This is a genomic window from Bradyrhizobium frederickii, assembly GCF_004570865.1.
Taxonomy (GTDB): Bacteria; Pseudomonadota; Alphaproteobacteria; order Rhizobiales; family Xanthobacteraceae; genus Bradyrhizobium; species Bradyrhizobium frederickii.
The window spans coordinates 53494-108743 of sequence record NZ_SPQS01000012.1 but is presented as its reverse complement, the minus strand read 5'-3'; the positions used below and the strand labels follow the sequence as shown (position 1 = coordinate 108743).

The 55250-nt window shown below is 64.9% G+C and carries 56 protein-coding genes and 1 pseudogene (1 of these 57 running past the window's edge); 30 read left to right on the top strand and 27 right to left on the bottom strand.

The window, feature by feature from the left end; genetic code table 11:
- Positions 1-157: 157 nt before the first annotated feature.
- On the top strand, positions 158-1321 hold the full coding sequence (locus tag E4K64_RS21745; RefSeq protein WP_135165357.1) for an autotransporter outer membrane beta-barrel domain-containing protein: 1164 nt from the start codon (positions 158-160) through the stop codon (positions 1319-1321).
- Between the two features lie 18 nt (positions 1322-1339).
- Here E4K64_RS21745 and E4K64_RS21740 read toward each other — a convergent pair whose 3' ends face one another.
- Positions 1340-2380: a LysR family transcriptional regulator gene (locus tag E4K64_RS21740; RefSeq protein WP_135165356.1), complete on the bottom strand. Its 1041-nt coding sequence runs from the start codon at positions 2378-2380 to the stop codon at positions 1340-1342.
- A 71-nt stretch (positions 2381-2451) separates the two neighbouring features.
- Between E4K64_RS21740 and E4K64_RS21735 the strand changes: the two genes are divergently transcribed.
- The 5 genes from E4K64_RS21735 (at position 2452) to E4K64_RS21720 (ending at position 6056) form a co-directional block, all read left to right on the top strand.
- Positions 2452-3069: a hypothetical protein gene (locus E4K64_RS21735; RefSeq protein WP_167772174.1), complete on the top strand. Its 618-nt coding sequence runs from the start codon at positions 2452-2454 to the stop codon at positions 3067-3069.
- Positions 3056-3676, top strand: coding sequence for a GNAT family N-acetyltransferase (locus tag E4K64_RS21730; protein WP_024338084.1), 621 nt, complete (start codon positions 3056-3058; stop codon positions 3674-3676). Before E4K64_RS21735 ends, E4K64_RS21730 begins: the two co-directional genes overlap by 14 nt.
- 25 nt (positions 3677-3701) lie before the next feature.
- Entirely contained in the window at positions 3702-4265 is a 564-nt protein-coding gene (locus tag E4K64_RS21725; protein WP_135165355.1) for an isochorismatase family protein, read from the top strand.
- Positions 4266-4295: 30 nt separating this feature from the next.
- The gene (locus tag E4K64_RS40480; RefSeq protein ID WP_164718707.1) at positions 4296-4466 is read left to right on the top strand and encodes a hypothetical protein; all 171 of its coding nucleotides are present in this window, start codon (positions 4296-4298) and stop codon (positions 4464-4466) included.
- Between the two features lie 207 nt (positions 4467-4673).
- Positions 4674-6056 carry an aspartate aminotransferase family protein gene (locus E4K64_RS21720; protein ID WP_135165354.1) on the top strand — a complete coding sequence of 461 codons (1383 nt, stop codon included), beginning with the start codon at positions 4674-4676 and terminating at the stop codon, positions 6054-6056.
- Between the two features lie 164 nt (positions 6057-6220).
- Here E4K64_RS21720 and rnd read toward each other — a convergent pair whose 3' ends face one another.
- Together rnd and E4K64_RS21710 are read right to left on the bottom strand one after the other, a co-directional pair.
- Positions 6221-7369 (bottom strand): ribonuclease D, encoded by a 1149-nt coding sequence (rnd, locus tag E4K64_RS21715; protein ID WP_135165353.1) that lies wholly within the window; start codon positions 7367-7369, stop codon positions 6221-6223.
- Between the two features lie 351 nt (positions 7370-7720).
- On the bottom strand, positions 7721-8620 hold the full coding sequence (locus E4K64_RS21710; RefSeq protein ID WP_135165352.1) for a LysR family transcriptional regulator: 900 nt from the start codon (positions 8618-8620) through the stop codon (positions 7721-7723).
- A gap of 100 nt (positions 8621-8720) precedes the next feature.
- Between E4K64_RS21710 and E4K64_RS21705 the strand changes: the two genes are divergently transcribed.
- Positions 8721-9710 carry a zinc-dependent alcohol dehydrogenase family protein gene (locus tag E4K64_RS21705; protein WP_135165351.1) on the top strand — a complete coding sequence of 330 codons (990 nt, stop codon included), beginning with the start codon at positions 8721-8723 and terminating at the stop codon, positions 9708-9710.
- A gap of 76 nt (positions 9711-9786) precedes the next feature.
- On the opposite strand, the gene E4K64_RS21700 is transcribed toward E4K64_RS21705, so the two are convergent.
- Genes E4K64_RS21700 through E4K64_RS21685 form a run of 4 tightly spaced genes read right to left on the bottom strand, consistent with a single transcriptional unit; the run spans position 9787 to position 13784 of the window.
- The gene (locus E4K64_RS21700) at positions 9787-11106 is read right to left on the bottom strand and encodes an ABC transporter substrate-binding protein (RefSeq protein ID WP_135165350.1); all 1320 of its coding nucleotides are present in this window, start codon (positions 11104-11106) and stop codon (positions 9787-9789) included.
- A gap of 11 nt (positions 11107-11117) precedes the next feature.
- Positions 11118-11987 (bottom strand): carbohydrate ABC transporter permease, encoded by an 870-nt coding sequence (locus E4K64_RS21695; protein ID WP_135165349.1) that lies wholly within the window; start codon positions 11985-11987, stop codon positions 11118-11120.
- A complete protein-coding gene (locus tag E4K64_RS21690; RefSeq protein ID WP_167772173.1) occupies positions 11984-12934 on the bottom strand; it encodes a carbohydrate ABC transporter permease in 951 nt (316 codons plus the stop codon). The genes E4K64_RS21695 and E4K64_RS21690 overlap by 4 nt, the downstream gene beginning before the upstream one ends.
- A gap of 1 nt (position 12935) precedes the next feature.
- Complete coding sequence (locus E4K64_RS21685) at positions 12936-13784, bottom strand: phosphodiesterase (protein ID WP_135165347.1); 849 nt, start codon at positions 13782-13784, stop codon at positions 12936-12938.
- A 187-nt stretch (positions 13785-13971) separates the two neighbouring features.
- Between E4K64_RS21685 and E4K64_RS21680 the strand changes: the two are divergent.
- A pseudogene (locus E4K64_RS21680) lies at positions 13972-14506 on the top strand (REP-associated tyrosine transposase).
- Between the two features lie 115 nt (positions 14507-14621).
- Here E4K64_RS21680 and E4K64_RS21675 read toward each other — a convergent pair.
- Positions 14622-16094, bottom strand: a complete 1473-nt coding sequence (locus E4K64_RS21675; RefSeq protein WP_135165451.1) for a protein adenylyltransferase SelO — start codon at positions 16092-16094, stop codon at positions 14622-14624.
- Between the two features lie 246 nt (positions 16095-16340).
- Here E4K64_RS21675 and aspS point away from each other — a divergent pair, with 246 nt between their 5' ends.
- Complete coding sequence (gene aspS / locus E4K64_RS21670) at positions 16341-18113, top strand: aspartate--tRNA ligase (RefSeq protein WP_135165346.1); 1773 nt, start codon at positions 16341-16343, stop codon at positions 18111-18113.
- A gap of 162 nt (positions 18114-18275) precedes the next feature.
- Here the strand turns inward: aspS and E4K64_RS21665 are convergent, their stop codons facing one another.
- Entirely contained in the window at positions 18276-20240 is a 1965-nt protein-coding gene (locus E4K64_RS21665) for a hypothetical protein (protein WP_135165345.1), read from the bottom strand.
- Between the two features lie 246 nt (positions 20241-20486).
- On the opposite strand from E4K64_RS21665, the gene E4K64_RS21660 reads away from it, so the two are divergent.
- Together E4K64_RS21660 and E4K64_RS21655 are read left to right on the top strand one after the other, a co-directional pair.
- Complete coding sequence (locus E4K64_RS21660) at positions 20487-22793, top strand: NADP-dependent malic enzyme (protein ID WP_135165344.1); 2307 nt, start codon at positions 20487-20489, stop codon at positions 22791-22793.
- Between the two features lie 302 nt (positions 22794-23095).
- A complete protein-coding gene (locus tag E4K64_RS21655) occupies positions 23096-23548 on the top strand; it encodes a DoxX family protein (protein ID WP_135165343.1) in 453 nt (150 codons plus the stop codon).
- A gap of 3 nt (positions 23549-23551) precedes the next feature.
- Here E4K64_RS21655 and E4K64_RS21650 read toward each other — a convergent pair whose 3' ends face one another.
- The 5 genes from E4K64_RS21650 to E4K64_RS21630 form a co-directional block, all read right to left on the bottom strand.
- The gene (locus E4K64_RS21650) at positions 23552-24667 is read right to left on the bottom strand and encodes a helix-turn-helix domain-containing protein (RefSeq protein ID WP_135165342.1); all 1116 of its coding nucleotides are present in this window, start codon (positions 24665-24667) and stop codon (positions 23552-23554) included.
- A 412-nt stretch (positions 24668-25079) separates the two neighbouring features.
- Entirely contained in the window at positions 25080-25631 is a 552-nt protein-coding gene (locus E4K64_RS21645) for a dihydrofolate reductase family protein (RefSeq protein WP_167772172.1), read from the bottom strand.
- 7 nt (positions 25632-25638) lie between these two features.
- Positions 25639-26652 carry a polysaccharide deacetylase family protein gene (locus tag E4K64_RS21640; protein WP_135165449.1) on the bottom strand — a complete coding sequence of 338 codons (1014 nt, stop codon included), beginning with the start codon at positions 26650-26652 and terminating at the stop codon, positions 25639-25641.
- Positions 26653-26819: 167 nt separating this feature from the next.
- A complete protein-coding gene (locus tag E4K64_RS21635; RefSeq protein WP_135165341.1) occupies positions 26820-27389 on the bottom strand; it encodes a glutathione peroxidase in 570 nt (189 codons plus the stop codon).
- A gap of 91 nt (positions 27390-27480) precedes the next feature.
- Complete coding sequence (locus E4K64_RS21630) at positions 27481-29079, bottom strand: L,D-transpeptidase (RefSeq protein WP_167772171.1); 1599 nt, start codon at positions 29077-29079, stop codon at positions 27481-27483.
- 208 nt (positions 29080-29287) lie between these two features.
- Here E4K64_RS21630 and E4K64_RS21625 point away from each other — a divergent pair, with 208 nt between their 5' ends.
- Positions 29288-29836, top strand: a complete 549-nt coding sequence (locus E4K64_RS21625; RefSeq protein WP_135165339.1) for a CreA family protein — start codon at positions 29288-29290, stop codon at positions 29834-29836.
- Here the strand turns inward: E4K64_RS21625 and E4K64_RS21620 are convergent.
- A complete protein-coding gene (locus E4K64_RS21620; protein ID WP_167772170.1) occupies positions 29826-30011 on the bottom strand; it encodes a hypothetical protein in 186 nt (61 codons plus the stop codon). The genes E4K64_RS21625 and E4K64_RS21620 overlap by 11 nt on opposite strands.
- Positions 30012-30223: 212 nt before the next feature.
- Complete coding sequence (locus E4K64_RS21615) at positions 30224-30451, bottom strand: hypothetical protein (protein ID WP_135165337.1); 228 nt, start codon at positions 30449-30451, stop codon at positions 30224-30226.
- On the opposite strand from E4K64_RS21615, the gene E4K64_RS40475 reads away from it, so the two are divergent.
- Together E4K64_RS40475 and E4K64_RS21610 are read left to right on the top strand one after the other, a co-directional pair.
- Positions 30432-30596, top strand: a complete 165-nt coding sequence (locus E4K64_RS40475) for a hypothetical protein (RefSeq protein ID WP_167772169.1) — start codon at positions 30432-30434, stop codon at positions 30594-30596. The genes E4K64_RS21615 and E4K64_RS40475 overlap by 20 nt on opposite strands.
- Positions 30597-30629: 33 nt before the next feature.
- Entirely contained in the window at positions 30630-30995 is a 366-nt protein-coding gene (locus E4K64_RS21610) for a hypothetical protein (RefSeq protein ID WP_135165336.1), read from the top strand.
- Here E4K64_RS21610 and E4K64_RS21605 read toward each other — a convergent pair whose 3' ends face one another.
- Both E4K64_RS21605 and pdxR read right to left on the bottom strand, forming a co-directional pair.
- Positions 30996-31241, bottom strand: coding sequence for a DUF6719 family protein (locus tag E4K64_RS21605; protein WP_135165335.1), 246 nt, complete (start codon positions 31239-31241; stop codon positions 30996-30998).
- A 67-nt stretch (positions 31242-31308) separates the two neighbouring features.
- On the bottom strand, positions 31309-32781 hold the full coding sequence (gene pdxR, locus E4K64_RS21600) for a MocR-like pyridoxine biosynthesis transcription factor PdxR (protein WP_135165334.1): 1473 nt from the start codon (positions 32779-32781) through the stop codon (positions 31309-31311).
- A gap of 74 nt (positions 32782-32855) precedes the next feature.
- Between pdxR and E4K64_RS21595 the strand changes: the two genes are divergently transcribed.
- The 7 genes from E4K64_RS21595 (at position 32856) to E4K64_RS21565 (ending at position 39461) form a co-directional block, all read left to right on the top strand.
- Positions 32856-33581 carry a pyridoxamine 5'-phosphate oxidase family protein gene (locus E4K64_RS21595; protein WP_135165333.1) on the top strand — a complete coding sequence of 242 codons (726 nt, stop codon included), beginning with the start codon at positions 32856-32858 and terminating at the stop codon, positions 33579-33581.
- A gap of 53 nt (positions 33582-33634) precedes the next feature.
- On the top strand, positions 33635-34912 hold the full coding sequence (locus tag E4K64_RS21590) for an ArgE/DapE family deacylase (protein WP_135165332.1): 1278 nt from the start codon (positions 33635-33637) through the stop codon (positions 34910-34912).
- Between the two features lie 217 nt (positions 34913-35129).
- Complete coding sequence (locus E4K64_RS21585; protein WP_135165331.1) at positions 35130-35939, top strand: alpha/beta hydrolase; 810 nt, start codon at positions 35130-35132, stop codon at positions 35937-35939.
- A gap of 36 nt (positions 35940-35975) precedes the next feature.
- A complete protein-coding gene (gene kynA, locus E4K64_RS21580) occupies positions 35976-36815 on the top strand; it encodes a tryptophan 2,3-dioxygenase (protein ID WP_135165330.1) in 840 nt (279 codons plus the stop codon).
- A gap of 8 nt (positions 36816-36823) precedes the next feature.
- Entirely contained in the window at positions 36824-38026 is a 1203-nt protein-coding gene (gene kynU, locus E4K64_RS21575; RefSeq protein ID WP_135165329.1) for a kynureninase, read from the top strand.
- Positions 38027-38304: 278 nt separating this feature from the next.
- Entirely contained in the window at positions 38305-38703 is a 399-nt protein-coding gene (locus E4K64_RS21570) for a PaaI family thioesterase (protein ID WP_135165328.1), read from the top strand.
- Between the two features lie 152 nt (positions 38704-38855).
- Positions 38856-39461 carry a GNAT family N-acetyltransferase gene (locus tag E4K64_RS21565; protein WP_126258397.1) on the top strand — a complete coding sequence of 202 codons (606 nt, stop codon included), beginning with the start codon at positions 38856-38858 and terminating at the stop codon, positions 39459-39461.
- Positions 39462-39542: 81 nt separating this feature from the next.
- Here the strand turns inward: E4K64_RS21565 and E4K64_RS21560 are convergent, their stop codons facing one another.
- The 3 genes from E4K64_RS21560 to E4K64_RS21550 all read right to left on the bottom strand — a co-directional run bounded on the left by E4K64_RS21560 (position 39543) and on the right by E4K64_RS21550 (position 41409).
- The gene (locus E4K64_RS21560; RefSeq protein ID WP_135165327.1) at positions 39543-39848 is read right to left on the bottom strand and encodes a hypothetical protein; all 306 of its coding nucleotides are present in this window, start codon (positions 39846-39848) and stop codon (positions 39543-39545) included.
- Positions 39849-39943: 95 nt separating this feature from the next.
- Positions 39944-40630, bottom strand: a complete 687-nt coding sequence (locus E4K64_RS21555; protein WP_135165326.1) for a DUF2161 domain-containing phosphodiesterase — start codon at positions 40628-40630, stop codon at positions 39944-39946.
- A gap of 98 nt (positions 40631-40728) precedes the next feature.
- A complete protein-coding gene (locus E4K64_RS21550; protein WP_135165325.1) occupies positions 40729-41409 on the bottom strand; it encodes an SDR family oxidoreductase in 681 nt (226 codons plus the stop codon).
- 119 nt (positions 41410-41528) lie between these two features.
- Here E4K64_RS21550 and E4K64_RS21545 point away from each other — a divergent pair, with 119 nt between their 5' ends.
- The gene (locus E4K64_RS21545; protein WP_135165324.1) at positions 41529-42269 is read left to right on the top strand and encodes an SGNH/GDSL hydrolase family protein; all 741 of its coding nucleotides are present in this window, start codon (positions 41529-41531) and stop codon (positions 42267-42269) included.
- Here the strand turns inward: E4K64_RS21545 and E4K64_RS21540 are convergent, their stop codons facing one another.
- On the bottom strand, positions 42270-43013 hold the full coding sequence (locus E4K64_RS21540) for a tyrosine-protein phosphatase (RefSeq protein ID WP_135165323.1): 744 nt from the start codon (positions 43011-43013) through the stop codon (positions 42270-42272).
- Positions 43014-43085: 72 nt separating this feature from the next.
- Between E4K64_RS21540 and E4K64_RS21535 the strand changes: the two genes are divergently transcribed.
- Positions 43086-43397 carry an MliC family protein gene (locus tag E4K64_RS21535; RefSeq protein WP_135165322.1) on the top strand — a complete coding sequence of 104 codons (312 nt, stop codon included), beginning with the start codon at positions 43086-43088 and terminating at the stop codon, positions 43395-43397.
- A 111-nt stretch (positions 43398-43508) separates the two neighbouring features.
- Here the strand turns inward: E4K64_RS21535 and E4K64_RS21530 are convergent, their stop codons facing one another.
- Positions 43509-43712, bottom strand: a complete 204-nt coding sequence (locus E4K64_RS21530) for a DUF2735 domain-containing protein (RefSeq protein WP_135165321.1) — start codon at positions 43710-43712, stop codon at positions 43509-43511.
- Between the two features lie 540 nt (positions 43713-44252).
- Between E4K64_RS21530 and E4K64_RS21520 the strand changes: the two genes are divergently transcribed.
- The 4 genes from E4K64_RS21520 (at position 44253) to E4K64_RS21505 (ending at position 47741) form a co-directional block, all read left to right on the top strand.
- Positions 44253-45287 carry a glutamine synthetase beta-grasp domain-containing protein gene (locus E4K64_RS21520; RefSeq protein WP_135165320.1) on the top strand — a complete coding sequence of 345 codons (1035 nt, stop codon included), beginning with the start codon at positions 44253-44255 and terminating at the stop codon, positions 45285-45287.
- Between the two features lie 196 nt (positions 45288-45483).
- Positions 45484-46185 carry a GrlR family regulatory protein gene (locus E4K64_RS21515; RefSeq protein WP_126258388.1) on the top strand — a complete coding sequence of 234 codons (702 nt, stop codon included), beginning with the start codon at positions 45484-45486 and terminating at the stop codon, positions 46183-46185.
- A gap of 18 nt (positions 46186-46203) precedes the next feature.
- Entirely contained in the window at positions 46204-46887 is a 684-nt protein-coding gene (locus E4K64_RS21510) for a substrate-binding domain-containing protein (protein WP_135165319.1), read from the top strand.
- 32 nt (positions 46888-46919) lie between these two features.
- Positions 46920-47741: a tetratricopeptide repeat protein gene (locus E4K64_RS21505; protein ID WP_167772186.1), complete on the top strand. Its 822-nt coding sequence runs from the start codon at positions 46920-46922 to the stop codon at positions 47739-47741.
- A 35-nt stretch (positions 47742-47776) separates the two neighbouring features.
- Here E4K64_RS21505 and E4K64_RS21500 read toward each other — a convergent pair whose 3' ends face one another.
- Complete coding sequence (locus tag E4K64_RS21500) at positions 47777-48235, bottom strand: hypothetical protein (protein WP_167772168.1); 459 nt, start codon at positions 48233-48235, stop codon at positions 47777-47779.
- A 285-nt stretch (positions 48236-48520) separates the two neighbouring features.
- Between E4K64_RS21500 and E4K64_RS21495 the strand changes: the two genes are divergently transcribed.
- Entirely contained in the window at positions 48521-49225 is a 705-nt protein-coding gene (locus E4K64_RS21495; RefSeq protein WP_135165317.1) for a hypothetical protein, read from the top strand.
- Positions 49226-49312: 87 nt separating this feature from the next.
- Here E4K64_RS21495 and E4K64_RS21490 read toward each other — a convergent pair whose 3' ends face one another.
- The 3 genes from E4K64_RS21490 to E4K64_RS21480 are packed head-to-tail and all read right to left on the bottom strand — an operon-like array spanning position 49313 to position 53231.
- Positions 49313-49930, bottom strand: coding sequence for an Isoquinoline 1-oxidoreductase subunit (locus tag E4K64_RS21490; protein ID WP_135165316.1), 618 nt, complete (start codon positions 49928-49930; stop codon positions 49313-49315).
- 8 nt (positions 49931-49938) lie between these two features.
- Positions 49939-50463 (bottom strand): (2Fe-2S)-binding protein, encoded by a 525-nt coding sequence (locus E4K64_RS21485; protein ID WP_135165315.1) that lies wholly within the window; start codon positions 50461-50463, stop codon positions 49939-49941.
- Positions 50460-53231, bottom strand: a complete 2772-nt coding sequence (locus tag E4K64_RS21480) for a xanthine dehydrogenase family protein molybdopterin-binding subunit (RefSeq protein WP_135165314.1) — start codon at positions 53229-53231, stop codon at positions 50460-50462. Before E4K64_RS21480 ends, E4K64_RS21485 begins: the two co-directional genes overlap by 4 nt.
- Before the next feature lie 276 nt (positions 53232-53507).
- On the opposite strand from E4K64_RS21480, the gene E4K64_RS21475 reads away from it, so the two are divergent.
- Both E4K64_RS21475 and E4K64_RS21470 read left to right on the top strand, forming a co-directional pair.
- A complete protein-coding gene (locus tag E4K64_RS21475) occupies positions 53508-55067 on the top strand; it encodes a multicopper oxidase family protein (protein WP_209311978.1) in 1560 nt (519 codons plus the stop codon).
- Between the two features lie 123 nt (positions 55068-55190).
- Positions 55191-55250, top strand: partial view of an ABC-F family ATP-binding cassette domain-containing protein gene (locus tag E4K64_RS21470; protein WP_135165312.1) — the start only. The gene runs 1563 nt beyond the window's last position; the window shows 60 of its 1623 coding nt (coding positions 1-60); it begins with the start codon at positions 55191-55193; the stop codon falls past the right edge of the window.

Sequence of the window (55250 nt, the reverse complement as noted above, 5' to 3'; positions counted from 1 at the left end):
GCGACCTGTGGCCGCGGAACCACAACCTAGGGCAATAGGCGCGGTGACAGCGTACCAGGTGGTTGACCCTCCGTGGCAGTTCGGCCCAAATCGCCACACATGCGAGCCGCTCGTGTTGCATTTTTGCGGACCGCCCTTTGCTTCGGGATTAGTCGTCATGCGCTGCACCTCGCAGCCTTCAGGGACACGGCAGACGATCGGGCGGGGCCGCGTCGGCAGGGTCGCGGCCGCGATCGCGATGGCATTTGCGATCGTCGTGATGATGTCGGCCATATCGCCAGTCCTGGCGCAAAGCCCGACGCCAACGCCGACACCGACGCCCACGCCCACGCCATCACCGATTCCGATCCCGACGCCGACATCAACCAATTACGACCAGTCGGTCCGCAGCGGCGCGCTCAACCTCGGCTCCAGCTTCCTGGAGCGGCTCGGCAACCAGGCATCGGGTGGTTTCAACCGGGCGTTCCGGACCAATCCTGGCGGCGGCGGCGCATCGGCCAGCACGGAAGATCCGCGCTACCGCACCTGGTTCGAGGGCTACGGCATCTCGGTCCGCACCGATGGGCAAGGCGACTTCGTCGGCGACAAGCGCAAGACGGTTGGCGGCGTCGCCGGCTTTGGCGCGCGCGTTGCGCCGGGTGTCAATCTCGGCTTCTCCGTCGACCAGAGCCACACCGACATCGACGTGCCGCTGGCGCTGCAATCGGCGACGCTCGACCTGACGCAGATCGGCTTCAGCGGCTCGGTCGACAAGGGCCCGTGGACCTGGGCCTTCGCCGTGGTGCACGGCTTCGGCAAGGTCCGCTCCAGCCGCGACACCGGTCTCGGCCTTGCGACCGCGGGCTATCGCGCGGCGATCGACGGCGCGCTGACCGAGATCAGCTATTACTGGACCCAGGACCAGATGCGTGTCGTGCCCAAAGGGGCGCTGGAATATGTGCGCGCCACCAGCGCGGCGTTCCAGGAGACCGGAGGCCTCGATCCGCTCAACGTCGGCTCGACGGCGCTCTCGCGCGCACGCGTCATGATCGGGGCCGAGATCGGCCGTTACTTCGTCATCGATCAGAAAATCCTCGACCTGTCCGCCTATGGCAAGTTCGTCGACAATTTCTACCAGGATCTCGGGTCGATCCAGGTCAGCCTGGGAACCCAGAGCATCGTCGTTCCCGGCATCGGCGAGAGCCGTTACGGCGCGGATGCGGGCGCCTCGGCTTCGCTCAGCCTGACCAGCGTGGCGCGGCTCTACGTCAATTACGACGGCAAATTCCGCAACGAGCTGACCTCGCACCAGGGCACGGTCGGCTTCGAATATCGATGGTGAGCGGACGCTCGCCCGTGCTTATGTCGGTGTCGCCGCGACATATCCCGTCAGCCCAAACCCGTCGCGCGCGGCCGTCATCATCGGCACCAGCGCGTTCGGATGGATGAACTCGTCGCGGAAGCAGGGATAGGTTTTGGGATCGAAGATCTGCTTCAGCCAGTCGACCACGATCTTGTGGCGCTCGGAGGTTCGGAACTCCTTGTGATAGGTGAGCCAGAGATCGGCGTGGTGGCTGACGCCGAGATCGACGGCGACCAGCGGCGCGCCGAGTGCGATCGAGACCGTCGGCAGGAAGCCGATGCCGGCGCCGCGTTCGACGGCATAGAGCACGCCGACCGAGGAATTGGTCTTGATCCCGACGATGCCCTCCAGCGACTTCAGTCCGAGCACGCGGGCATAGGCGCCGTCGTCGACCTGCGGTGCGCTCTGCTTGATGATGCGGTGGTCCTTCAGCTCCCCAAGGTTCGCCGGCACACCGTAGAGGTTTTCGTACTCCTTGGAGACGAACGGATAGATGTGCAGGCGGCCGAGCTTGGCGACGATCAGGTCGGGATTGGTCGGCGGCTCGAGCTGGATCGCGATGTCCGATTCAAGCCGTGCGACGTCGGCCTGCTCCATCGCGCAGCGCAGATCGACGGTGATCCTGCGGTAGGTCTTCTGGAAGTCGATCAGTCGCGGCAGGATCCAGAAATTGCCGGGCCCCTCCGTCACCGCGACGCGCACGGTGCCCGAGGTGTCGTTCGACGAGCGCGAAGCGCGCCGGAAGACGTTGAAGGCGTGACGCTCCATATGCGCAACGTCGGCGATCATCGCGGTGCCTTCGTCGCTGAGCGTGAGCCCGCTCTGGTCGCGCAGGAATAGCTTGCAGCCGATGCTCTCTTCGAGCCGGTCGACCCGGCGCATCAGCGTGGTCGAGGTGAGCCCGAGCTCCTCGGCGGCATTGCGAAAACTTTTATATTTTGCGCATGCTAAAAATAGTTTCAAATCGTCCCAGGACGCATCCAGGGCTTCTTCACGGTGCTGCATCATCGCAGCACCCCGGTGCAATAACTGGTGCATACTCCTGATCTCCAGCCGCTAAGCTCGTCGACGTAGCGGGGCACGAAAGCCTCGAACGATAGAGGCGCGATATGGGTATGGAAAGGGGCTCGTTTGACGCAAGGCATGATTTCGATGCCTTGCCGCTGAGCCCGGATGTCGACGTCCGGTGCGCGCAATCTTCCGAAATCGCCGCGCTGGCGCAAATGGCGCACCGGCTGGTGCCGGGCGTGCGGATCGAAGCCGAAGAGCTTGCGCGATACGCCACGTTCGATCCCCAGAGCATCCTGACGTTCAGCCGAAAGGGCCATCTCGTCGGCGGCATGGCCTTTCTGTTTCTCAATGACCGCGGGCACGATGCGTTGCTGCTCGACGAGATCTGCCTTACCGCGCCCGAGACGCACTATCTCGCTGCCGCGAAGGAAGACGTCGCCGCTATCTACATCTGGGCGATCGCGGCGACGGGACGCGGCATCGCCGGTCTCGGAAAAGCGGCAGCACATCTGCGACAGCTAAGGTTTCGCGGCGCGGATTGCTATGCGCAGCCGTCAACGGTGGCCGGACGCGACATCATGAAGGCGACCGGCTTTGCACCGGTCCCAAGCTTCCAGCCCGACCTCTGGTGCTACGAGCGGCCCTGGCATCGGCAGCCGATGCGTATGTCCGCCGCAATCATTCAAGCAAGGAGTTTTGCAGATGCACGGTACTAGGATCCCTGTCGCCAAGCCCTGTTCCCGCGCCATCACCATCCGCCTTGCGCGCGATCCAAACGATCTCATGCTGGTCACCGCCATTCGTTCCGCGGTCTATCTCGCCGAGCAGGATTGTCCATTCGAGGAGGAGTTCGACGGCAACGACATGGTCGCGGCGCACTTCATCGGCTTCGTCGGCAACGAACCCGCGGGCTGCCTGCGGGTGCGCTTCTTCGGCGATTTCGCCAAGGTGGAGCGGCTCGCGGTGCGGCACCAGTATCGGCGCTCGCGCGTCTCCTTCAAGCTGGTGCAGGCCAGCGTCGACTATGTGAAGCGGAAGGGCTTTCGCAAGATCTACGGTCAGGCGCAGGACAGGCTGGTGGATTTCTGGGCGCATTTCGGCGCCAAGCCGCTCGGCCATAATCGCAAGATCACGTTCTCGGATTTTTCCTACACGGAGATGCTGTTGGAGATCGAGCCGGGCCCGGACGCCATCACGCTGGACAGCGATCCTTATGTGATCATCCGTCCCGAGGGCGATTGGGACCGGCCCGGCGTGCTCGACGCCTCGGCGGGGCGGGCGGTGACCTCACCGCTGCGGGACCTCGCGCTCGCCGACCGCTGAAACTGGTGCAGCTCGGCGCAAGACAATGCTGGCTTCCATCCATGACGATCCGCCGATCCTGGTCTGCGCGGATCTGCAGATCGAATATCTGACCCCAGGGCGCCGTCACGTCATCCTCGACGGCGACGCCGCCTCGGCGCGCTGCCTGGAACTCCTGACGCTGTGGCGCGGCAATCTGTGGCCGGTGATGCACCTGAAGCGCATCGCGCAGGCCGCCTGGTTCAATCCGGCATCCAGGCTGACCGATTGGATCGCGGAGATGAAGCCGCGGCCGGGGGAACTGACGTTCGAGCATCCGCTGCCCTCCGCCTACAGCTCGTCGCGGTTTGTGGACTACATGTCCAATATCCGCAATGTGCGCTGCATTTTGGTCGGGTTTTCCCTGGACGAGACGATCCTGGCCACCGCCGCCGAAGGGTTTCACCGCAGCCATCGCTACCAGGTGGTCGCTGACGCCGTGGCCTGCCGCCAGCCGGGCACAGGCGATGCCGCCGCCTATAGGCATGCGGTAGTGAATGTCATCGGGAATTTTGCTACAATCCAGTCCAGCGCCGAACTGATTAGAACCAGCGGCGTCGTTGCGGTGTAGGCGGCCGCGACCGGCGGATGGGGTGAGAGATTGTCACGGGGAGACGAGCTCAAGGAGCTGGCCAGCGACCTGTCGCATGCCGCCGAGAAGGCGCGCAGGCTTGGTCTGCCGACGACGGTCTATCTGCTGTCGATGGCGCTGGTGGAGGTGAGGGAAGCCGCAGCCGGCGCCGACGATGGGCATGACGACGACGCGGCGTGAGAGCTGCCTCGCCAGCAGTTTCTGACGTGCGGTGCCTTTCCGTGATGCGCGGCTTTGTCATTTGCGGCTTTGTGCAACGCTGCTGAGCGCTTGCTGCCGGCGAATTGGCGTTGCAAGTTCTGCGCTGTCGCAATAGCCAAGGGACTTGATCATCGAGTGATGACGCCGGCTATGCCTGCGACGTGACGCTTTCAAGGATCTTCGCAAATGTCCATGCTGCCCAATTCGCAAGAGGCCCGGGATGTGGCCTACCAGCTCCATCCCTACACCAATGCGCGCGCGCATCAGCAGGCCGGTCCCCTGGTGATCGAACGCGGCGATGGTCCTTACGTCTTCGACGCGTCGGGCAAGTGCTATTTCGAGGCGATGGCCGGCCTGTGGAGCGTCGGGCTCGGCTTCAACGAGAAGCGGCTGGTCGAGGCGGCGCACAAGCAGATGCAGGCGTTGCCGTTCTATCACACCTTCTCCGCCAAATCGCACGGGCCCTCGATCGATCTCGCCGAGAAGCTGGTCGCGCTAGCGCCGGTTGCGATGAGCAAGGTGTTCTTCACCAATTCCGGCTCGGAAGCCAACGACACCGTGTTGAAGCTGATCGCCTATCGCTCCAATGCGCTCGGCCAGCCGCAGCGCAAGAAGGTGATCAGCCGGATGCGCGCCTATCACGGCGTCACCATCGCCTCCGCCAGCCTCACGGGGTTGCCGAACAATCACCGCTCGTTCGACCTGCCGTTGCCGAACATTCTGCACACGGGTTCGCCGCATTTCTACAAGGACGCCGCCGCCGGCGAGAGCGAGGAGGCGTTTGCGACACGCCGGGCCGAGGAGCTCGACGCGCTGATCCAGAAGGAGGGGCCCGACACGATCGCGGCGTTCTTCGGCGAGCCGGTAATGGGGGCGGGCGGCGTCATCGTGCCGCCGGCGACCTATTGGGACAAGATCCAGGCGGTCCTGAAGAAGTACGACATCCTCTTGGTCGCCGACGAGGTGATCTGCGGCTTCGGCCGCACCGGCAAGATGTTCGGTTGCGAGACCTACGGCATCAAGCCGGATGCAATAGTGGTCTCCAAGCAGATCACGTCGAGCTATTTCCCGCTGTCGGCGATCATGCTGAACGAGCGCATGTTCGAGCCGATCGCGGACGAGAGCAACAAGATCGGCGTGCTCGGCCATGGTTTTACCGCCGGCGGCCATCCGGTCGGCTCGGCGATTGCGCTGGAGAACCTCAAGATCATCGAGGAACGGGGCCTGGTCGCGCATGCGGCCGAGCTCGGCGCCTACATGCAGGGCCGCCTGCGCGAGCTCAGCAATCATCCGCTGGTCGGCGAGGTCCGCGGCGTCGGCATGATCGCAGCGATCGAACTCGTGCTCGACAAGGGCCGCAAGACGGCCGCGGCAACGCCCGGCGCGGTCGGCGGCATCGCCAGCCGCATGCTCCAGGAGCGCGGCGTGATCTCGCGCAACATGCTGGACGCCATCGCCATCTGCCCGCCGCTGATCGTCAACAAGTCCCACATCGACGATCTGGTCGCCGCGATTTCGGGCGTGTTGGACGACATGAAGGCGGAGGTGGCCAAGCTGACGCCGGCGTAGAGCAGCATTGGAGATGGTGGATCCTCACCCTGAGGAGCGCGCACTTTGCGCGCGTCTCGAAGGGCGAGGCCACCAGCCGGGCCTTCATCCTTCGGGACGCGCGTTCCGCGCTCCTCAGGATGAGGGTTTGGCTCTGCCGCCGTTGCGATGATCGTGCTGGCCGACTACGCCCGCTGCACCCCGATCACGCGACCCTTCTCGATCGCCAGCGCCAGCTCGCCGCGCTTCAGCTTGAGCGCGGCATCGCCGAACAATTCGCGGCGCCAACCGCGCAAGGCGGGCACGTCGGCCTCGTCGTCGGCCGCGATCTCCTCGAGATCGTCGACCGTCGCGATCACCTTGCTGGCGACCGCGTGGCGCTCGGCGGTCATGCGCAGCAGCACCTTCAACAGCTCGACGATGGCGGCGCCGTTGGAATTGTTGCGTGGCTTTTCGAGCTTCGGCAGCGTCGCAGGATCCCGCTTAAGCCCGCGCTCGACGGCGGCGACGATGTCCGCGCCCCATTTGGACTTCTCGAACCCTTTCGGCACCGAGCGCAGGTTGGCGAGCTTCTCCAGCGTGGTCGGCGCGTGGGTCGCGATGTCCGAGATCGCCTCGTCGCGCAGCACGCGGCCGCGCGGCACATCGCGGCTCTGCGCCTCCTGCTCGCGCCAGGCCGCGACCTCCATCAGCACCGCGAGATCCTTCGGCTTGCGCACGCGGGTCTTCAGCCGCTCCCAGGCGCGTTCGGGATGGAAGTCGTAGGTTCTGGGGGAGGTGAGGACCTCCATCTCGATGGAGACCCATTCGCTGCGGCGGCGCTTCTTCAGGTCGGCATCGAGCGCGGCGAACACGTCGCGCAAATGCGTAACGTCGGACACCGCGTAATGCATCTGCTCCTTGGTCAGCGGCCGGCGCGACCAGTCGGTGAAGCGATGGGTCTTGTCCGGCCGGTGGCCGGTGACCTTCTCGACCAGGGCGTCGTAGGCGATGCTGTCGCCGTAACCGAGCACCATCGCGGCGACCTGGGTGTCGAACACCGGGTGCGGGATGATGCCCGCCTGATGCCAGATGATCTCGATATCCTGACGGGCGGCATGGAATACCTTCAGCACGCTTTCGTTGGCCATCAGCTCGAAGAACGGCTTGAGGTCGATGCCGGCAGCCAGGGTGTCGATGACGATGGCTTCCTCGGCGCTGGCCATCTGCACCACGCACAGCAGCGGGTAGTAGGTGGTCTCGCGCAGGAACTCGGTATCGACGGTAATAACGGGGTGCTTGGCCAGCCGGCTGCAGGCAGCCGCGAGGTCAGCGGTGGTGGTAATCAAATCCATGAACGGCCCATGACACTTGATATCAGCCGTTCTGCCGAAAGCGCTGTGATGTCAAGGGGCTCGATGCGAATTCGAGCCTTGCATTGGGGCCGGAATCGCTTTTTCCGACGAAATTCCTATTCGTAGCGGACCCGGTGCGAGGATTTGCGGGCGCAGGGCAGCGCCACCACGACCACGCACATGGCGACCAGCGCCAACCCCAGGAACTCGAAAACCAACAGATCCACGGCGAAATCTCCAGAAACATTGATAGATTTGTCGGGGGTGTGTTGAGGGTCTGTTAATTCCAATGGTTACCGGCGGCGGGGCGGGCCGGATGGTGGACGGGGGGTTAAAGGCGGAAACCGTCCTTTATGTCATCAGCTTCGGCAGGGCTGCGGCCAAGGTATCCACGGCCACTCGGACCTTTGGCGGCAAGTGAGGTGAGCGCGGCCACAGCGCGTGGCATTCGTAGAGGAATTCCGGATGGCCGCTGAGGAGACCGATTAGCGCGCCGGTGGCGAGGCGCTCGCGGACCAGCCAGTACGGCAGCCAGGCGAGCCCCATGCCCTGCGTGGCGGCATCGGCAATCGCCTCGAGATCGTCGAGCCGTAGCCGGCCGGACGGCATGATCTCGCGCACGGACCCGCCGCCTTGTGGAAACAGCCACGGACGGACGTGCCCCGAGCGGCGATAGATGATCGCCTGATGCGCGGTGAGATCGTCGATCGATTTCGGCTTGCCGCTCGCCCGTAAGTACGAGCGCGCGCCGCACACCACCATGCGCTGGCTGGCGATGCGGCGTGCGATCAAGCCGGACTGGTCATCGAGATCGCCGGTCCGGATCGCAAGGTCGTAGCCGGCCTCGATGATGTCGGCGATCGGATCGCCGAAGGAGAGGTCGAGTTCGAGCCGCGGATGTTTTCGCGCGAGCTTCATCAGCAAGGGAGCGATGCAGTGCCGGCCTAGCAGGGCCGGCATGGTCACGCGCAGCCTGCCGCGCGGCTCGGACAATTCGTCGGCAACGACGGCATCGGCGGCGTCCGCTTCGAGCAGTACCACGCGACAGCGCTCGTAATAGGCTTGCCCAGCCTCGGTCAGGCTCTGGCGGCGCGTGGTGCGGTTGAGGAGGCGGACGCCAAGGCGCTCTTCGAGGAAGCGCACATGCTTGCCGACCATCGGGCTCGACATTTCCAGGGCATCGGCCGCGGCCGCGAAGGAGCCGAGATCGACCGCCCGAACGAACACGGCCATGCTGGTGAGGCGGTCCACGATTGCAAACTCCTGGTTTCGACTGTTCGCCGGTTTCGGCGATTTATCCGCTTCTCCAGGCGCGGCATAGCTCCATTCAATTCAACTGTTGGAGTGTTTCATGGCCCGCGTCGTTCGCTTTCATCAACATGGCGGCCCCGCGGTGCTGCACCTTGAGACTGTCGAGGTTCCAGCGCCGGCAAAGGGCGAGGTTCAGATCCGGGTCAAGGCGCTCGGCCTCAACCGTGCGGAAGCGCTGTTGCGGCGAGGCACCTATATCGAGACCGCGAAATTCCCGTCGGGTCTCGGTCTGGAGGCGGCCGGGCTTGTCGAGGCCATCGGTGAAGGCGTGGCCGGATTTGCGCCGGGCGACGCCGTGAGCATCGTGCCGCCGATGTCGATGGTGCGATGGCCGGCCTATGCCGAGATCGCGACATTTCCCGCCGAACTCGTCGTGAAGCATCCGCCGGAGCTTGGCTTCGAGGCGGCGGCTGCGGTGTGGATGCAATTTCTGACAGCCTACGGCGCTCTGGTCGACATCGCCGGACTTCGGCGCGGAGACGTAGTGGCCATCACGGCGGCATCGAGCAGTGTCGGGCTTGCCGCCATCCAGATCGCGAACCGGGTTGGCGCTATCCCGGTTGCCCTGACGCGCACCTCGGCCAAGCGTTGCGCTTTGCACGATGCCGGCGCCGCCCATGTCATCGCCTCGGACGAGGAGGACATCCGATTGCGACTTGAGCGGATCGCAGGCTCAACTGGCGTCCGCGTGGTATTCGACGCGGTCGGCGGTCCTGCGTTCGAGCCGCTGACCGCGGCGATGTCGTCGCGTGGTATCCTCATCGAATATGGCGGGCTCAGCCCCGAGCCGACGCCGTTTCCGCTGTTCAGCGTCCTGACGAAGAGCCTAACGCTGCGCGGCTATCTGGTACACGAGATCATCAGCGATCCCCCGCGCCTTGCGCGGGCCAAGGCATTCGTTCTCGACGGCTTGGCGGACGGCACGCTGAAGCCGATTATCGCGAGGACGTTCCGGTTCGACGAGATCGTCGAGGCTCATCGCTTCCTGGAGTCGAACGAACAATTCGGCAAGATCGTGGTGATGATCTGAGCTCGCGCCATCCCAAAAATGCATTCGGCGACCCGCATGACGGAGCGCCGATGATCGTTTGCTGATGTCGGCCGATTTACGGCAGCTTCAGCGACGTCTCCGCATTGTACGGCTTCAGCGTCTCGTCGGCGGCCTTCTGCGCCGCAACCAGCGCCTCCTTCGGCTGCTTCTTGCCGTTGAGGACCAGCATCACCTCGTCCTCGAGGTTCTTGCGGACGGGTACGGTCTTGTAGGTCGCAAACCACGGCTTTGCGACGTCGAGCTGCTCGACGGCGGTCTTGGCGTCGGGGTTCTTGTTCAGGAAGTCGACCATGTCAGGCGTCTTGTACGCCGCCATGTTGGGCGCGAAATAGCCGGTGGCGCGGCTCCACCAGCCGCTCTTCTCGGGCGAGGTCATCCACTTGATCAGCGTCCAGGCGGCCTTCTGCTTCTCGGCTTCGAGACCGGCCGGAACGATCAGCGAGGCGCCGCCGATCGGCACGGCGTTGCGGACGTTGCGCGGGATGAAGGCGACCTTGTAGGCGAACTTGGCGTTGTCACGCACGTAAGTGAGCGAGCCCGTCGACAGCATCATCATCGCGGCATTGCCTGATATGAAGGAGGTGCTGACGGCAGGGCCGGGCGTCGCGCCGGGCGGGTGGACCTTGTGCTTGGTGACGAGGTCGTTCCACCAGGAGAGCGCGCCCAGCATCGAGGGCGTGTCGTAGTAGACCTCGCCGCCGAACTCCTCGTTGTAATAGCGCCCGCCATTGCTCATGGTGAGCGTTTCCATCATCCAGCCGCAATAATCGTAGGCGCAGGGGATCGCGATGCCCCATTGGGTCACCTTGTCGCCCTCGCGCTTGGTCAGCTTCTTGGCCCAGTCGGTGAGCTCGGCCCAGGTCTGCGGCGGCTTGCTCGGATCGAGGCCGGCTTCCTTGGCCTTGTCGGCATTGATGTAGAGCAGCGGCGTCGAATTGTGGAACGGCACGCCGTAGACCGAGCGGTTGATCACCGCGTTGCCGTGCAGGGCCGGGAAGAACTGGCCGAGGAACTGCTCCTTGGTGGTGCCGTCGGCCTTGATCAGCGCATCGAGATTGGTGAGCTCGTTCTCGATCTGCATGTCGAGCAGGAAGTTGGCCGACATGATCACCGCGGACGGCGGCTTGCCGGCCTTGATCGCGGCGCGCGTCTTGATCAGCGTGTCGTCATAGGAGCCGGTGTAGACCGCGGTTGCCTTGACGCCGGGATGGGTCTCGTTGAACTCCTTGATCAGGGTGCCCATGTCGCGGGCGAGCTTGCCGTCGACGGGGACAGGGAAGAACAAGTCAATCTCGGTGGGACCTTCGGCGAAGGCCGGGAAAGCGAGCGCACCGGCCATGGCGATGCCGAGTGCGAGCCTGCGGGAGAACAGCATCGAAGAATCTCCTATTTGATGCCTGAGGTGACGAAAGAGCTGATGAAACGCTTCTGGAAGATCAGGAAGGTGACGAGCAGGGGGCCGATCACCATCAGCGTGCCGGCGGCAATGGTGCCCCAGGCCTGCGTGCCTTCGGCGGTCTTGGTGAAGACGGACAGGCCCACCGTGAGCGGCCGCTTGTCGGGCGAGTTGATCACCATCAGCGGCCACAGGAAGTCGTTCCAGTGGCTGGTCACCGAGATGATGGCGAAGGCCGAGAAGCTCGGCATCGACAGCGGCACGTAGATGTGGCGGATGCGCTGGAGCAGGCTGGCGCCGTCGATCAGGGCGGCGTCTTCCAGCTCGGTCGGAATCGCCTCGAAGGCCTGCCGCATCAGGAAGGTGCCGAAGGCGGAGGCGAAGAACGGCATCATCACGCCGGTGAGCGTGTCGTAGAGGCCGAGCTGCGCCACCAGCGACAGGTTCGGCACGATCAGCAGCACCGGCACCAGCATCAGCTGCATCAGGAACAGGTAGAAGATCAACGTCTTGCCGACGAAGGCGAGGCGCGCAAAGGCAAAGCCCGCGAGCGTGATCGTGACGAACTGCACCAGCAGGATGCCGGCGCAGATGATCGTGGTGTTGATCGTGTAGCGCGGGAAATCGCCAATCTCCCAGGCATCCCTGACGTTGTCGAGCGTCGGCTTCAGGCTCGGCATCAGCTCGGCCATGGCGTTGATGCCGTCGGAGGCCGGGCGCAGGGTTGCCACGACCATCCACAGAAACGGGATGAGCCAGACGACCGCGAGCAGCACGGTCAGCAGAAAGCCGAGCTTGGGCGTGATCTCGCCCCTTGTGGCGAGCGGAGCGTCTCCGAACAGGCGATCGAACAGCTTCATGGCCCGCCCTCGCGGTTCGCCATGGTGCGGAAGGAGAGCGCGGTGAGGCCCATCAGCGCGGCGAGCGTCAGCAGCGTCGCGGCCGAGGCCCTGCCGATATCGTAATGCTCGACCGCCTGCTGGTAGATGTAGAACAGCACGAGATTGGTCGAGTTCGACGGTCCGCCCTGGGTCATGACGAAGACGTGGTCGACCTGCGTCACCGCGTTGAGGATCGCGATGACGGTGACGAACAGGAAGGTAGGCTTGAGCTCCGGCAGGATGATGTGGCGCAGGCGCATGTAAGGCCCGGCGCCGTCGAGATGGGCTGCCTCCATCACGTCCTCGGGCACGGCCTGGAGACCGGCGAGGAAGAACAGCATGTAATAGCCGGCATTCTTCCAGATCGTGATGACCATGATCGCATAGAGCGCGACGTCGGAATCGCCGAGCCAGTTCGGCAGCACCGGAAGCAGGCGGCCGATATAGTAGTCGAGCAGGCCGACATTGGGCAGGAAGATGAACATGAACAGCGCGGAGGCCGCGACCATCGGGATCAGCACCGGCAGGAACAGCGCGGCGCGCAGCGCGCTGCTGACGGCATTGGTGCGCGCCAGCGCCAGCGCGAACAGCAGCGCCAGCGCGATGCTCGGGATCGCCGTGCCCACGGCGTAGATGAGGTTGTTGACGACCGCGCCGGTGAAGGCGGGGTCGGTCAGAACCGCGCTGATATTGTCGAGGCCGACGAAACGCAGCGGCGCCTTGGGCGTGGCGCGCTGATAGAGCGCATCGACGAACACGCGTCCCATCGCGCCATAGGTGAACAGCGCGAGGAAGACCAGCGAGGGCAGCAGCAGCAGGTAGGCCGGCAGCGAGGCTTTGAAGCGGATGGTGAGGCGCTTCAGGACGTCGAGGCGCGGCGGCGCCGAGGTCGCGACCGGGAGAGCCGCGGGTTCAGCGAGGCTCATCTCACCGTGCCGCGAAGTTGAGCGCATAGTCGCGGCCGTCGACTCCCGCCGGCGGCTCGAATGGGAAGCGCAGACTTTCGTCGAGGAAGTCGTGGCTGTGCACGACGACGTTCTCGTCGTCGATCAGCACCACGCCATAGGCGGGGGGCTCGTGGCTGGCGAGGTGCGGGGCGCCCGCATTGAGCTCGAACCAGACCTGATGGTTGGTGCCGCGCAGCGTCGAGAACGGGATCTTGCCAAAACTGCCGAAGATCGGCCGGTGCACATGGCCGAAGAACAGGTGCCGGATGCGCGCGCGGTAGGGTGCGATGATTTCGGCGAATTCGGCGCTCTGCTTCAGCCCGATCTCGTCCATCGCGTGGACGCCGACCGGGAAGGGCGGATGGTGCATGAAGACGACGAACTCCTGGTCGGCAGGCGCGGCCGCAAGCGTGCTCGCAAGCCAGCCGAAGCGCTTTGCGCACATCTCGCCGGCGTGGCTGGTCTCGTCCAGCGTGTCGAGGAAGACGAACAGGCCGTGCTCGGTGGTGCGCGTGCCCTGCACGAAGCCGTTGGCATCGCGCGGCGCGGCCTTCAGCGCGTCGAGGCAGGTGACGCGGCGGTCGTGATTGCCGACCATGGCGATGTACGGGATCTTCAGCGCAGCCATCGCCTCGGCGAAATTGGCGTAGGATTCCGGCTCGCCCCAATGGGTGAGATCGCCGGTCACCACCGCAAAGGCGGCGTCGGACTGGTGCTGGTTGATGTCGGCAATCGCAGCGTCCAGCCGGGCGCGGGGATCAAGGCCGTACAGCTTCATCCCGGGGTTCGCGAGATGCGTGTCGGTGAGGTGGATGAATTTGAAGGGCATGGCGCTTGTCGGGACCGTTGGAGGATGGACGTCTCCGGCAAGACGACCCTGACAGGCGGTTAGTGCGGGTGTGTTTCAGTTTGATGACAGCGGTTCCGGGGTCCACAACCCCCGCCGCGTAGGGTGGATTAGCCGAAGGCGTAATCCACCACTGTGAGCCAACTTCAAGTTGTGCTATTGGAGGCAAATGTCCGACTACCGCCGCGCGTTCGTCCCCGGAGGCTGCTGGTTCTTCACTGTGAACCTGCTGGATCGGCGGAAGGCCCTGCTGACCGATCAGATCGAAGTCTTACGAGAGGCGGTCGCAGCTACGCGCCGAAGCCATCCGTTCACCATCGATGCGTTTGTGGTTCTGCCTGATCATCTGCACGCGATTTGGCAACTGCCGCCGGGCGATGCCGATTTTTTCCATGCGTTGGCGCCTGATCAAGACGCGTTTTGCCAAGGCGCTCCCGGCCAATGAGCGACTGAGCGCCGTCCGTGCCGCGCGGAACGAGCGCGGCATCTGGCAGCGCCGATTCTGGGAGCATCTCATTCGCGACGAGAACGATTACGCTCGCCACTTCGAATACTGCTATTACAATCCCGTCAAGCACGGGCACGTCTCGAAGGTGTGCGACTGGCCGTACTCTTCGTTTCACCGCGATGTCCGCGCCGGATTGCTTCCGGAGGATTGGGGTGGGGACGCGAAGATTGAAGGTGAGTTCGGGGAGAGATCCTGATGACCGCGCCAGCTTGCAGAACGGGCGAGCGGAGCGCGGGCCAACTCTCTTGCGGCCATCGGGAGATGTGGTGGATTACGCCTTCGGCTAATCCACCCTACACACCGACCTCGCCTCACGTCCCGCAGAACGTCTGCAATACCCGCTGGTCCGGCAGCGGCGGATCGGCGTAGGCGGCGTAGTCCGGCTGGTCCTGGAACGGCTTGGCCAGCACCTGCACCAGTTCCTCGAACGGCGCGTAATTGTCGTCGTTCACCGCGGCCTGGATCACGGCCTCGACGCGGTGGTTGCGCGGGATGAACATGGGATTGACGGCGTGCATGGCGGCCTGCCGCTCGGCTGCGCTCTGCGGCTCCAGCGCGATGCGCGCGCGCCAGCGTCCGGCCCATTCGTCGAAGGCTGCGGGCTCCATGAACTGGGCGCGCACGTCGCCGCCATCATCGGCCGCGGCATCGCCGAGCTTGCGGAAGGTGAGGGTGAAGTCAGCCTGGTTCTTGGCCATGGCATCGAGCAGGTCCTGGATGAGCGCCTCGTCGCCGTCGCGCATCGTGAACAGGCCGACCTTCCTGCGCAGGCCGGCCTGATAGGCGGCGCTGAACTGGTCCGAGAAGGCGCCGAGAATGTCCTGGGCTTGCGCGACCGCCTTTTCCTGCTCGTCGGAGAACAGCGGCAGCAGGCATTCGGCGAGGCGCGTCAGATTCCAAAGCGCGATGCGCGGCTGGTTGGCATAGGCGTAGCGGCCCATCTCGTCGATCGAGGAGAACACCTGCGCGGGATTGTAGGCGTCCATGAAGGCGCAGGGGCCGTAGTCGATGGTCTCGCCGGAGATGGAGCTGTTGTCGGTGTTCATCACGCCATGGATGAAGCCGACCAGCAGCCAGCGCGCGATGAGTTCGGCCTGGCGCGCGACGATGGCGGCGAGCAGATCGTGATAGGGCCGCTCCGTGGCACGCAGCTCCGGGTAATGCCTGATGATGACGTGATCGGCGAGCCGCCGGATCGCCTCGGTGTCGCGGCGGACGGCAAAGAACTGGAAGGTGCCGACGCGGATGTGGCTGGAGGCGACGCGCGTCAGCACCGCGCCGGGCAGCGCCGTCTCGCGGATGACGTGCTCGCCGGTGACGACGGCGGCGAGCGAGCGCGTGGTCGGAATGCCCAGAGCGTACATCGCCTCGCTGACGATGTATTCGCGCAAGACCGGCCCGAGCGCTGCGCGGCCGTCGCCGCGGCGGGAGAACGGGGTGGGACCGGAGCCCTTGAGCTGGATATCGCGGCGGACGCCCTCCCTGTCGATGACCTCGCCGAGCAGGATGGCGCGGCCGTCGCCGAGCTGAGGCACGAAATGCCCGAACTGGTGCCCGGCATAGGCCATGGCGATGGGATCGGCGCCTTCGGGAACCGTCTTGCCGGCCAGGATCGCCGCGCCTTCCGGCGTCTCCAGCAGGTCAGGATCGAGCCCGAGCTGGACCGCCAGCGGCCGGTTCAGCTTGATCAGCCGGGGAGCGGCGACCGGCGTCGGCGCGACGCGGGCAAAGAAGCTGTCCGGCAGCGCCGCATAGGAGTTCTGGAAGGGGAAATGCACCGTCATGGGTTCAAGATAGGGCTGGAACGCCTGTCGGCAAAGGCTTGGCATCTGAAAAGCCTTGGCTGAAGAGGCTTGGCGTCTGAAAAGGCTTGGGCTCTGATAAGCCAAAAATGGCCCATTCGGGTCCAAAACACCCCGTTCCCTTGGTTGCCGCCTTGGGCCTCGTCGGGTAAACCCTGCCGCAATCTCGGACCGGCCATGACAGGCGGTTCGATTCGCTATCCTTCAGACATTGATTTTGGGACGACCATGCATCGCTACCGGTCACATACATGCGGCGCGCTCCGCGAGAGCAATATCGGCGAGACGGTCCGCCTGTCGGGCTGGGTCCATCGCGTTCGCGACCATGGCGGCGTGCTGTTCATCGACCTGCGCGACCATTACGGCCTGACCCAGTGTGTGGTCGATCCGGACTCGCCGGCGTTCTCGCTGGCCGAGAAGCTGCGCTCGGAATTCGTGGTGCGGATGGACGGCAAGGCCCGCCGCCGCCCTGAGGGCACCGACAATGACGACCTGCCGACCGGCAAGGTCGAGGTCTATGTCAGCGAGATCGAGGTGCTGGGCCCGGCCGGCGACCTGCCGCTGCCGGTGTTCGGCGACCAGGAATATCCCGAAGACATCCGCCTGAAGTATCGCTTCCTCGACCTGCGCCGCGAGAAGCTGCACCAGAACATCATGACGCGCATCGAGATCATCAAGTCGATGCGTCGGCGCATGGAGGGGCAGGGCTTCTTCGAGTTCAACACTCCGATCCTGACCGCGTCCTCGCCGGAAGGTGCGCGCGACTTCCTGGTGCCCTCGCGCATCCATCCCGGCAAGTTCTACGCGCTGCCGCAGGCGCCGCAGCAATACAAGCAGCTGCTGATGATGTCGGGCTTCGATCGCTACTTCCAGATCGCGCCGTGCTTCCGCGACGAGGACCCGCGCGCCGACCGTCTGCCGGGCGAGTTCTACCAGCTCGACGTCGAGATGAGCTTCGTCACGCAGGAGGATGTCTTCGCCGCGATGGAGCCTGTTATCACCGGCGTGTTCGAGGAGTTCGCCAAAGGCAAGCCGGTCACCAAGGGCTGGCGCCGGATTCCGTTCGCCGAAGCCTTGCGCAAATACGGTAGCGACAAGCCGGACCTGCGCAATCCGATCGAGATGCAGGACGTCTCAGAGCACTTCCGCGGCAGCGGCTTCAAGGTGTTCGCGCGCATGCTCGAGGACCCCAAGAACCAGGTCTGGGCGATTCCCGCTCCGGGCGGCGGCAGCCGCGCGTTCTGCGACCGCATGAATTCGTGGGCGCAGGGCGAGGGCCAGCCCGGCCTCGGCTACATCATGTGGCGCGAGGGCGGCGAGGGTGCAGGTCCTCTCGCCAACAACATCGGTCCCGAGCGCACCGCCGCGATCCGCGCGCAGCTCGGCACCAAGGAAGGCGATGCCGCCTTCTTCGTCGCCGGCGATCCCGACAAGTTCTGGAAGTTCTCAGGGCTGGCCCGCAACAAGGTCGGCGAGGAATTAAACCTTACCGACAAGGAACGGTTCGAGCTCGCCTGGATCGTCGACTTCCCGATGTACGAGTACAACGAGGACGACAAGAAGGTCGACTTCTCGCACAACCCGTTCTCGATGCCGCAAGGCGGCCTCGAGGCGCTGAAGGGCCAGGATCCTCTGACCATCAAGGCGTTCCAGTACGACATCACCTGCAACGGCTACGAGATCGCCTCGGGCGGCATCCGCAACCACGTGCCGGAAGCGATGGTGAAGGCGTTCGAGATCGCAGGTTACGGCGAGCAGGAAGTGGTCGACCGCTTCGGCGGCATGTACCGCGCCTTCCAGTACGGCGCGCCGCCGCATGGCGGCATGGCCGCGGGCGTCGACCGCATCGTGATGCTCCTGTGCGGCACTACGAACTTGCGCGAGATCTCGCTGTTCCCGATGAACCAGCAGGCCATGGACCTCTTGATGGGCGCCCCGTCGGAAGCCACCACCAAGCAGCTGCGCGAGCTGCATGTGCGGGTGAACCTGCCGCAGAAGTGAGGCGTGGGGCGCTGCTCCTAAGGCGCGAGCCAGCCGCTCCAATTTCGTCATGCCCGGGCTTGTCCCGGGCATCCACGTCTTTTCAGCTGCGTGAAAGAACGTGGATGGCCGGGACAAGCCCGGCCATGACGGCGGTAAAGGCGTGCGCTCCTCACTCGCCTCCTACAGCCCCGTCGACGCCTCGATCCTGAACTGGGCCAGCGCGCTGTCCGGGGCGGTCTGGATCAGCTGCATCAATTGCATCAGCGGCACCTTGGCGCGGGGCGTGAGCTTGAGGGTCAGCGTCTGTCCTGACGTCTCGACGAAGCCGGCGAGCGCAGCCACCGCGCCCCTGGCATCGACGCTGGACCCCGCGATCTTCTCGCCCTGCGCCCGGATCATCTCGACGATGGCGCTGCGCGCGGTGTCCCGGCTGACATTCTGCATGCGCGCGAACTGCGCCACGACCAGATCGACCACGCCGCTGTCGCGCAGCGAGAGCTCGAACGCACCGGTCTCGACCTGCGCCGCCTGGCTCATCGCCTGCACCGGGTCGGTGGTGAACAGGCCGCGCGGCACGTTGGCGAGCGCGAGGCGGGCCTGTGCCCTGGCGAGGCTGCCGAGATCGATGGTGGCGGGCGCAAGCGCAAATGCGCCTGTCGATTCCGTCCATCCGGCGCCGAGATCGAGGTCGATCGCGAGCTTGTCGATGCCGGCCATGGTCAGCGGCTGCAGCGCCGGATTGGCAGGATCGGTCGGCGTGACCATCTTGACGACCAGATTGGCCCTGCTCGGGATCGAGCCGACCAGCTGGCCCCAGTTCAGGCTGATCGTGTCGACGGTGAATAGCTGCCGCGTATTCTTGTAGGGCGCGACCACGCCCTTGATCTCGGCGCCTTCGAGCACGCGGAACAGTCCGAGCATTTGATCCGGCGAGGGCGGCTGTCCGGACGTCTGGAGGCTCGCCGCCCAGCGCATCAGATTCGACGCGCTGAAGGATTTCAGCGCGAAGCGCTCGATCTTGAGCTGCCCCTGCGGCAGCGGCATGTCGAGGCCTTCCAGCGCGACCTTGTCCTGACCGTATTTGACGGCGCTGAGCCGCCCCGTTCCTTGCGGCGTCTCGACCGTCTGCTTGCCGATTTCGACCTTGCCGATCTGAAAGCCTTCGAAGAAGTCAGCCACTCTCGCGATCATGTCGCGCGACTGCGCCGGCGTTGGGATCGCGCCGTCAGCCGGCACCAGCGCGATGATCTCGGCCGGCCGGAATTTCGAGGGCCGGATGGCAATGTCGTCGAAGGTGAAGCCGTCCACCTGCATGCGCATGCCGGGCGCCGCCGTCACGACATAGGAGTTGACCGAGATGCGCCGATAGATCCTGTGAAAATTATCGTCGTTCAATCCTTGCTGATCGAGCGCGGCCCTCACAGCGGTTGCGTCGAAATCGTAGATGGCCAGACCGGACATTTCGCCGGTCATCTTCGCGGGCTTGCCCGGCTGGGCCAGGTCGATCGTATAGGTAACGCGGTCCATCTTCGCCGTTTCGATCTTGCCCCGGTTGACGTTCTGGACCGATAGACCTGAATAGACATAATCACCGCTGCCGGCATTCCTGCCCGCATCGACGTTGACCGCGAGGGTCGGCACCGCGATCTCCGACGCCGAGATCGTCCCGTATTGCGCGAGGATGAAGCGGTACATATCGATGATCGAGCCGGCCACCGGCGTGCCGGCTACGCGGGTCGAGCCGGAAAAATCTCGCGCGCTGATCTGCGGGATCTTGTAGTTCGCCTTCACGGTTATCCGCTCGGTGGATGTGAAGCCGAGCTCGACCCCTGACGCCTCGATGCTGTCGGCCGAGAAACGGGCCTCGTCCGGCTGGTGCACACCGACGGCCGTGATCTTGGCGACCTTGAAGGTGGCGAACTGCGGCTGGGCAGGCTCGACCGCAATGTCCTCGATCGTCAGCGTCCGGGTCGCGAGCGCGAACGTGATCTTGCCGTGGCTGGCTTTGCTGCCACCAGCGCGAAGCCGCTCGAAGGCCGCCTCGACCTCGCTGGTCGCCCGGTGCTGGACATAGAGATTGAAGCCGAGCCATCCGCCTGCGCCGAGCGCGGCTGCCACGATCAGGCCGATCAGGATTCGCTTCATTCCCAGCTCCAGTTGCTCGTTTCGCACCGCGCAACCTGCCATATTCGCGAAACGCCGCGCGGTCCAGGGAAAGCTATGGTTTTCAAACATTTGACTGCACGCCCTGTTGATGGGCGCGCATTCGGATGTTGCCACCGGGGCGGCCGGCGTGCTTCATCCCGTTTCCATGACCCGGAAATTCGGTTCGCTTGGACAGCGGCCCCGGATCGTGCATTTTGAGGCCGGTAACGCGAGGCGAGACAACGCATGTCGTCCTATTCTGATGATCTCCACCAGGCGGCGCTCGCCTACCATCGTCTGCCGCGCCCCGGCAAACTCGAGATCCAGGCGACCAAGCCGCTTGCCAACCAGCGCGACCTCGCGCTGGCCTATTCGCCGGGCGTTGCCGCGGCCTGCACCGAGATCGCCAAGAATCCGGCCGAAGCCGCCACGCTGACCACCCGCGCCAATCTGGTTGCCGTGGTCTCGAACGGTACCGCGGTGCTCGGTCTCGGCAATATCGGCCCGCTGGCCTCCAAGCCGGTCATGGAGGGCAAGGCCGTCCTGTTCAAGAAGTTCGCCGGCATCGACGTGTTCGACATCGAGATTGCCGCCGACACCATCGACCGCGTGGTCGAGACCGTGGCGGCGCTCGAGCCGACCTTCGGCGGCATCAATCTGGAGGACATCCGCGGACCTGAGTGCTTCGAGATCGAGACGCGCTTGAAGGAGCGCATGAAGATCCCGGTCTTCCATGACGACCAGCACGGCACCGCCATCATCGTCGCCGCTGCCATCACCAATGGGCTCAGGCTGAACGGCAAGAAGCTGTCCGATGTCAAGATCGTGGCGTCCGGGGCAGGGGCCGCGGCGCTCGCGACGCTCAATCTCCTGGTGTCGATGGGCGCGCAGCGCAAGAACATCTGGGTCTGCGACATCGACGGCCTCGTGCACGAGGGCCGCAATACCACGATGGACCGCTGGAAGGCGGTCTATGCGCAGAAGACCGACAAGCGCACGCTCGGCGACGTCATCGGCGACGCCGACATCTTCATCGGTCTCTCGGCACCGGGCGTGCTGACGCCGGAGATGGCGAAAGCGATGGCGGACAAGCCGTTGATCATGGCGCTCGCCAATCCCACGCCGGAGATCATGCCGGAGGAGGCGCGGAAGGCGCGGCCCGACGCCATGATCTGCACCGGGCGCTCCGATTATCCGAACCAGGTCAACAACGTTCTCTGCTTTCCCTTCATCTTCCGCGGTGCGCTCGACGTCGGCGCCACCGCGATCAACGAGGAGATGAAGCACGCTGCGGTCGAAGCCATCGCGCAGCTCGCGCGCGAGGCGCCCTCGGATGCGGTGGCGCTGGGCGTCGAGAGCAACGAGGCGGGCGGTTTCGGTCCGGGCTCGCTCATCCCGAGCCCGTTCGATCCGCGGCTGATCCTACGCGTGGCGCCGGCGGTTGCGAAGGCGGCGATGGAGTCCGGCGTCGCGACGCGTCCCATTACCAATTTCGACGAATATGCCGCGCAGCTCATGCGCTTCGCGTTCCGCTCCGGCCTCGTCATGAAGCCGATGTTCGCCAAGGCCAAGACCCAGCCGGTGCGCGTGATCTACGCCGAAGGCGAGGACGAGCGCGTGCTGCGCGCCACGCAGGTGGTGCTGGAGGAGAACCTGGCGCGGCCGATCCTGGTCGGCCGTCCTTCGGTCGTGGAGGCGCGCATCAAGCGCTTCGGCCTCTCGATCCGCGCCGGCAAGGATTTCGACCTCGTCAATCCCGAGGACGATCCGCGCTACCGTTCCTACGTGCAGTCCTATGTCGAGGTCGCCGGCCGCCGCGGCGTGACGCCGGACGCGGCCCGCACCGTGGTGCGCACCAACAACACGGTGATCGCCGCGCTCGCGGTCACGCGCGGCGAGGCGGACGCCATGCTGTGCGGCGTCGAGGGCCGCTATATGAGCCATCTGCGCCACGTCCGCGAGATCGTCGGCTTCTGTCCCGGCATCAGCGACTACGCGGCGCTGGCGCTGCTGATCACGACCAAGGGCGCCTTCTTCATCGCCGACACGCAGGTTCGCCCCAATCCGAGCGCGGAGGAGCTGGCCGAGATCGCATCGCTCGCCGCGGTGCATGTCCAACGCTTCAACATCAAGCCGAAGATCGCCTTCGTCTCGCATTCGGATTTCGGCAGCTACGACACCGATTCCTCGCGCAAGATGCGGCTGGCGACCCAGCTGTTGAAGGACAAGCATCCCGAGATCGAGGCCGACGGCGAGATGCAGGGCGATACCGCGCTCTCCGCTGCCGCGCGAAAAATGGTGCTGCCGCATTCCAAGCTGGAGGGCGAGGCCAACATCCTGATCATGCCGACGCTGGACACCGCCAACGTCGCCTATCAGATGATCAAGTCGCTGGCGGACGCGCTGCCCGTCGGCCCGATCCTGGTCGGCCCGGCGCGCCCCGCACACATCCTCACCCCGTCGGTGACGGCGCGCGGCATTCTGAACATGACGGCGGTCGCCGTGGTCGAAGCCCAGGAGCGGGCTGCGCGGCAGCCGACGTTGTTCACGTAGGGGCGGGCTTCCGCGTCGTTAGCGGTGCAATTCCTTCTCCCCTTGTGGGAGAAGGTGGCGCGAAGCGCCGGATGAGGGGTCCTCTCCGCGAGTCGAAATCTCGCGAGCTTTCCACGCCGAGAGATACCCCTCATCCGACTCGTCGCTTCGCGGCGAGCCACCTTCTCCCACAAGGGGAGAAGGGAAGAGATCGCCAACCTTGAATTCCTCGCACTTCTCCATTTCCCCGTTTGTAAACCGGCGCACGACTCTTCATAATCCTGCCAAGCATTCCCGCGCTTTGAGCTGCCAAGAGGCCGATCATGCCAGCGTTCGTGACTTTCGGGCGAATTCTGTTCGCCGTGCTGTTCATCTACACGGGCGCGACCAAGCTCTTTGCCATCCAGGCGACGGCCGACTTCATCGCCACCAAGGTCGTGGTGCCCGACATCGTCGCGCCCTACGCCAAGCAGATTGAGACCGCCGCCGCCATGACCACGCCGCAGCTGCTGGCGATCGCGATCGGCGGGCTCGAGATCATCGCGGGCCTGATGATCGCGCTGAATTTCGGCGCCCGGTTCTTCGCGATGCTGATGATCGTCTACGTCGCGGTTGCGACCGTACTGTTCAACGACTTCTGGAACCAGGCGGCGCCCGACAATGCGAAGGTGGTGGTCGACGCGCTGAAGAACCTCTCGATCATCGGCGCATTGTTCATGCTGATGGGCTACGGCCGCACAACGCGTCCGGCCGAGGCGGCCTACGGGGACGTGTAGGGATCAATCTGCACGCGGGGGCGCGATCTCGCGCATCCACCGCGAGATCGTTGCGTTGCTTGTTCCGTCCATGCCCCGCTGCACACCGAGAAGGGCGGCCTCGCGCGCGGCGCGCGGCGTGATGCCATAGGCTGCCTTGAAGGAGCGTGTGAAATGCGCGTCGGTGCCGAGCTGCCAGCGCCGCGCGACTTCGCTGATCCTCAAGGTTCTCGCATCTGAACTGGCGAGTTCGAAGAAGGCGCGGTGCAGCCGCCGGCTGCGGATGTAGTCGGCGATGCCGCCGACCGGCGCGAACAGCCGGTACAGGGAAGCCCGGGACAGGCCGAAATGGGCCGCGATCGAGCCGGCCGACAGCTCGTCGCTGGCCAGGCCGGCCTCGATGTATCGACGAATCCGCATCAAGGACGGACCCGCCGTGACGGCTTGGTCGGCGTCGGGATCGCCACGCTCGAGCTCGTTGCGCAGGCACGCCGCCAGCAGCGAGACCGTGCCCTCGACCACCGATTGGCATTCGTCGAGGCTCATGCGCGGGGCGAATTCGAACAGGGCGGTGAGATGCCCGGCAAGCAGCCTCGCGATCACGCTGCTGCCCGGCAAGACGAGACCATGCAAATCGTCGACCCGCAGGAGATGGGTGCCGAACATCGGGCGCGGAACCACCAGCGTGACATTCTCGAAGGCCGTCGCCTTGGTCTCCAGGGTCTGGGCCAGGTCGAACAGGCAGATGTCGCCGGCGCGCACACGGATCGGACGATCGCCTGCGATGCCGTCATAGCCACCCCTGACGTAAAGCTGGAGAATGATGTGGTCGACGCCGCTGCGCGCGATCGTCTCGGCGGTCCGGCGGAAGCGCTGGCCGCTGGCCCGGCTCAATCCGATCAGCACCGGCCCCATGGCGTAGGAGCTGATGTCGGCGCGGAACGGGCCCGGCTCGTCGGCGGCGAGTTCGTCGACGTCGAACAGCGTGGCGACAGCTTCCCGCCACGCCGCGACATTCGCATTGGCCTCCATCTGATCGGCGCGGAAGCCGAATGCCGGAAGCAGGGATGAAATCGGCGCTGCATCAGCAGCCAGCCCGGAGGCGTCAGTCGATCCTGTCGTCGTAGCGTCGTCGCACATGGTGGTCGTGGTCGCGTTCTGATCGGCAGTGAAGGAGCGGGGAAGGGCGGCGCCGGGCCAAGCAGGCCCGGCTGGAGGTTGATATCCGGCGAAGGCAAAGGGTTCGTTTGCGCGGGAGTCCTGGCGCCCGCGCGGCGACAGCCTCGAGCCGAAGCCGTCCAGTTTTGCGCTTTTGTCTCAGTCTATTGATGCGGCGTTTCGGAATGGTCGGCTCGTATTGACGCAGCGCCACAGAGGTTGGCTATAGCGCCATCACCGCCGTCGGGGCCGATTATTGGTCTCGGCAAATATGCTAGCCGGCTTTGCGCTGGTCGGCGGCGGGACCAATTTTCAGTGCAATACGGGCAGGATACGTAATGGTGTCATAATGCCGGTACTGTGCATGGGGTTGTTTTACCGATTTTGATGGGAGCTAGCCGGGCCGCCACGCCGTCACGGTCACCTCATGCACCGCGTCGAGCACATACGGCGCGCCCGGCCTCATTCCGTGCGAAGCCAGTACCTCGTGCGGCGTCCGCTGGGGGACGCCGACGAAACAGCCTTCGCCGCCAGGCAGGCGCACATGCGGGGCTTCCGACAGCCAGAACGTGTCGTAGCGGTCCATGAATAGGTCGAACACGACGGGGCCGCCGATGACGGCGACCATGCCGGAGGCGACGTCGGCAAAGGCGCAGGCCTCCTCGAAGCTCGCATGTTCCGGATTCCACAGCGTCGCGTTCGGCAGCTCCGGATCGACGGTGAGCGCCTTGATCTTGCGGGTCAGGATCAGCCGCTTGCGATTCGGCGAGTTAGGCTGCTGCTCATGCGAGTTGCGGCCGTGCACGATCAGCGCGGCGCGGTCGAGCGCCTGCTCGAAGAACAGCTTGTCGCCTTCGAACTTCAGGCTGTCGGGCATGACGCGACCGGCGTCGGCAAGCATGCCGTCCGCCGAGACGATGACGTAGCCTTCGATACGGAAAGACAATGGCCGTCTATTCGGAAACGGTCGTCACCACGGAATTGACCGGGCGCTGGCTCACCGTCGGCAGCTTGATGTCCTTGCCCAGATCCTGGTCGTATTCCGGCAAGGAGGACGCCGGGAATTTGGCGCGCATCGCCACCACCTTGTAGCCACCGGCCTTGAGGCGCTTGAGCAGCTCGGGCAGGGCTTCCGCAGTGTGCTTCTGGAAGTCGTGCATCAGGATGATGCCCTTGCCCTTGGTATCGAGCTTCTTCATCACGGTCTCGACCACCTTCTCAGGCTTCGAGGCCTTGAAGTCGAACGAGTCGATGTCGCAGGAGAAGATCGCGGTGTTGCGGTTGCCGAGATAGGTGACCATCTCCGGCGGATGCTGAAGTGCCGGGAAGCGGAAGAACGGCGAGGGCGAGATGCCGCCGAGCGCCCACTTCACCGCGGAAACGCCCTTCTCGATCTCTTCCTTGCGCTGTGCCTCAGTAAGCTTCTTGTTGTTGAGATTGGCGTGCGACCAGGTGTGGGTGCCGACGGTGTGGCCGGCGTTGTAGACCTGCTTCAGGATCTCCGGCTCGTAGGTCGCGTGCTTGCCGATGGAGAAGAAGATGCCGGTGGTGCATTCATCGGCGAGCGCCTTCAGCACTGCGGGCGTGTTGCGCGGCCATGGGCCGTCGTCGAAGGTCAGCACCACCTCCTTGTCGCGCAGGAAGTCGAGCTCCTTGAAGTGCTCGAAGCCGAAGCCCGGACCGCCCGTAGTGTCGATCTCGACGGTGCGGGCGACACCGAGCGCACCCGGCGTGTTGCAGGCCGCGCGCGCCGGTTGCGGCGCCTGCTTGGGCGGAGGCGGATTGACGAAAGCCGCCGGCCCCGCTGCTGCGGGAGCCGCGGGCGGAGCGGCAGCCGCCGCGGCCGGCGTTGCCGCCGGAGCGGCTTGTGTCGCGGCTGCGGGCTTTGCCGGGGTCTGCGACCACGCCGCGCCGGTCATGGCCAGAGATATCGCGCTTGCCAAAATCAGTCCTGCCGCCACGCGCATGGTGTTGTCCTCGAGATTGATCCCGTTGTTCCGCCGCGGCTTTTTCGCCACCGGCACAACCATCCTGCCCCAAACCAATCGTAGCCTAGATGGTAGGCCATCGCCATTGCAACGGCTGTTTGGCATCTCGCCACGATTGTGCCCAATCCGATTGGGCGCGCCTCCCGTCAACCGGCGGCCAACGCCTTGGCAACGGCTGTTTTGATTCGCGTATCGGTTGGTTCGACCGCCGAGGCAAACACGTCGGCAATATAGCCGTCGCGGCCAATCAGGTATTTGTGGAAGTTCCAACGCGGAACCTCCCGAGGCCTCGCCTCGGCGGCCCATTTGTAGAAGGGATGCGCCTTGGTGCCGACCACGACAGCCTTGGCCGTGATCGGAAAGGTAACACCATATTGGTGATGCGCGGTCGCCGCGATCTCGCTGGTACCGCCCGGCTCCTGGCCGCCGAAATCGTTGGAGGGCACGCCGATCACGGCGAGGCCGCGTTCGCGAAACTCGTTCCAGAGCTCCTGCAGGCCGGCATATTGCGGCGTGTAGCCACAGAGCGAGGCCGTGTTGACGACCAGCAACGGCTTACCGGTGAACGCGGCGAGACGGATGTCGTCGCCGGACAAAGCGGCGAAAGAAAAGGCATAGGCCGAGATTCGGCTCATGCCGCCATCGGCAAACACGCGCGTCGCCGGCGCGAGCGCGCCCGCCAGCGCCACGGTGAGCATGGTCCTGCGGTTCACCATGACGGCGTCCCCCGAAATGATCCGAGGGGCATGTTACTCCGCGGCAGCGCCCCGCCTCGTCAACACCGCGTTATCGGACGCGGTGAGACAGTTAGTACAGGCGAACGATGAAGTCGGTGCCTTCGCCGGTCTCGCCCTGGTTGATGCCCTGGTCGGAGATGATGATGGAGCCGCCCGATGTCAGCATCTCGTTGATCTTCGCCATGGTGTCGGCGGGGATCGAGATGCGGTCGAGGGCCTCGGCCGGGCTGTCAGGGATGACCAAGGGCTTGGCGGTGACAGGCTTGGCGGCGACAGGGATCACGGCAGCGCCACCCTTGCGGCGCGTGAGGCGGCTGTCGTCCTCGCGTGCCGCGGCACGGGCGGACACGGGCAGCGACACCACCGACCAACGCAGCGCATTGGAATCGGTCTTGTCGAGTTCGGCGGTGAAGATATGCGTGCCGAGCGGACGGTCGCTGGTGGCGATCGTGACCGGGACATCGAACAGCGGCGCAAAATTCTGCCGCACGTAGAGCTTGGAATCCTTGCGGCTGATGAAGACGGCGATCTGGCCGGCCCGCTTGGGTGCTTCCGGCTTCGCCGCGGGCGCCGGTTCGGCAAGGCGGCTCTCGTCCTTCTTGGCGTCGGACGAGGCGGCGATCGAAGGTGCCCGTGCGTCGGGTGTCTTCGCGGCGTTCGCGTTGGCCGGTTCGGATTTGGCCGGCTCGGCCTTGACGGCCTCGACCTTGTCGGCGGGCTTGTCCTCGTTCGCCGGCTTGGCGGCTCTGTCCGACTGAGGCTTGGCCGCATCGGATGCTTCGGCGGTCCTTATCTCCTCGGCCGGGGCGGCGACATCCTCGCGGACGGACGCATTGCCGGTGGTCACATCCGACATCACGGTGTGGCCGACGGAGGCGCGCAGGTCGAGCACGGTGTCGGCGCTGGCGGTCTTGGTTTCGGTCGGTTTGGCTTCGGCGGCTTTGGTTGGCGCCGCGCCCTTGTCGGCTTTGTCGCCGACATTGGTCTGCGGCTCGAGGCTGGCGGCGGGCTGTGGCGGCACGCGCGCGGAGGCGAGCAGGGGATGGGAGAAGCTGTGCGGCGATATCTCTCCGGGCGCGACGATGACGCGCGCGCCCATCCTGGTCCAATTCCACATCTTCATCGCGAACGACATCGGCATGCGGATACAGCCATGCGAAGCCGGATAGCCCGGCAATACGCCGGCATGCATGGCGACGCCGGACCAGGTGATCCGCTGCATGTACGGCATCGGAGCGCCGCTATAGATGTTGGAATGATGGAACTTGTGCTTCTGGATGACGCTGAACACACCCATCGGCGTGGAATGGCCCTTCATGCCTGTCGACACCGGAGATTCCGCGAACACGCCATTGGTGTCGTAGACCGTGACCTTCTGCCGGTCGATCGAGACGACGATGACCAGCGGCCCTTGCGGCTTGGTGCCGGCTTCCTTCTCGGCGACGACCGCCTTCTTGCCGGTCGCGCTGCGCTTCTGCGGCTTCTGGCGCGGTATCTCGGGATGCCGGTCCTGCCGGGGGTAATAGGATCCGTCGGAATAATCCGTCCAATAATAGAATGCTGCGTTTGCCTGGCTGGTCGCGCCGATCGCACCCGCCGCCGTCAAAATGGCGACCTGCCAGAGCCGCGCCGGCTTGGCGGAAAAACCCGACCCGTTCACGCTGTTCATCCTCGAATCCATAATCCAAATCAGACGTTAGTCTCGCAAAGGGACTACGCGTTCACCACCAAGGTGGTTCTGCCGTCGACTACATTTGTTCAAGACGTAGCAAAAAAGCCTCACAGAGCGGTAAACGGCGGCCACCTCCGGCTGCGCGTCGTCTTCCTGTCGGGCTGACGCGTTCCTACATTGCGGGGACTTGTTAGCGGAGAACTTCATGTCATCTCGTTTCCCTGGTCTTGCCGGCATCCGCCTGAAAGGCCTCGCCTTATTCCTCCTGGCCTTGGCTGTGCCGACAGCGTCGGTCCAAGCTGCCGACGAGCCCGATCTGATCTTCCGCCGCTCCACCGTGTTCAAATGGATGAGCCCGAACGACAAGCTTGCGACCTATGGTCTCGACGATCCCGAGGTCGAGGGTGTCGCCTGTCATTTCACGGTGCCGGAGAAGGGCGGCTTCAAGGGCTGGCTGGGGCTTGCCGAGGAGGTCTCGGACATCTCGCTGGCCTGCCGCCAGGTCGGCCCGATCAAGTTCAAGAACAAGATGGAGCAGGGCGACGACATGTTCCGCCGGCGCCGCTCGCTGTTCTTCAAGAAGATGCAGATCGTGCGCGGCTGCGACACCAAGCGCAACGTGCTGGTCTACATGGTCTATTCGGACAGGCTGATCGAGGGTTCGCCGAAGAATTCGACCTCGACGGTGCCGATCATGCCGTGGGGAGCGGCAGACGCAAACGTTCAGAAGTGCGGCGAGTTCTTCACGGATTGACGCGCTTGGCGAGATGCGAGCCGGTCAGCCGCGCGAAGGCTTGCGGCGCGGCCTCGAAGCCGCGGCCGGACTGCAGCGACATCGCGCCGGCCGAGGCGACGCGGCTGGGGCGTTGATCGCCGCCGTCGCTCCGTTGCTCCGCCTCGCGCGGCGTTGCGCGATCTTGCCCCATCATGATGGCCATCCCTCAGCTGAACGCGCCCGGTGATCCCGGGCGTCTCGGTTTCGATGGCTTGGGTCGCAGCCGATCCGCCTCCGGTTCGACGGGACCCAGCCTTCGTTCGTCCCTCTCTTCAGCAGAAAAACGTAAAATGCGTGTGAAGCGGGCAAGGCGGAACCGTGACGACGGCGACGCGAGGGGCGCTCGCACACGGCATGCGGAACCTGTCAGGCCGCTTTGAGCTCCGGCGCGACCTGACTGAAATGATTGGCGGTTTTCGAGAATTGTGTCGTCGCCTCGGACCCGACGAAACAATTCTCACGCAAGATGAAACCATTTTGCGCTTTTGGCGCATCACGCGCGAAACCGCCCATGGTTATCAACTCCACAACGACGAACGGCGCATCGCCGGCCACGGAATTCGGAGACCACACCATGCGCGCGCTCAGCTTCATCCTTGCTTTCGCTTTCGTGGTTGCCGGCTCCTCGTTCGCGGGCGCGCCGGATGGCAATCTCCCGGGTATCGGAACCTTCCAGTACAGCGGCTCGCCGGTGACCACCGCGACGTCGCAGCCGATCTTGGTTGCTGCGCGCTTCTGATCGACAATAAGAAATCAGCCGGTAAAGGCCGTCATGCTCGTTCGATTTTGCGCCGCTGCGTTCGTATCCATTCTGACGATCAGCGCCGCTCAGGCGCAGGTGCGCGCCCCCTCCAGATTACCGGATCCCCGCACTGAGTTCGTGCGTCAATGCGCGCCGCGGATGCTTGGGCGGTGGGAACATCCTGAGGAAGTCTGCGGCTGCCTGCACGATCACGCCGCGGCGGCCGTCGAGGACCGCGATCTGCGCGAAGCGCTGTTGCGCGGCATCAGCGAAACCGGCGTGCCCACCATCGAGACCGACTGGGTGCCGGCTTCCAAGCAAAGCGAGATCGGCCCGACCTTCACCAAGATCGCCAAGCCGACCTTGCAATGCATGTTCGATCCGGCGAAGCAGTAGCTATTTCGTCTTCGGACCGTATCGCGGCACACAGGTGCTGGTGCGCGCGACACCCTTGTCCGTCATCCTCGCTCCACGCACTTCCTTGACCTGTCCGGCGGGACAGGTTCCGTCATCCACCTGCACGCGCTGACCCAGCTTGAGGTCGACGATGTCCTGCTCGCGTCCAACCGAGCCAGCATGTGCCGTCGCGGCAAGCACGATGGAGATCAGGAACGAGAGGCAGGTCGTCCGGCGTAGCAGCATGGCGAAAGGTCTCGGAGACGATGCTGCAATGTAGGGGCTGGCCGGCGATTCTCATAGTGAACGCTCGTCACGCGCGCCGAGCGGCTCTGGTTCCCGCGCGCAGGGCTGCGCGCGACTCGCGCGCCAGCCGTTCGGCGGAGGCTTTGAGCTGCGGAACCGCGTGGCCGGAAAACCCCAGCACGAAGCCGGGCAGAGGGCGCGCGCGCGAATAGGTGTCGGCCAAGAGCCAGCCTTCCGCGCCGCACGCCTGCTTGGCCCGCGCGGCCGCCGACGGGTCGACCGATGGATCGAACCTGGCGACCAGATGCAGGCCTTGTGACGGCACCGGCACCGAGAGCACGCCATCGGAAGCGGCTTCCAGCGTTTCGGCCAGGACGTCGCGTGCCTCGCGATAGAGTTTTCGCACGCGCTTGAGGTTTGCGGCGAATGCGCCCGAGTTGAGCATGTCGGCGACCGCGCCTTCCATCAGCGTGCCGGGGAAGCGGTCGAGCGCCGCGCGCGCAGCCGTCACATCGGCGATGAGGCGCTCGGGCAGGGCGCAATAGCCGATGCGCAGGCCCGGAAACAGCGTCTTGGCGAAGGTGCCGAGGTAGATCACGCGCTGGAGGCGGTCGATGCCGGCGAGCGACATCAGCGGTGCGCCGTCATAGCGAAACTCGCTGTCGTAATCGTCTTCCAGCACGAAGGCGCCGGCCTGCCTGGCCCAGTCCAAAAGCTCGAGCCGCCGCGGCATCGACATCTGCACGCCGAGCGGAAACTGGTGCGACGGCGTGATGTAGGCCGCGCGCGCGGACGGCGCCGTGGCACGGCCCTTGGCGATGCGCATGCCGTGCGCGTCGACGGGAACGGGCACGGCGCGATAGCCGCAATGCGCGATGGTCTTTCGCGCGGCGGGATAGCCGGGATCTTCGCACCAGACCTGGTCGCCCGGCTTGAGGATCGCGCTCAGCACGATGCGCAGCGCGTGCAGAGTGCCTGACGTCAACATGATCTGATCGGGATCGCAGCGCAGCCCGCGCGCCGACAACAGATGATCGGCGATGGCGGCGCGCAGCTCGCGGCTGCCGCGCGGATCGCCATAGTGCAGATGTTCGGCCCCGAAGGCGCGCATGCGCCGCCCGACGAAGGCACGGAAGCGCTGCACGGCGCGTGCGTCGATATGGGTGCAGCCGAGCGAGAATGCGCCTTGCCTGGGCGCTTCGACAACCGCCTTCGGCTTGCTCGGCGCGGCCGCGCGCGCCGGGATGCGCGCGGCGACGAAGGTGCCGGAGCCGACTTTGGCCTCGGCAAAGCCGTCGGCGATCAGGCGCTCATAGGCGATGACGATAGCGTTACGCCGAAAGCCCGTCTGCCTGGCCAGCGTGCGCGAGGGCGGCAGCGGCTCGCCAGGCTTGACGAGGCCGGAAACGATCATCTCGCACAAGGCCTGATAGAGCCGGTGCGCGGCGGAGGCGCCCGCCGTGACGTGGGGGCCGGCGAGGTCGAGCGGCAGCTCGGTCTTGGCCGGAGGGGGCAGGGAATTGGTCGGAATTTTTCGCATGGAATTGGAACTATCGCAGACCAAATGCGCCGCTACAACCATTCCCGATCTTTCCAATCCGATCAGGAGCGGCCGTGAGCCAGACCGAGACCTCGAATTCCTATCCGACATCGGCGCGCAACCAGGTGAAGCGCCGGCACGACCGCGGCTTCTACGATCACGACACGGTTCATCGCATCCTGGATTCCTCGATGCTCTGCCACGTCTCCTACGTGATCGACGGCCAGCCCTATTGCACCCCGACCTTCTTCTGGCGCGAGGGCACCAAGCTGTACTGGCACGGCTCGAGCGCCAGCCGGATGCTGCGCAATCAGACCAAAGGCGAGCGCGTATGTCTCACGGTCGCCCATCTCGACAGCCTAGTGCTGGCGCGCTGCGGCTTCAACCATTCCGCCGACTACCGCGCGGTGATGGCATTCGGCACCGCCTATCTCGTCACCGATCCCGATGAGAAGGAGCGGGCGGTGATCGCCATGGTCGATCGCTTTTTCCCGGATCGCACCGCGAGCCTTCGGGCCAGCACCACCCAGGAGATCAAGGCGACGTCCTTCATCGCGATGGAGATCGAGGAAGCCTCGGCCAAGATACGCGCCAAGGGTGTTGCTGACGACGACGAGGACTACGCGTTGCCGATCTATGCCGAGCGCATTCCGGTGCGCACGGTGCTTGGCGCGCCGGAGCCGTGTCCGCGCCTGCTCGACGGCGTCAGCCGGCCTGCGACGCTGGACGGCTATTCCGAAGGCCGGCTGCTCGAAGATGCATTGCGGGATGCATATTTTGTGGAGTACCCGAGCGGCTGAAATCGGCTAGCTTGCGCACTCCCTGGGACCATTGGAATGCCTGGAGTTGCCTGATGAATGCCGAAACGCAGCAGAGGATTCTCGACGCCGTCGATGCCGGCTTCGAAGCCCAGCTTGCCACCACACGCGATTTCGTCGCGATCCCTTCGACCCGCGGGGCGGAGGGGCCGTGCCAGGACATGATCGGCGACCTCCTGCGCGAGCGCGGCTACGAGGTCGACGATTGGCACATCGACGTCGACGATCTCAAGGATCTGCGCGGCTTCGGCCCGATCGAGCATGATTTCTCCAAGGCGCGTTCGGTGGTGGGGACCTACCGTCCGCAAACGAACGGCGGCAAATCGCTGATCCTGCAGGGCCATTGTGACGTGGTGCCCGCTGGCCCGCTGGAATTGTGGGACACGCCGCCGTTCTCGCCCGTCATCAAGGACGGCAAGATGTTCGGCCGCGGCGCCTGCGACATGAAGTCGGGCACCATCGGCGCGCTCTATGCGCTGGATGCGATCAAGGCCGCGGGCTTCAAGCCGACGGCGCGAATTCACTTCCAATCTGTCATCGAGGAGGAGAGCACCGGCGTCGGCGCACTTTCGACCTTGCAGCGCGGCTACCGCGCCGATGCCTGCTTCATTCCGGAGCCGACCGGCGGCAAGATGGTGCGCTCGCAGGTGGGCGTGATCTGGTTTCGCCTGCGCGTGAAGGGGCATCCAACTCACGTGGCGTTCGCCGGCTCCGGCGCCAATGCGATCATGGCCGCCTATCATTTGATCCAGGCGTTGCAAAAGCTCGAGATCGAGTGGAACGAGCGCGCCAAGGCCGACAGGCACTTCAAGACGCTCAACCATCCCATCAACTTCAATCCCGGCATCATCAAGGGCGGCGACTGGGCCTCCAGCGTGCCGGCCTGGTGCGACGTCGACTGCCGGATCGCGGTTCTGCCGGGCTGGTCGATCGCCGATCACCAGAAGGAGATCATGGCCTGCGTCGCGGCCGCGGCGCGCAACCACCGCTTCCTCGCCAACAATCCGCCTGAGATCGAATGGTCGGGCTTCCTGTCGGAAGGCTATGAGCTGACCGACGCCGCCGCGCCGGAAGCTGCATTCGCCAAGGCGTTCGGCAAGGTCTATGGCGGCGTGCCGGAGGATCTCGTCTTCACCGCGCTCACCGACACCCGCTTCTACGGCCTCAACCACGGCATCCCCAGCCTGTGCTTCGGCGCCGGCGGCGGCGAAATGCACGGCTTCAACGAATTCGTCGATCTGGAGTCGCTGAAGAAGACGACCAAGGCAATGGCGCTGTTCATCGCGGAATGGTGCGGGCTGGAGAAGGCTTAGCGTCGCCTCAGTCGCAGCTCTCGTAGGGTGGGCAAAGGCGCACTTGCGCCGTGCCCACGAGTCATCTCGGTCATGACCAAAATCGTGGGCACGCTCCGCTTTGCCCCCCTACGATATCTCGGCTGGAATCCTTTAAGCTTAAAATAAAGACTAGGATGCGGCCCTGACCGGTGGCAGACTGACGCCTGATCGCAGAGCCCGAGTCCGAGGAGTGACAATGCGCGATTGGGATGATGCTTACGCCAATTCGGCCCATATCCCGGGATCGGACAAGATGCCGGCGCAATGGGCGGAGCGGGCGGCGGCCTACCGGGCCGGGCTGAAGAATTTTCGCGCTGATATCGCCTATGGCGCCGGTGAGCGCCAGATGCTCGACCTGGTCCTGCCCGACGCCGACAGCAAGGGCCTCGTCGTCTTCGTGCACGGCGGCTATTGGATGCGCTTCGACAAGTCGGCCTGGACCGATCTCGCCGAAGGCGCGCGCCTTCACGGCTGGACGGTAGCGTTGCCGAGCTACACGCTGACACCGGCCGCACGCATCTCCGACATCACCGCCGAGATCTCCGCCGCGATCGCGAAAGCGGCTTCGCTCGTCGCAGGACCGATCCGGCTTGCCGGCCATTCCGCCGGCGGCCACCTCGTCACGCGCATGCTGTGCGACGACAGCCGGCTGGAGCCCGCCGTCTTCAACCGTATCGCCGGCACGCTCTCGATCAGCGGCCTGCACGACCTGCGGCCACTGCTGAAGACCAAAATGAATGACACGCTGCGCATGACGATGGAGGAGGCGGCGCTCGAAAGCGCGGCGCTGCATCTGCCGCGCGGGCATTCGCCCGTGACCGCCTGGGTCGGTGGCGGCGAGCGGCCCGAATTCATCCGCCAGTCCGATCTGATGGCCAATATCTGGACCGGTTTCGACGTGTCGACCCGTCTCGTCGTCGATCCCGGGCTGAACCATTTTACCGTGATCGACGGACTGAAGGATCCGGCCTCGCCGATCACCGCGCGCCTGATCGGCCTCGACTGAGCAAGGCCGGGAAAGATCGATCGAAAGGGCCTGCCCATGACGTCCAGCGATTATGATCCCACCAGCGAAGGCGCCGAGACCGAATTCGCCCGGCGCATGTCCTACGGCGACTACCTCGCGCTGGACGCGATCCTCGGCGCGCAACATCCGCTGTCTGAAGCGCATGACGAGATGCTGTTCATCATCCAGCATCAGACCACGGAGCTGTGGATGCGCCTCGCCATCCACGAGCTCAGTGCCGCGCGCCGGGCCATCGCCAGAGACGACGTGCCGCCCGCCATGAAGATGCTGGCGCGGATGTCGCGCATCTTCGAGCAGCTCAACAATGCCTGGGATGTCTTGCGCACGATGACGCCGAGCGAGTACACGCGCTTCCGCTCGCAGCTCGGCCAGTCCTCGGGCTTCCAGTCGCGCCAGTACCGGCTGATCGAATTCCTGCTCGGCAACCGCAACCACGCCATGCTGAAGCCGCACGCGCACGATCCGGAGACGACGAAGCTGCTGGAAGCCGAGCTTGCGACCCCAAGCCTCTATGACGAGGTGCTCAGGCTCGCCGACCGCAACGGGCTCAAGATGCCGGCGGCTGTATTGGCGCGCGATGTGCGCGAGACCCACAGCTTCAACGAAGGCGTGCTGCAGGCCTGGCGCGTCGTCTACGAGGCGCCGGAGACGCATTGGATGCTCTACGAGCTCGCCGAGAAACTGGTCGACTTCGAGGATTATTTCCGCCGCTGGCGCTTCAACCATGTGACCACGGTCGAGCGCGTCATCGGCTTCAAGCGCGGCACCGGCGGCACCGGTGGTGTCAGCTATCTCAAACGCATGCTGGAGGTGGAGCTGTTCCCCGAGCTCTGGCGCGTCCGCACCATTCTGTAGAAATGCCCATGACCAGATATCGCGTCTATGACGATACCAAAGCTCTGTTCGATCTGCCTGACGGCGTCGTCTATCTCGACGGCAACTCGCTCGGTGCGCTGCCATCGGGCGTTGCCGAACGGGTCAACCGCGTCATCACGAAGGAGTGGGGCATTGAGCTGATCCGCGCCTGGAACACCGCGGGCTGGTACGTCCAGCCGCGCCTGCTCGGCGATCGCATCGCACGGCTGATCGGTGCGGCAGCCGGCTCGGTGATGGTCGGCGACACGCTGTCGCTCAAGGTTTACCAGGCGCTCGCCGCCGCGCTGGACATGAATCCGTCTCGCAAGACCGTCCTGTCGGACACGGGCAATTTCCCGACCGACCTCTACATGGCCGAAGGCCTGATCGCGACGCTCGGACGGGGCCATCAATTGCGTCTGGTCGCGCCGGAGGAAATCGAGGCGTCGTTGTCGGAGGAGATCGCGGTGCTCTACATCACCGAGGTCGACTACCGCACCGGCCGCCGCCACGACATGGCGGATCTGACCGCGAAGGCGCATGCGCTCGGCATCGTCACGGTCTGGGATCTCGCGCATTCCGCCGGCGCACTGTCGGTCGATCTCGCCGGCACAGGCGCCGATTTCGCGGCGGGGTGCACTTACAAATATCTGAACGCCGGGCCCGGCGCGCCGGCCTTCCTCTACGTTGCGCCGCGCCACGCCGACAACGCGCGCGCGGCGCTGTCGGGGTGGATGGGGCACGCCAAGCCGTTTGCGTTCGAGCTTGCCTATGCGGCCGCCGGCGGTGTCGAGCGTATGCGCGTCGGCACGCCACCGGTGCTGGCGATGGCGGCGCTGGAGGCCTCGCTCGATATTTGGGACCGCGTCGATATCGCTGACGTCCGCGCACGCTCGCTGGCGCTCGGCGACTTGCTGATCGCCGAAGTCGAGCGCCGCTGTCCGTCCCTGAAGCTGATGACGCCGCGCGCGCATGATCACCGCGGCTCACAGGTCTCCTTCGCGTTCGACGGCGGTTACGCCGCCATGCAGGCGCTGATCGCCCGCGGCGTCATCGGCGATTTTCGCGCGCCTGACATCATGCGGTTCGGGATCACGCCGCTTTACATTGGCGAGAGCGAGATCATCCGGGCCGCCGAGATCATCGAGGAGGTCATCGCAGGCGAGGTGTGGCGGCGGCCGGAATATCAGGTCGTGAACGCGGTGACGTGAAAATCCATCACCGCCACCCTGAGGCGTGAGCTCGGTGGCGCCGATGCGCCGCTGAGCGAGCCTCGAAGGGCGACGGCCCGGCTGCATCGCGGCCGTTCATCCTTCGAGGCTTTCTGCACGGCGCTGCGCGCCGCGCAGCTCGCGCCTCAGGATCACGGAACCGAGAGAAGCCCATGCACTGTGCCCGCCGATGTCAGCACGGCGATTACCTCGGACGTCATTGCCTTGCCGCGCGAAGCAATTCACGCTGAGACAACAACGAATTGGGAGAAGATCTGATGACGCCACTCGAGAAACTCAAAGCGATGAAAATGCCGTTCGCCGAGCTCAAGGGCGTCGAGTTCGTCGAGGCCGGGAAGGACCGCGTGGTGGCGCGGATGGCGGTCCGCCCCGATCTCTGCACGCTGCACCACACCATCCATGGCGGGGCGGTGATGGCGCTGGCCGATTCCGTTGGCGCGGCCGCGACTGTGATCAACCTGCCTGAGGACGCCAAGGGCACGACCACCTTGGAGAGCAAGACCAATTTCATCGGTGGGGCCAAGGAGGGAACCACGGTGATTGCCACGGCGACCCCGGTCCATCTCGGCCGGCGGACCCAGGTCTGGACCACCCGGCTGGAGACCGAGGACGGCAAGCTGGTGGCCGTGGTGACCCAGACCCAGCTGGTCCTGTAAGACTACGGGGCTTTGAATTCATTAACGAATTAGTCGTCTCCCGTGCCTTTAACTTGGGCAGGTTCCTGTCTTGCAAAAGATGCTGCGATGCACAATATAGGGAGCCTAGGGATTCGAACGCCTCCTCGAGGGACACCAAGAGGAGTTTTGACGTGGTACTTCAAGAGACCGTCCGCACGGCTCCGGGCTATGTGCGGACCCTGATCCAGCAGGAAGAATTGCCGCTCCTGCGTGATCACCTGCTGAGGCTCGATGCCGCAAGCCGGCACGACCGTTTCAACGGTTATCTCGACGACAGCTTCATCGAGCGTTACGCCGCCCGCTGCGCCGAGGACGGCACCGTGATCGTTGCCTATATCGTCGACGGCGTGGTCCGCGGTGCGGCCGAGCTGCATCCGCCGGAAGATGAGGCCCTGCCTGAAGTCGCCTTCAGCGTGGAAGCCTCGGCGCGGCGCCAGGGTGTCGGCACCGCGTTGTTCCGCCGCCTGATCGCGGAGGCGCGCTGGAAAGGCTACAGGCGTCTGCGCATCACAACCGGTGCCGAGAATCACGCGATGCGGGCGCTTGCCAGGAAGTTCGGGGCGCATCTGGCTTTCCGCCAGGGCGAATCGACCGGCACGATCGATCTTGCCAAGACGCCCGAAGCAGAGCTTGCCGATCTCGCGGCTTCGCCCTTCACGGCCGGGCGCGCGCTTCTCAGCCTCAACTCGACCTGCTGGAAGATCATCTCCAGCATGTACGACAATCGCGCGGCCTGACCTCAAATCGCGGGCTGAATCAAAAAGCGGACCGGCATGGCCGGTCCGCTTTCGTATTTCGTAGATCGTGAAACGAACGCCTTAGGTGCCGGTACGCGTGCCGGTGCCGAAACGGCGGACGACGCGCCGTTCGACCACGACGGAGCGCTGTGCGCCCTGTTCGCCGGCGATCACGCGCGTCGCAGTGATGCGGCTGTTGGTGCGCGCCTGCTTCTTCACCTCGGCCTGCACGACATCGAGCGGCATCCCCATCAACGCTGCGGCGATCTCGGCCTGCTGCCCCTGATCGTCGGTGATGCCGATGGCGGCGAAGATCGCCTCGTCCAGGGTGGGCGGATCGTGGCGGACGCGCCGCGTGCCATATTTGGTATTCCAGTCTGCGCTCATAACGGCCTCGTTTCGATGCCGGGATACCTAGTGCCGCTAATGTTGCATTGCAATATGAAATTGGTGTGGCATCTCAGCTATGCACCGGTCGGGTGTCATGACAGCGCCGCAACAGCGGAATCGACCTCAATCCGCTGCTGTGGCCAGCGTTTCAGGGCGGCGTGTCCGGCCTCGGTGAGCCCGTAGATTCCCCGGTCGGCCCGTTCGAACCAGCCATACACATTGTTAAGCAAGATCTTGCCCGCGTCAGGACAGCGTTCGCGCAATTCGCGCACGCGCCGCGGCCCGTCGGCGAGCGCCGAGGCGCAGGCCAGCGCCTGCTGCCGATAGGCCGTCATGATCGGCGCACGGGTGCTGCCGCCGAGCACAGGATCGCCCTGGCGGCGCTGATGCTCGGCGACGAGGCGCGAGCGCACCTTCGGCTCGCGGCGCGGCGCTGCCGTCGGCGGCTTCACCAGCACCTCGACCTGGCCGCGATCGGTAACGCCGAGCATGCCGAAACCAAGGCGGCGGCAGAGATTGCGATAGCGCGCATCGCTCTCGCGCCCCTTGCCTCGGGCCGACATCTTCGCCGCGATCCAGACCTCGTCACCGGCCGGCGCGCGGTCGACCGCCTGGAGGATCAGTTCGAGGTTGAAGGCGAGCTTGAGCTCGCCGATCACCACCACCGGCGGATCGCCGGCGCTGAGGCCGACGAGATCGCAACCGCCGATCTCGCCCTTCACAGTGAAGCCGAGTCCCTCGAGGAAGCGTTTGACGGGCAGGTAAAGGGCGGTTTCCAAGGGAGTTCCGATCGAAGAATCAGTTGCGGCACTAGTCTAGTGCCTTCTCGTTTCCGATTGAATCAAGCCGATGTTCGGACCATCAGATCAAGACGCAATCACACCCGTCCACCTACCGGAATCAGCGCGCCGGTGACGCCGCTCGCGGCGTCGCTGGTGAGAAACAGAATGACCTCGGCGAGTTCCTGCGGCGTCACCCATTTGGAGAAGTCCGCCGTCGGCATGTCGGCGCGATTGGCCGCGGTGTCGATGATCGACGGCAGCACGGCGTTCACTGTGACCGTTCCCTTCCACTCGGTGGCGAGCGCCTCGGTGAGCCGATGCACGCCCGCTTTCGACGCCGCGTAAGGCCCCATGCCGGAGCCTGCCTGGAGCGCGCCCATGGCGCCGATATTGACGATGCGGCCAGCGCTGGACGCTGCGAGATGGGGCAGCGCCGCGCGCGATGTGTTCAGCGCGGTCAGCACGTTGAGCGCATGCATGCGCTGCCACGTCTTGACGTCGCCGTCGCCGATGGTCTCGAAGGCGAAGCCGCCGGCGATGTTGATCAGCGCGTCGAGCCGGCCGAGATGCTTGGCTGCCACATCGACCGCCGTCCGCGCTTGCGCCGCGTCGGAGAGGTCGACGCCGCCGATCTCGATGCGGTCGGGCGTTGGGGGCACTTGCGAAGGCGCGTGGTCGATGCAGGCCACGCGCGCGCCGCGCGATCGAGCGATCTCCGCGACCACCTTGCCGAGCGCGCCGCGCGCGCCCGTCACGAGAACCACTTTTCCCTGCACGTTGCTCTCCGTCGTTACCCCTTGCGCTCCGACATTGCGCGGGCCGAATTGGACTTGCAATGGCGGCGGCTTCAAGGCTGAATGAGTTCTGCAACCTTGAATAGCGTGAGGGCGTTGGTATGTCCGAAAGTCTGCCAGCCGTAGACATCCCGCAGGACATCATCGCGCTCAAATACCCGCTGCGACGCTTCTTTGACGCTCTGCGCGGAGAAGGTCCGGCTCGCATCGTGGCGATGGGATCATCCTCAACGGCGGGACGTGCGGATGTCGTGCCTTACCCCGCCCGCCTGGAGATGTATTTGAGGCAGCACTATGCCGGCCCGTTGCCGAAGCTTCGCGTCGACGTCCTGAATCGCGGCAAGGGCGGAGAGGAGGCGCCGAAAGAACTCGATCGGTTCGACGCAGATATTTTCGCGGACCGGCCCGCGATGGTGCTTTGGCAGGTCGGCACCAACGCTGTCTTCCGCAAGAACGAGTTCAACTTTCAGCAGGTGCTGGACAGTATTTCCGAAGGCGTGCGCCGGCTGGGGCAGCATCCAATGGATGTTGTGTTGATTGATCCGCAATATGTCACCGCCATGCTCCGCGACGACAAGGCCGAGCTTTCGGAGCAGATGGTCTCGAAGATCCGGGAGATCGCGGAAGCTGCGAAGGTCAATGTGTTCAGACGTTGGGCCCTGATGCGGCATTGGCATGTGCAGAATGGCGTGCCATTCGACCAGATGCTCGATCCAACGGATCGGCCCGACATGCTTCACCAGAGTGACTGGAGCACGCTTCAGGTCTCCAAAGCCCTGCGTCAGGCGATCACCGACGCTGTCCCGCCGGGGAGGTGGCTGACCGACCAAGCAACGTCCTAATCAGGCTTGCAGATAGCGCGCCTTCAGCGCGGCCCGCTCGGCTTCGCCGAGCTTGAGCCCGTCGCGCAGATAGGTTTCGAGATCGCCATACTCGCTGCCGACGGCCTCGAAGGCCGCAGCAAGATACGAGGTCTCGACGCTGCCGATGGCGTTGCGGACGTCCTCGGGCAGGTCCGTGGCGGCCGTCGCATCGCGCTTGTAGTGACGGTTGGTCAAGAGGTAATCCTCGGCGATGATGTCGTCGGGCACGCCGAGCGCATGCAGGATCAGCGCGCTGGCAAAGCCGGTGCGGTCCTTGCCGGCGGTGCAGTGAATCACCAGCGGCGCACGGTCTTCCAGCAGATGGCCGAACAGAGCGCGGAAGCTGTGCGTATGGTGGCGGACGTAGTTGCGATAGGACTCGCGCATCAGCTCGAGCGCCACCGGCGCGGTGAGCGTGCCCCGGGCGAGCTCGGCGCGCAGCGCGGCGACGACGGTCGGCTCGATCGGCAGCGAATGCACTGTGATCTCATTCACGACGCAGATGCCGGCTGCGCGCTCCTCCAGGCCGCGGAAATCGAATGCGCTTCTGACGCCCAGCGCGCGGACGATCTCGACATCGGCTGCGGTGAGCTGGCCGAGATGATTGGAGCGGAAGATGTGCCGCCAGCGCGTGATGCGGCCATCGGTGGTCGGATAGCCGCCGAGATCGCGAAAATTGCTGGCGCCTTGCAGGGCGAGATGGCGGGCAGGGGAGTCTGACATGAGATCAGCTTGCGGCTATGGTTCCATTGGACGCACGACGGGCGTTCTTAAGCGCTACTAGAGGGGGCGATCATGGGCTGCCACAAGGCCATTCTTTTGGCGGTCGCCATGCTGGCGGGCGGAGCTTGCCACGTGCGGCAGGCCGATGCGCAGACGTTCCGGACCTATCGCTGTGCCGATGGTACACAGTTCATCGTTGGTTTTTATGATGGCGACAAGCGCGCCTTTCTGCAGATCGACGGCGAGCCCGCAATGCTCGCGAAGCGGCTGGCGGTCTCTGGCGCGCGCTATTCGGGAGCCGGTATCACGCTGACCATCGGGAAGGCCGGGACCACCACGGTCAAGCATCTGAAGCGGCCGGTCACGGCCTGCGCGGTGATCTGAACGGAATGGTTCAGGCAAGAATCAAAAAGGGCCGAAACACCGTTGTTTCGACCCTTTCGATCTTCCGCAGGCGCTTGTTCGAGCGGGGCGGTTTCAAACCGAGCACAGGCATCAGCGATCCCATTTCGGCTTGGCGTCGTCGACCGCGTCCTGGTGGTACCAGCTGTCGCTGCAGATCGAGACATTCGCGGGATGCGAGGCGTGCTCGGCAGGGAGGCGGGTCTCGCCATAGCGGCGTCCGGCGAGAGCTGCGCGGCCCCCGACCGGGAATTGGTAGATCGTTGCCGATCCGTGACTCAGACCATTGTTCATCATTGCGATTCTCCTTGGTCGAAGCGCATTGGCCTCCATGGTGCGCCCGACTCGTTCGATTGTGGTTACCGGAGTCCCCATATCGGCTGCGTCCACTGGATTGGAAAGTGCTGAAAAGGAAATCAGTTGCCGCCCAATTTGTGGGCAGATGGAGGTCTGCTTCCCCTAAGGCAGCTTGCCGGAGGCCAACGCGGGGGCCATTCCAAAGGTTGCTGCGTAGGGGCGAGAGACTTTGCAAAAATTGCCGGCGGTTGATGCGCGTTTCATCGGCAACGTTCGGAGCCGCGCCGCCTGCTACAAAAACCGGCGGTTTCCGCAGGATTTTTGCGTTGCGGCTTCACGCGGAGGTGCGCGGCTATGACGCATATCGCAGGAGGCGGTCTGCTCGCGGCGGGGAGTCCCCGATCGCGATGGAAAACGTCCCGCACTGCGGCTTTTTGGCACGTAAAATGCTTGTAAGGGGCCGGCCGATGATGGCCGGGTACAAAACGTTCAGGGGCCTCCGGGCCCCCAAACCTTTCGCATCATCTACAGAGAGGCTCAATGACCAAGTATAAGCTCGAGTACATCTGGCTCGACGGATATACGCCGACTCCGAATTTGCGCGGCAAAACTCAGATCAAGGAATTCGCGTCGTTCCCGACGCTCGAGCAGCTTCCGCTCTGGGGCTTCGATGGTTCTTCCACTCAGCAGGCCGAAGGCCACAGCTCCGATTGCGTGCTGAAGCCGGTCGCCGTCTTCCCGGACGGGGCGCGCACCAACGGCGTGCTGGTGATGTGCGAAGTCATGATGCCCGACGGCAAGACCCCGCATCCGTCCAACAAGCGCGCCACCATCCTCGACGATTCCGGCGCCTGGTTCGGCTTCGAGCAGGAATACTTCTTCTACAAGGACGGCCGCCCGCTCGGCTTCCCGGCTTCGGGTTATCCGGCCCCGCAGGGCCCGTACTACACCGGCGTCGGCTATTCGAACGTCGGTGACGTCGCCCGCAAGATCGTCGAAGAGCATCTCGACCTCTGCCTCGCGGCCGGCATCAACCATGAAGGCATCAACGCGGAAGTCGCCAAGGGTCAGTGGGAATTCCAGATCTTCGGCAAGGGCTCCAAGAAGGCCGCTGACGAAATGTGGATGGCCCGCTACCTGATGCTGCGCCTGACCGAGAAGTACGGCATCGACATCGAGTTCCACTGCAAGCCGCTCGGCGACACCGACTGGAACGGCTCGGGCATGCATGCCAACTTCTCGACCGAGTACATGCGCACCGTGGGTGGCAAGGAATATTTCGAGGCGCTGATGGCGGCCTTCGACAAGAACCTGATGGACCACATCGCCGTCTACGGCCCGGACAACGACAAGCGTCTGACCGGCAAGCACGAGACCGCGCCGTGGAACAAGTTCAGCTACGGCGTTGCCGACCGCGGCGCCTCGATCCGCGTTCCGCACTCCTTCGTCAACAACGGCTATAAGGGCTATCTGGAAGACCGCCGTCCGAACTCGCAGGGCGACCCATACCAGATCGCTTCGCAGATCCTGAAGACGATCGCCTCCGTGCCGACCGACAAGAAGGCCGCGGCCTAAGATCCTCCCGGCCCGGGCTGGGGGGCTGGCCCGGGTTGGTGCTCAATCCGCCGGAGCTGCAAGGCTCCGGCGGATTTTTGCATTTGGATGACGGTCGTCTGGTAACTGCCTGGCCCGGCCGCGCGACACTTGTCCATTGCCGCTGAAAGCGCGATAGAATGTCCTGCGATGCGCGCGAGGCCCGGGGACACGGCCGGTGTTTGAAGGCTTCTACAAGGTGAAATTTCAGCTCGGCGACGCCGTCGGCCGCAGCGTGATGCATGCCGGCAATGGCAAGATGCTCGGCGGCAATTCGGCCTTCGCCCATATCGGCACCTATGAGAAGACCGACAGCGGCGTCGATATCGTGATCAGCACCGTCCGCCATAATCCCGATCCGAACTACCGCGCCATGGCGGGCACTGACGACGCCACCTTGCTCGCCAAGGGCTGGGCGGATGGCGACCTCTATCGCTTCAAGGGCGAACTGAAGGAGCTGCCGGGCATTCCCTTCCAGTCGGTGATGACACCGATCACGGACGACGAGGTGCCGATTGCCGGTGGCATCGGCGAAGCCGGCATCGCCGATGGTCTCTATTCCATCCATCTGCGCATGCTCGACGGTCTCGACGGCGGCCTCACCGGCGTGATGCTGCTCAACCGGGGCCGCATCCTCGGTGGCGATGCCTCGTTCTACTATCTCGGCAGCTACACCGCCGCGAACGGCCGCTGGAAGGGCCAGATCCTCAACCAGGAGCACACGCCGGCCAAGGACGATCCGATCTTCGGCGGCCACGAGGTCGGCATCGGCTTCTCCGGTCGCTACGACGCGGAAGAGGCGGTGATGGAGGCGGCCGCGCTTGCCGGCAAGCGCAGCCTGCGCCTGACCGCCGCGCTCAAGCTGATGCACCGCGCCTGATCGTGACGGGAAGCGCAGATGGAAAAAGTCCGCATGCTTTCGACGCTCGGCCTGATGGGCGCGATGCGGAGCCTGTCCGGCGCCTTCGAGGCTGAAACAGGCATCCATGTTGACGCGGACTTCGCACCGACCCTGGCCCTGCTGAAGCGCTTGCGCGACGGCGAGGCCGCTGATCTCGTGATCCTCACGCGCGAGGGGCTGGACGAGGTGATCGCGGAGGGCCGCGTGCTTGCCGATGGCGCGGTCGATCTGGCGCGCTCCTATGTCGGCATCGCGGTGCGGGCCGGGCAGAAGCAGCCCGACATCGGCAGCGAAGCGGCGCTGCGCAAGTCGCTGCTCGCGGCGCGGTCCGTTGCCTATTCGCGGCTGGGCGCGAGCGGCGTCTACTTCGCGCAGCTGATCGTGCGGATGGGGATCGCGGCCGAGATCAACGCCAGGGCCAGCATCGTCGAGCAGGGGTTCACGGCGCAGCGCCTCGTCAGCGGCGAGGCCGATCTTGCCGTGCAGCAGATCAGCGAGCTGAAGCAGGTCGAAGGCATCGAGGTGGTGGGACCGATCCCGCACGAATTGCAGACGCCGGCCGTGTTCTCCGCTGGCCGCATGGCGAATGCGAAACATGCGGAAGCCGCCGACCGGCTGCTGCGCTATCTGGCATCGCCTGATGTCGAGCCCGTGCTGCGCCAATCGGGACTCGAGCCTTGAATTTGCCGGAACGGGGACGCAACGTGGTGCTCATGCGGACTTACCTCCTTGCCATGCTGTTCGCGCTCGCCGTGCCCCTGACGGCGCAGGCGCAATCGGCCGATCTCGTTCTGTGCGACCGGGTCGCCGCCGATCCCAGCGATCCCGACAAGCCGGCCGACGTGAGGGGCGTGGCGGAGATCGCGGCCTCCGACATTGCAACGGCGATCAGGTTCTGCAAGCAGGCCGCGCCATCCTCGCGGCGCGCGATGTTCGCGCTCGGCCGCGCCTATGCGGCCAACCGGCAGACCGGAGAGGCGATCGCGGCCTGGCGCAAGGCCGCCGACAAGGGATCTAGCGCGGCCATGGTCGAACTCGGCGTGGCCTATGCCACCGGCGCGGGCGTTGCCAAGGACGAGGCGCAAGCGCGAAAGTTGTTCGAGAAGGCGGCGCAGGCCGGCAACCCCCGTGGCGTCAGCAATCTCGCCGCGCTCGGCGGCGCAGGTGGCGCCGCGCCGGCCGATCCCGCGCAGGCGCGCGCGCTGCTCGGCAGGGCTGCCGAGACCAACGCGGAAGCGCAGTACCAGCTCGGCCTGATGCTCTCCGAAGGCTCGGGTGGCGCGAAGGACGAGGTCGCGGCGCGTGCGCTGTTCGAGAAGGCGGCGGCACAAAACCATCCCGGTGCATTGGAGCGGATGGGTGCCTTCGCACAGGAAGGCCGGGGCGGCCCCAAGGACAAGGACGCCGCGAAGGCCTATTACGAGCGTGCCGCGGCGCTCGGCGACGAGGACGCCAAGAAGGCGCTGGAGCGCATTCGCTGTCCCTATGCGATCAAGGACAAGCAGGGCAAGCTCGTCACCACGCTGTGCTTCTGATCCACATCTCCCGGTCAGGGCAGAGCCCGGCCGGCTCACTTCATGTAGTAGGCGAGATCGTTGCGGGCGTCGCGGTAGGTGGTCTCGAGATAGTCGGGATATATTCGCGCGGCTTGTGCTACCGCGCGCACCACGCAATCCCAGAAATCGCCGTTCCAGTCGAAGTGCTTGTTGTACTCGTCTTCGAATTTGACGGCGGTGATGATCGCCTGCCGGATCGCCTGATCGTCGGCGCGCGGATGGGCACGCTTCACATAGCCGAACATCGGCCCCTCATGCGCATGCTCGCGTTCCCAGCGGTACTTGGCGCCGAACTGCTCCGGGGTGAGGGTGCGGTTGATGCGGATCTCTTCGGCGGTCGGACGGCACGCGATCGTGTCGAGGCGGTAGCGCTGGCGCCAGAGCCCGTATGCCGCATCGAGCAGCTGCTGCTTTGCGGCGCTGGCGATGATCGCGCTGAGCTCGTCCTCGGCTGATTGCGGTCTCGTATCCATGCCGGTTGGTCGCGCCTCGGCGGAGGCCGGTTCAAGCCTGATCTTTTTCGCGAGCCGGAGACAAAAGTCGAAAAACAACCCCATGCACAGTAGCCAAGCCGTTGAAATCACACGCATGCGGATTTTTCGAAGTCGATTTGACCCGTCGGGCAAAACAGGGGCATAATGGCATCGTGGCGGACGTGCGTTTCGTGGCCGGCGCTGCGCGGAAAAGCCGGTGGCTTCAATGCGGCGGCGATGCTAGGTAGCCGGCAATTTGCTTTCCGATTTTGCGGGTTCAAGACGTTGCTGGACGGACTCTACAAGGTTGAATACGGCGTCAACGACGCGTTCGGACGCAGCATCATGTGCCTGCATGACGGCAAGATGCTGGGCGGCAATTCGGGCTTCGCGCATCTCGGCACCTATGCCGAGCGTGACGGCGAGATCGTCGCCGAGGTGATCACCGAGCGGCATAATCTCGATCCCAACTACAAGCCGCTGATGGGCGCGGACGTCGCCAGGATCGGTGCGCGAGGGCGGCTGATCGGCGATCAGATCCGCCTGCAGGGTGGCGCCGACACCATGCCGGGCGCGCATTTCTGGGCCAATCTCACCCGGCTCGACGATGGCGCGCTGCCGCCGCGCGGCACGATCGGGCAGGGCGGCATCGCCAACGGGCTCTACGGGATGAGCCTGCGCGCGCTCGACGGCGTCGAGGCCGGCCTCTCCGGCGTGATGCTGCTGATCGACGGCCGCATCCTCGGCGGCGATGCGTTCTTCTATTATCTCGGCTCCTATTCTTCCGCGGACGGCCGCTGGAAGGGCGAGATGCTGAACCAGGAGCACACGCCGGCGAAGGGCGAGAATCCCGTGTTCGGCGGCTTCGAGGTCGGGATCGGCTTCTCGGGGACCTGCACGGAAGACAGCGGCGAGCTCGAAGGCATCGCGCTGGCGGGCAAGCGCAGCCTGCGGCTCGCGGCGTCGCTCAAGCTCATGCGAAGGGCGTAGGCTCACAAACTCGATTGGCCCGCGCGGACATGGGCCGTGTCCGTTCAGCATTCAAGCCGACGATTATGAGGACTTGCGCCAGCCTCATCACGGTGCCGGACAGGCCGCCCCCGCCTTCACCCAGGCCTCGACCAGCGCGCCGGCCTGTTGTTGCGTGCCCGGTACGGGCGAGCGGCCGAAGCCGGGTTGCCAGGCCCAGCCGACCAGCGTGTCTTTGCCGATGTGGTCGATCAGCTCTTCCACCTTGCGCCCGCCATTGCGCTTGGGGTCCCTGATCTGCTCGCAGATCTCGCCGGCGGTCTTGCCCTCCCAGGCCATCTCGCGCGGGGCGAGATGCCATTCGGGATGTCCGGGCATGCGGCCGGGCTCGAAATTGGCCTTCTGGTGGCAGGTGTGGCAGCGCATCGGCTCGAGCCCGTGGCCGTCAGCGCCGCGCGTGACTGGCGGCTGATGCAGGCGGGGATTGTCGCCTTGCCGCGGGCTGTCGCCGGCCGGATGGCAGTTGGTGCAGCGCGGGTGCGTCAGAACCTTTCCGAGCTCGGTGAAGATCGCCGCCGAGCGCTTTTCGACATCGGTGATGTTGGCAAAGCTGTCGGGCGACGCCAGGACATGGCTCGCTGTTTCGGAGGCCGCGTAGCCCGCGCAAAGGCTGCTGGCGAGCGCCGCGATCACGGCCATCGTCTTGAAGCGCGCGTCAGAGAACATGGCTCGTGTCACTTGGTGGCGATGAGGTAGCGGTTTGAATCGGCGAGGATCACGTCGCGCACCGCCTCGTGATATTTGATGTAGCCGGTGCAGCGGCAGAGATGGCCATCAAGGGCGTCCGCGATCGTCTGCTCCAGAGCCTCGCGCGGCACCGGCGCGCGTGCGAGACGTTCGAGCAGGACCTGTCCTTCGTTGAGGAAGCCCGCCGTGCAGTAGCCGCACTGAAACGCGAAATGATCGACGAAGGCCTTTTGCAGCGCCGAGAGCTGGCCGTCCTTGGCGTGACCCTCGACGGTGCGGATCGACTTGCCGTCGAAGTTCACGGCCGGCGCGATGCAGGTCGGGCTGGTGTAGCTGGTGCCATCGGGCGCGTCGACGATGATGGCGCAGCTCAGGCATTGTGCGGCGCCGCAGCCGAACTTGGTCCCGGTCATGCCGAGCATCTCGCGCAGAAAATCGTTCATCGAGAGATCGTCGCGGACGTCCATCGGGCCGTGCTTCTGGCCGTTGATGGTGAGGCTGAGGGTCGTCACGCGAGCACTCCCTTCAAAAGGCTTGAGCTGACCGGCAGCGAGCGGAAGCGATGGCCGGTGGCGTCGTAGATGGCGTTGATGAGCGCCGGCACAATCGGGATCATCACGACCTCCGCCATGCCCTTCGGTGCTTCGTCTGGCGTCTGCGGCTTTAGCATCTCGATCTCGAGATCGCGGAGCGGCAGGTCGGAGCCGCGAGCGACCAGATAGCGGCCGAGATTCCAATCGCCGCCGCCCGGTCCGCTCTCGAACGGCGGCAAATGTTCCAGAAGCGCGTAGCCGACGCCCATGGCGAAGCCGCCCTGGGCCTGGCCCATCACCACCTCGGGTACGAGTGCGGTGCCGCATTCGAGCACGCTGTAGGCCTTGGCGATACGCAAGGCGCCCGTCGCGCGCTCGATCTCGACGCGGACGACCGTGCCGCACATCGAGGTGTAGGCGGTGCCGATCCGGTTGTTGTCGGTCGGCGGAAACTTCACGCTGGTTCGGTTGATCCGCTCGAACTTACCGTTGCCGCGGCGGATCGCAAGCGCGTCGATGTCGGCGCGGTATTGCTCGCCGAACAGCGGAAAGCGTGCCCGCGACCACGCCCAGCGCGAGAAGCTGTGCGCAACCGCACCGGTAACGAAGCCGCGCGCATGAGCTGTTGCGGCCAGTACCGGCAGCGCCAGCGGTTCGAGACCGGGCATGGTCAGCTGCCCATTCTGCCAGCTTGCGGCGTCCCGTTGGCGCGCGCGCGGATCAGTCCTTGCGATGCGCCACAGCTCAAGCGCTGCCGGCCACAGGCCGAAGCGGAAAATGACGCGGGCGGCTTCGGCGGAGGAATGCGTGCCGACATGCGCGCCGATCGAGGAGCTAGTCGGAGAGCTAATCGCGGGCACCCAGCGCGGATTTTTCTCCGCGGCATCCTGGGTTTTCTGGTCCATGGTGGAGGGATCGCCGGACGTGACCAGCCCGAGTACGTCATAGCTATCGACGCGGGCGACCGAGACCTCATCGGCGATGACGCCGAGATGGCTTGCGACCCGGTTGGCCAGCGCCGTACCGATGCCGTTGCCCATCTCGACATGATCGCAATAGATTGCGATCTTGCCGTCGGGGGCAAGCTCCACGCGTCCGAGCGAAGCGTCCGCGCCGGAGCCATAGTCTTTCGTCACGCAGGCGACGCCGGTGCCGACCAACCGATCCGACGACGTCTGCTTGAATTGTGCCCGCTGCTGCCAGATCGGATGCTTCTCGAGCTTGTCGAGGATTTCGGGCGTGCGCACCGAGACGATATAGGGATTGCCCGTCATGGTCCGACCGTTCTGGGGCAGCGCATTGCGCCGCCGGAATTCGATCGGATCGCGCTTGAGCTCGGACGCCGCCTCGTCGATCAGGACCTCCAGCGCCGTCATGGCTTGCAGGATGCCGTAGCCACGCATCGAGCCCGCGCTCACGCCGCGCGAGTGCACCGCGACGGTCCTGACGTCGACCTTCGGAATGTCGTAGATGCCGATCGCGCCGGTGCCCGCGACGACGGCGACGCTGGCCGAGAAATGGGCGAGCCCGCCGCCGTCGAGCACGTGATCGGCGGCGAACGCCTTGATCTTGCCGGTCGCGCGATCGATGCCGATGCGCGAGCGCATCTTGATCGAGTGGCGCTTGATGCCGCCCTGAAACTGCTGGTAGCGGTCATGCGCCAGCCGCACGGGCCTACCGGCAAAGCAGACCGCCGCGAGCGCAACATAGAGAATGAAAGGCGTGTGATCGCGGCCACCAAAACCGCCGCCAACATGGGCGAACTGCGCGTTGATGTGCGCCGGCTTGTAGGGCGCGCGGGCCTTGCCAAACAGATGCGCGATCGACTCCGCCGCCTCGTAGGGCGACTGGACGCCAAGCAGCAGTTCGAGATTGCCACCCTTGCCGTCGTACCAGGCGAGCCCGCATTCCGGCTCCAGGAACATCGGGTCGACCGATTGCGTCTCGAACTCGCGGTCGAGCACCAGCAGCGAGGCGTCGTCTGCGGCGAGCTCGGCGCGGATCTGCTCGCCATGTCTCGCCGCCTTGGCGTAATCCGCCGGCATTTCCTTCGCGAGGGGTGACCACACCGGCAGCGCCGCGCTCTGCACCTTCTTGGGCGAGACCCAGCCCGCCTGGAGCGGGGAATAGACATCCGGCTTGTCAGGCGAAGGACCTGCCACGCGGGTGAAGCGGAAGGCCCCATAATCGGGCACGACGACGGGCCCGGTCTCCTCGCCGAATTGGACGAACGTGCCCTCCCGCAGCGCGAGACGCGCCTGGTCGAAGGCGTCGAACTTTTCGAAGATCAAAAGCGCGACCGGCTGGCCGAGATAGAGCGGCGTCTTGCCGACCGGACAGAACAGGTCGCCCGCATAGAATTCCGGCACCTGCGTCCCGATCCGGTCGAGATCAGCGGCAGTCACCACCACCGACGGCTTGAGTGCGCCGCCAAGGCGCGCGAGATCCATGCCGGTATAGACGTGCGTGGCGTCGTTGGCGCGGACCAGGATAGCGTGCGAGGTGGCCTGCGGCCAGCCAGCGAGATCGTTGGCCCGGAAGTCGGAGGCGTAAAGCTTCGCGCCGGTGACCTTGGCGACGGCGTCGACACGGCCGGCGCCCTTGGTCGCGGGATTGAACTTGCCGCGTCCGGGCAGCGTCTCGTGGGCTGCGAAGGGAGCTGTCGTCGCCGAAGCAAGATGCGACAGACTGACCGAGATGCCTCCCGCCGACAACCACTTCACGAACTCGCGTCGCGAAGGCTCCATGATCAGATCCTTGTACAGAGTTTCGAGGACATCACGATGCCCACGGCATCGATGCCCGGAAGGTCCGCGCCAATGCTAGCTCGAATCCATCGTGATTCGTCATGCGACGATAAAGAGGGGCATGGCGTTTACAACCGGTGCATGCAACGCGGTTCCCGGACGGAATCGTCCTTTCGCGCTTGCCTTAGGATCGAATCAAACTGAAGACGGATCGGTAACGGGAGCGAAACTCAAATGCAGCACGATCCGAACGACGTCTCTCCAGTCAGAGCGGATATGACAAAGCTCTCGCGGCGCCAATTGCTCGATTACGGTCTCAAGGCGGGCGCGATGTCGCTGGTCGCAGGCAGCGCGAAGGCCCAGCATGCCGCGCACGACCATGCGGGCATGTCCCACACCGCGGACATGTCGCCGACGATGGGGATGGTTCCGGAAACCCCGGTTCCCGCCATGGATCAGCCGCTGCTCGAGCCCGAGGTGCGGCGGTCCGTCAATGGCCTGCTGAGCACGACCCTGCGTGTTGGCTACGCCTATCGCCAGATCGGCGGCGTCAGGCTCTATGTCAGGTCCTATGAAGGCGGCAGCCCCGGGCCGACCCTGCGCATGAAGCCCGGCGAGACCCTCCGCATCAAGATGATCAACGACCTGCCGCCGAACCGCGATGGAATGCCGGCCGACATCAGCCATCCGCACCAGTTCAACAACACCAATTTCCATTTCCACGGCGCGCATACCAGCCCGAGCGGGATTGCCGACAATGTCATGCGCTCCATGGCACCGGGCCGCAGCTACAACATCGAGATCACCCTGCCGGCCGACCACACGAGGGGCACCTACTGGTATCACCCGCATCACCACGGCAGCGCCGACATTCAGATGTCCTCCGGCATGGTCGGTGCCGTCGTCATCGAGGGCGATTTCGCCGACGTTCCCGAGATCGCGACAGCCCGCGAACGCCTCATGGTGCTCACCCAGGTGGTCTACGACGCCAACGGCATGGTCGAGAATTTCGAGACGCTGTTTCCCGAGACCGCGACGCGCTTTCTCGCTATCAACGGCCAGCGCCGGCCAATGATCGACATGCGACCCGGCGAGGTACAGCGGTGGCGCATCCTCAATGCCGCTTATCAGGACGACATGCTGCTCGACCTGGAAAAGCACGATCTGCATGCGATCGCCTATGACGGCATCCAGCTCGGCGCCATGCAACCGCTCAAGCAGGTCCTGATCGCGCCCGGCCAGCGCGCGGACATTCTGGTGAAGGCAGGCGGCCCCGGCACCTACGCCTTTAACGCCGCGCCCTACGACCAGGGCCATCCTTCGCCCGTCGGGCCGCTAGCGCGGGTCGTGGTGTCAGGTGCGCCGATCGACATGAAGCTGCCGCGCGCCCTGCCGCCGGCGCCGCTTGCCACGATCAAGGATTCCGAAATCACCAACCGTCGCAAGGTGACTTTGTCGGCAACCGCGCCGGAGGCCGATGCCGCCGGCCATTGGCAGGAGTTCGAGTTCTTCGTCGACGGCAAGAAGTTCGATCCCCGCCGCATCGATCAGCGGGTCAAGCTGGGCGCGGTCGAAGAATGGACCATCGTCAATACGCATGAGCATGACGACCACGTCTTCCACATCCACACCAATCCGTTCCAGGTCGTCTCGGTCAACGGTAAGGCGCTGGCCGTGCCGGAATGGCGGGATTCCGTGATCGTGGAGCGCAAGGGCGGCCAGGTCGTGTTCCGCTCGCGCTTCATCGATTTCACCGGTGTCTACATGCTCCACTGCCACATGATGAACCATGAGGAGATGGGCATGATGCAGACGGTGGAGGTCTACAAGCCCTAAGTTGCGGGTCGAATTGCGCGAATTTGGCTGCGGAACAGGGCTGATCCGTACCGCGCCGGGCTTCCCCTCTGGGCCCGCATGGCCTATGACGCTGCAACGCAAAAATCCCCCTTTAATGACCCCATGATCCGCCTCGACAACGTCAGCAAGCAAGCCGGCCACCAGATCCTGTTCATTGAAGCC

Coding starts and splice junctions, on each gene's coding strand:
- E4K64_RS21745 (WP_135165357.1), top strand. CDS start 158: ATGCGCTGCACCTCGCAGCCTTCAGGGACACGGCAGACGATCGGGCGG.
- E4K64_RS21740 (WP_135165356.1), bottom strand. CDS start 2,380: ATGCACCAGTTATTGCACCGGGGTGCTGCGATGATGCAGCACCGTGAA.
- E4K64_RS21735 (WP_167772174.1), top strand. CDS start 2,452: ATGGGTATGGAAAGGGGCTCGTTTGACGCAAGGCATGATTTCGATGCC.
- E4K64_RS21730 (WP_024338084.1), top strand. CDS start 3,056: ATGCACGGTACTAGGATCCCTGTCGCCAAGCCCTGTTCCCGCGCCATC.
- E4K64_RS21725 (WP_135165355.1), top strand. CDS start 3,702: ATGCTGGCTTCCATCCATGACGATCCGCCGATCCTGGTCTGCGCGGAT.
- E4K64_RS21720 (WP_135165354.1), top strand. CDS start 4,674: ATGTCCATGCTGCCCAATTCGCAAGAGGCCCGGGATGTGGCCTACCAG.
- rnd (WP_135165353.1), bottom strand. CDS start 7,369: ATGGATTTGATTACCACCACCGCTGACCTCGCGGCTGCCTGCAGCCGG.
- E4K64_RS21705 (WP_135165351.1), top strand. CDS start 8,721: ATGGCCCGCGTCGTTCGCTTTCATCAACATGGCGGCCCCGCGGTGCTG.
- E4K64_RS21700 (WP_135165350.1), bottom strand. CDS start 11,106: ATGCTGTTCTCCCGCAGGCTCGCACTCGGCATCGCCATGGCCGGTGCG.
- E4K64_RS21695 (WP_135165349.1), bottom strand. CDS start 11,987: ATGAAGCTGTTCGATCGCCTGTTCGGAGACGCTCCGCTCGCCACAAGG.
- E4K64_RS21690 (WP_167772173.1), bottom strand. CDS start 12,934: ATGAGCCTCGCTGAACCCGCGGCTCTCCCGGTCGCGACCTCGGCGCCG.
- E4K64_RS21685 (WP_135165347.1), bottom strand. CDS start 13,784: ATGCCCTTCAAATTCATCCACCTCACCGACACGCATCTCGCGAACCCC.
- E4K64_RS21675 (WP_135165451.1), bottom strand. CDS start 16,094: ATGACGGTGCATTTCCCCTTCCAGAACTCCTATGCGGCGCTGCCGGAC.
- aspS (WP_135165346.1), top strand. CDS start 16,341: ATGCATCGCTACCGGTCACATACATGCGGCGCGCTCCGCGAGAGCAAT.
- E4K64_RS21665 (WP_135165345.1), bottom strand. CDS start 20,240: ATGAAGCGAATCCTGATCGGCCTGATCGTGGCAGCCGCGCTCGGCGCA.
- E4K64_RS21660 (WP_135165344.1), top strand. CDS start 20,487: ATGTCGTCCTATTCTGATGATCTCCACCAGGCGGCGCTCGCCTACCAT.
- E4K64_RS21655 (WP_135165343.1), top strand. CDS start 23,096: ATGCCAGCGTTCGTGACTTTCGGGCGAATTCTGTTCGCCGTGCTGTTC.
- E4K64_RS21650 (WP_135165342.1), bottom strand. CDS start 24,667: ATGTGCGACGACGCTACGACGACAGGATCGACTGACGCCTCCGGGCTG.
- E4K64_RS21640 (WP_135165449.1), bottom strand. CDS start 26,652: ATGCGCGTGGCGGCAGGACTGATTTTGGCAAGCGCGATATCTCTGGCC.
- E4K64_RS21635 (WP_135165341.1), bottom strand. CDS start 27,389: ATGGTGAACCGCAGGACCATGCTCACCGTGGCGCTGGCGGGCGCGCTC.
- E4K64_RS21630 (WP_167772171.1), bottom strand. CDS start 29,079: ATGAACAGCGTGAACGGGTCGGGTTTTTCCGCCAAGCCGGCGCGGCTC.
- E4K64_RS21625 (WP_135165339.1), top strand. CDS start 29,288: ATGTCATCTCGTTTCCCTGGTCTTGCCGGCATCCGCCTGAAAGGCCTC.
- E4K64_RS21620 (WP_167772170.1), bottom strand. CDS start 30,011: ATGATGGGGCAAGATCGCGCAACGCCGCGCGAGGCGGAGCAACGGAGC.
- E4K64_RS40475 (WP_167772169.1), top strand. CDS start 30,432: ATGCGCGCGCTCAGCTTCATCCTTGCTTTCGCTTTCGTGGTTGCCGGC.
- E4K64_RS21615 (WP_135165337.1), bottom strand. CDS start 30,451: ATGAAGCTGAGCGCGCGCATGGTGTGGTCTCCGAATTCCGTGGCCGGC.
- E4K64_RS21610 (WP_135165336.1), top strand. CDS start 30,630: ATGCTCGTTCGATTTTGCGCCGCTGCGTTCGTATCCATTCTGACGATC.
- E4K64_RS21605 (WP_135165335.1), bottom strand. CDS start 31,241: ATGCTGCTACGCCGGACGACCTGCCTCTCGTTCCTGATCTCCATCGTG.
- pdxR (WP_135165334.1), bottom strand. CDS start 32,781: ATGCGAAAAATTCCGACCAATTCCCTGCCCCCTCCGGCCAAGACCGAG.
- E4K64_RS21590 (WP_135165332.1), top strand. CDS start 33,635: ATGAATGCCGAAACGCAGCAGAGGATTCTCGACGCCGTCGATGCCGGC.
- E4K64_RS21585 (WP_135165331.1), top strand. CDS start 35,130: ATGCGCGATTGGGATGATGCTTACGCCAATTCGGCCCATATCCCGGGA.
- kynA (WP_135165330.1), top strand. CDS start 35,976: ATGACGTCCAGCGATTATGATCCCACCAGCGAAGGCGCCGAGACCGAA.
- kynU (WP_135165329.1), top strand. CDS start 36,824: ATGACCAGATATCGCGTCTATGACGATACCAAAGCTCTGTTCGATCTG.
- E4K64_RS21570 (WP_135165328.1), top strand. CDS start 38,305: ATGACGCCACTCGAGAAACTCAAAGCGATGAAAATGCCGTTCGCCGAG.
- E4K64_RS21560 (WP_135165327.1), bottom strand. CDS start 39,848: ATGAGCGCAGACTGGAATACCAAATATGGCACGCGGCGCGTCCGCCAC.
- E4K64_RS21545 (WP_135165324.1), top strand. CDS start 41,529: ATGTCCGAAAGTCTGCCAGCCGTAGACATCCCGCAGGACATCATCGCG.
- E4K64_RS21540 (WP_135165323.1), bottom strand. CDS start 43,013: ATGTCAGACTCCCCTGCCCGCCATCTCGCCCTGCAAGGCGCCAGCAAT.
- E4K64_RS21535 (WP_135165322.1), top strand. CDS start 43,086: ATGGGCTGCCACAAGGCCATTCTTTTGGCGGTCGCCATGCTGGCGGGC.
- E4K64_RS21530 (WP_135165321.1), bottom strand. CDS start 43,712: ATGATGAACAATGGTCTGAGTCACGGATCGGCAACGATCTACCAATTC.
- E4K64_RS21520 (WP_135165320.1), top strand. CDS start 44,253: ATGACCAAGTATAAGCTCGAGTACATCTGGCTCGACGGATATACGCCG.
- E4K64_RS21510 (WP_135165319.1), top strand. CDS start 46,204: ATGGAAAAAGTCCGCATGCTTTCGACGCTCGGCCTGATGGGCGCGATG.
- E4K64_RS21505 (WP_167772186.1), top strand. CDS start 46,920: ATGCGGACTTACCTCCTTGCCATGCTGTTCGCGCTCGCCGTGCCCCTG.
- E4K64_RS21500 (WP_167772168.1), bottom strand. CDS start 48,235: ATGGATACGAGACCGCAATCAGCCGAGGACGAGCTCAGCGCGATCATC.
- E4K64_RS21490 (WP_135165316.1), bottom strand. CDS start 49,930: ATGTTCTCTGACGCGCGCTTCAAGACGATGGCCGTGATCGCGGCGCTC.
- E4K64_RS21480 (WP_135165314.1), bottom strand. CDS start 53,231: ATGGAGCCTTCGCGACGCGAGTTCGTGAAGTGGTTGTCGGCGGGAGGC.
- E4K64_RS21475 (WP_209311978.1), top strand. CDS start 53,508: ATGACAAAGCTCTCGCGGCGCCAATTGCTCGATTACGGTCTCAAGGCG.